Annotated in this window: 40 protein-coding genes and 2 riboswitches; of the genes, 24 read left to right on the top strand and 16 right to left on the bottom strand. The window is 49.8% G+C overall.

All coding sequences use genetic code 11. The annotated features are described in order from the left end of the window. Positions 1 to 167 precede the first annotated feature (167 nt). Together ACEN2G_RS12470 and ACEN2G_RS12475 are read right to left on the bottom strand one after the other, a co-directional pair. A complete protein-coding gene (locus ACEN2G_RS12470) occupies positions 168 to 1472 on the bottom strand; it encodes an LLM class flavin-dependent oxidoreductase (protein WP_442022008.1) in 1305 nt (434 codons plus the stop codon). Beyond that, the gene (locus ACEN2G_RS12475) at positions 1472 to 2263 is read right to left on the bottom strand and encodes a 3-oxoacyl-ACP reductase (protein WP_442022010.1); all 792 of its coding nucleotides are present in this window, start codon (positions 2261 to 2263) and stop codon (positions 1472 to 1474) included. The genes ACEN2G_RS12470 and ACEN2G_RS12475 overlap by 1 nt, the downstream gene beginning before the upstream one ends. Positions 2264 to 2317: 54 nt before the next feature. After that, a riboswitch (TPP riboswitch) is annotated at positions 2318 to 2420 on the bottom strand. Positions 2421 to 2654: 234 nt separating this feature from the next. Here ACEN2G_RS12475 and pyrC point away from each other — a divergent pair. The 4 genes from pyrC to ACEN2G_RS12495 all read left to right on the top strand — a co-directional run bounded on the left by pyrC (position 2655) and on the right by ACEN2G_RS12495 (position 6728). Then, on the top strand, positions 2655 to 3698 hold the full coding sequence (gene pyrC / locus ACEN2G_RS12480; protein WP_442022012.1) for a dihydroorotase: 1044 nt from the start codon (positions 2655 to 2657) through the stop codon (positions 3696 to 3698). A gap of 344 nt (positions 3699 to 4042) precedes the next feature. Then, a riboswitch (TPP riboswitch) is annotated at positions 4043 to 4170 on the top strand. 102 nt (positions 4171 to 4272) lie between these two features. Further along, entirely contained in the window at positions 4273 to 5715 is a 1443-nt protein-coding gene (locus tag ACEN2G_RS12485; RefSeq protein WP_442022014.1) for a sodium:solute symporter family transporter, read from the top strand. Between the two features lie 241 nt (positions 5716 to 5956). After that, entirely contained in the window at positions 5957 to 6229 is a 273-nt protein-coding gene (locus tag ACEN2G_RS12490; RefSeq protein ID WP_442022016.1) for an RNA recognition motif domain-containing protein, read from the top strand. 1 nt (position 6230) lies between these two features. Beyond that, positions 6231 to 6728, top strand: coding sequence for a DUF1456 family protein (locus ACEN2G_RS12495; RefSeq protein ID WP_442022018.1), 498 nt, complete (start codon positions 6231 to 6233; stop codon positions 6726 to 6728). An 80-nt stretch (positions 6729 to 6808) separates the two neighbouring features. Here the strand turns inward: ACEN2G_RS12495 and ACEN2G_RS12500 are convergent, their stop codons facing one another. Continuing rightward, positions 6809 to 7843, bottom strand: coding sequence for a Gfo/Idh/MocA family oxidoreductase (locus tag ACEN2G_RS12500; protein WP_442022020.1), 1035 nt, complete (start codon positions 7841 to 7843; stop codon positions 6809 to 6811). A gap of 177 nt (positions 7844 to 8020) precedes the next feature. Between ACEN2G_RS12500 and ACEN2G_RS12505 the strand changes: the two genes are divergently transcribed. Continuing rightward, entirely contained in the window at positions 8021 to 10852 is a 2832-nt protein-coding gene (locus ACEN2G_RS12505; RefSeq protein WP_442022022.1) for an FAD-binding and (Fe-S)-binding domain-containing protein, read from the top strand. A gap of 1025 nt (positions 10853 to 11877) precedes the next feature. Here ACEN2G_RS12505 and ACEN2G_RS12510 read toward each other — a convergent pair. Then, entirely contained in the window at positions 11878 to 13713 is a 1836-nt protein-coding gene (locus ACEN2G_RS12510; RefSeq protein WP_442022024.1) for an MOSC N-terminal beta barrel domain-containing protein, read from the bottom strand. Positions 13714 to 13900: 187 nt separating this feature from the next. Here ACEN2G_RS12510 and ACEN2G_RS12515 point away from each other — a divergent pair, with 187 nt between their 5' ends. Then, complete coding sequence (locus ACEN2G_RS12515; protein ID WP_442022026.1) at positions 13901 to 14257, top strand: RidA family protein; 357 nt, start codon at positions 13901 to 13903, stop codon at positions 14255 to 14257. Positions 14258 to 14505: 248 nt separating this feature from the next. Here the strand turns inward: ACEN2G_RS12515 and gdhA are convergent, their stop codons facing one another. After that, positions 14506 to 15861: an NADP-specific glutamate dehydrogenase gene (gene gdhA, locus ACEN2G_RS12520; protein ID WP_442022028.1), complete on the bottom strand. Its 1356-nt coding sequence runs from the start codon at positions 15859 to 15861 to the stop codon at positions 14506 to 14508. A gap of 274 nt (positions 15862 to 16135) precedes the next feature. Between gdhA and ACEN2G_RS12525 the strand changes: the two genes are divergently transcribed. From ACEN2G_RS12525 to glmS, 17 genes are all read left to right on the top strand, one after another. Continuing rightward, positions 16136 to 16582 carry a flavodoxin domain-containing protein gene (locus ACEN2G_RS12525; protein WP_442022030.1) on the top strand — a complete coding sequence of 149 codons (447 nt, stop codon included), beginning with the start codon at positions 16136 to 16138 and terminating at the stop codon, positions 16580 to 16582. Positions 16583 to 17070: 488 nt separating this feature from the next. Then, the gene (mnmG, locus tag ACEN2G_RS12530; protein ID WP_442022032.1) at positions 17071 to 18960 is read left to right on the top strand and encodes a tRNA uridine-5-carboxymethylaminomethyl(34) synthesis enzyme MnmG; all 1890 of its coding nucleotides are present in this window, start codon (positions 17071 to 17073) and stop codon (positions 18958 to 18960) included. 9 nt (positions 18961 to 18969) lie between these two features. Beyond that, positions 18970 to 19602: a 16S rRNA (guanine(527)-N(7))-methyltransferase RsmG gene (gene rsmG / locus ACEN2G_RS12535; RefSeq protein WP_442022034.1), complete on the top strand. Its 633-nt coding sequence runs from the start codon at positions 18970 to 18972 to the stop codon at positions 19600 to 19602. Positions 19603 to 19623: 21 nt separating this feature from the next. Continuing rightward, positions 19624 to 20427: a ParA family protein gene (locus ACEN2G_RS12540; protein ID WP_442022036.1), complete on the top strand. Its 804-nt coding sequence runs from the start codon at positions 19624 to 19626 to the stop codon at positions 20425 to 20427. Then, entirely contained in the window at positions 20424 to 21329 is a 906-nt protein-coding gene (locus tag ACEN2G_RS12545) for a ParB/RepB/Spo0J family partition protein (protein WP_442022038.1), read from the top strand. Before ACEN2G_RS12540 ends, ACEN2G_RS12545 begins: the two co-directional genes overlap by 4 nt. A gap of 211 nt (positions 21330 to 21540) precedes the next feature. Then, entirely contained in the window at positions 21541 to 21924 is a 384-nt protein-coding gene (locus tag ACEN2G_RS12550; protein WP_442022084.1) for an ATP synthase subunit I, read from the top strand. 8 nt (positions 21925 to 21932) lie between these two features. Next, entirely contained in the window at positions 21933 to 22712 is a 780-nt protein-coding gene (atpB, locus tag ACEN2G_RS12555; protein ID WP_442022040.1) for a F0F1 ATP synthase subunit A, read from the top strand. A 62-nt stretch (positions 22713 to 22774) separates the two neighbouring features. Then, on the top strand, positions 22775 to 23002 hold the full coding sequence (atpE, locus tag ACEN2G_RS12560; RefSeq protein WP_442022042.1) for a F0F1 ATP synthase subunit C: 228 nt from the start codon (positions 22775 to 22777) through the stop codon (positions 23000 to 23002). Positions 23003 to 23051: 49 nt separating this feature from the next. After that, positions 23052 to 23522 (top strand): F0F1 ATP synthase subunit B, encoded by a 471-nt coding sequence (gene atpF, locus ACEN2G_RS12565; protein ID WP_442022044.1) that lies wholly within the window; start codon positions 23052 to 23054, stop codon positions 23520 to 23522. Positions 23523 to 23535: 13 nt separating this feature from the next. Further along, on the top strand, positions 23536 to 24066 hold the full coding sequence (atpH, locus tag ACEN2G_RS12570; protein WP_442022046.1) for a F0F1 ATP synthase subunit delta: 531 nt from the start codon (positions 23536 to 23538) through the stop codon (positions 24064 to 24066). A 14-nt stretch (positions 24067 to 24080) separates the two neighbouring features. Then, entirely contained in the window at positions 24081 to 25622 is a 1542-nt protein-coding gene (gene atpA, locus ACEN2G_RS12575; protein WP_442022048.1) for a F0F1 ATP synthase subunit alpha, read from the top strand. Between the two features lie 42 nt (positions 25623 to 25664). Next, the gene (atpG, locus tag ACEN2G_RS12580; RefSeq protein WP_442022050.1) at positions 25665 to 26525 is read left to right on the top strand and encodes a F0F1 ATP synthase subunit gamma; all 861 of its coding nucleotides are present in this window, start codon (positions 25665 to 25667) and stop codon (positions 26523 to 26525) included. Between the two features lie 33 nt (positions 26526 to 26558). Beyond that, positions 26559 to 27947: a F0F1 ATP synthase subunit beta gene (atpD, locus tag ACEN2G_RS12585; protein WP_442022052.1), complete on the top strand. Its 1389-nt coding sequence runs from the start codon at positions 26559 to 26561 to the stop codon at positions 27945 to 27947. A gap of 18 nt (positions 27948 to 27965) precedes the next feature. Further along, entirely contained in the window at positions 27966 to 28382 is a 417-nt protein-coding gene (locus tag ACEN2G_RS12590) for a F0F1 ATP synthase subunit epsilon (protein WP_442022054.1), read from the top strand. A 186-nt stretch (positions 28383 to 28568) separates the two neighbouring features. Beyond that, entirely contained in the window at positions 28569 to 29939 is a 1371-nt protein-coding gene (gene glmU / locus ACEN2G_RS12595) for a bifunctional UDP-N-acetylglucosamine diphosphorylase/glucosamine-1-phosphate N-acetyltransferase GlmU (RefSeq protein WP_442022056.1), read from the top strand. A gap of 152 nt (positions 29940 to 30091) precedes the next feature. Then, on the top strand, positions 30092 to 30889 hold the full coding sequence (locus ACEN2G_RS12600; RefSeq protein ID WP_442022058.1) for a DeoR/GlpR family DNA-binding transcription regulator: 798 nt from the start codon (positions 30092 to 30094) through the stop codon (positions 30887 to 30889). A 9-nt stretch (positions 30890 to 30898) separates the two neighbouring features. Beyond that, positions 30899 to 32755, top strand: a complete 1857-nt coding sequence (gene glmS / locus ACEN2G_RS12605; RefSeq protein ID WP_442022060.1) for a glutamine--fructose-6-phosphate transaminase (isomerizing) — start codon at positions 30899 to 30901, stop codon at positions 32753 to 32755. Positions 32756 to 32797: 42 nt separating this feature from the next. Here the strand turns inward: glmS and ACEN2G_RS12610 are convergent, their stop codons facing one another. The 11 genes from ACEN2G_RS12610 to ACEN2G_RS12660 form a co-directional block, all read right to left on the bottom strand. Continuing rightward, positions 32798 to 33691 (bottom strand): F0F1 ATP synthase subunit gamma, encoded by an 894-nt coding sequence (locus ACEN2G_RS12610; RefSeq protein WP_442022062.1) that lies wholly within the window; start codon positions 33689 to 33691, stop codon positions 32798 to 32800. Next, entirely contained in the window at positions 33691 to 35337 is a 1647-nt protein-coding gene (locus ACEN2G_RS12615) for a F0F1 ATP synthase subunit alpha (protein WP_442022064.1), read from the bottom strand. Before ACEN2G_RS12615 ends, ACEN2G_RS12610 begins: the two co-directional genes overlap by 1 nt. After that, the gene (locus tag ACEN2G_RS12620) at positions 35330 to 36082 is read right to left on the bottom strand and encodes a F0F1 ATP synthase subunit B family protein (RefSeq protein ID WP_442022066.1); all 753 of its coding nucleotides are present in this window, start codon (positions 36080 to 36082) and stop codon (positions 35330 to 35332) included. The genes ACEN2G_RS12615 and ACEN2G_RS12620 overlap by 8 nt, the downstream gene beginning before the upstream one ends. A 24-nt stretch (positions 36083 to 36106) precedes the next feature. Next, complete coding sequence (locus ACEN2G_RS12625; RefSeq protein ID WP_442022068.1) at positions 36107 to 36391, bottom strand: F0F1 ATP synthase subunit C; 285 nt, start codon at positions 36389 to 36391, stop codon at positions 36107 to 36109. After that, positions 36388 to 37080, bottom strand: a complete 693-nt coding sequence (locus ACEN2G_RS12630; RefSeq protein ID WP_442022070.1) for a F0F1 ATP synthase subunit A — start codon at positions 37078 to 37080, stop codon at positions 36388 to 36390. Before ACEN2G_RS12630 ends, ACEN2G_RS12625 begins: the two co-directional genes overlap by 4 nt. A 286-nt stretch (positions 37081 to 37366) precedes the next feature. Then, positions 37367 to 37660: an N-ATPase subunit AtpR gene (locus tag ACEN2G_RS12635; protein WP_442022072.1), complete on the bottom strand. Its 294-nt coding sequence runs from the start codon at positions 37658 to 37660 to the stop codon at positions 37367 to 37369. Next, positions 37657 to 37971 (bottom strand): AtpZ/AtpI family protein, encoded by a 315-nt coding sequence (locus ACEN2G_RS12640; RefSeq protein ID WP_442022074.1) that lies wholly within the window; start codon positions 37969 to 37971, stop codon positions 37657 to 37659. The genes ACEN2G_RS12635 and ACEN2G_RS12640 overlap by 4 nt, the downstream gene beginning before the upstream one ends. Positions 37972 to 37982: 11 nt before the next feature. Beyond that, the gene (locus ACEN2G_RS12645; RefSeq protein ID WP_442022076.1) at positions 37983 to 38411 is read right to left on the bottom strand and encodes a F0F1 ATP synthase subunit epsilon; all 429 of its coding nucleotides are present in this window, start codon (positions 38409 to 38411) and stop codon (positions 37983 to 37985) included. Beyond that, a complete protein-coding gene (gene atpD, locus ACEN2G_RS12650; RefSeq protein ID WP_442022086.1) occupies positions 38408 to 39802 on the bottom strand; it encodes a F0F1 ATP synthase subunit beta in 1395 nt (464 codons plus the stop codon). The genes ACEN2G_RS12645 and atpD (ACEN2G_RS12650) overlap by 4 nt, the downstream gene beginning before the upstream one ends. Positions 39803 to 40035: 233 nt before the next feature. Further along, the gene (locus ACEN2G_RS12655) at positions 40036 to 40974 is read right to left on the bottom strand and encodes a LuxQ periplasmic sensor domain-containing protein (protein WP_442022078.1); all 939 of its coding nucleotides are present in this window, start codon (positions 40972 to 40974) and stop codon (positions 40036 to 40038) included. Next, a complete protein-coding gene (locus ACEN2G_RS12660; protein WP_442022080.1) occupies positions 40949 to 42049 on the bottom strand; it encodes a substrate-binding domain-containing protein in 1101 nt (366 codons plus the stop codon). The genes ACEN2G_RS12655 and ACEN2G_RS12660 overlap by 26 nt, the downstream gene beginning before the upstream one ends. Before the next feature lie 259 nt (positions 42050 to 42308). Between ACEN2G_RS12660 and ACEN2G_RS12665 the strand changes: the two genes are divergently transcribed. Next, positions 42309 to 43625, top strand: coding sequence for a hemolysin family protein (locus ACEN2G_RS12665; RefSeq protein ID WP_442022082.1), 1317 nt, complete (start codon positions 42309 to 42311; stop codon positions 43623 to 43625). Positions 43626 to 43851 lie beyond the last annotated feature (226 nt).

Raw genomic sequence — 43851 nt, forward strand, 5'->3', positions numbered from 1 at the left:
TAAATTTACGCTTGGTTCGGTATTGCATACACTTCCTCACTCTGAAGAAGTGTCTACTTATTCGGGGCCATTCCAAGAGTAAAGGGCTGATGCGGAGCAAACATAGATCCGAAAGATAGAGCAAAGGGTGACGCTTTACGCCTCACCCTTTCCCCCCTCACGGTCAGTTACGGCTTAGCCAAGCCTAAGTGACCGCGTAAGGTATCGGTTTCGTAATCGATACGAAACAGGCCGCGGCTTTGTAGCTCAGGCACCACTAGGTTAACAAAATCATCTAGGCTATCTGGAAACGACGGCGGCATCAGGTTAAACCCATCGGCACCTTCATTTCTAAACCACAGCTCCATTTGATCGGCAATTTGCTCAGGCGTACCCACCATAGTGCAATGGCCACCACCGGCGGCTAAGCGGCCCAATAATTGGCGTACCGTTGGCTGTTCGGTTTCTATAATGCGCAAGATAGTGCTGTAACGGCCTTTAGGACCGGTAAATTCTGCCAAAGATGGTAGCTCAGGTACCGGCTTATCCAGCTCCCAGCTCATGCAATCTTGTTGGGTATATAAACCGAGCTGGCGCAGTGACGCATCAACAGGCAACAACTCATCCAGCTCGCGCTGCTTAGCTTTGGCCTCTTCTTCGGTAGCCGCCACATAAGTGACTAAGCCCGGCATAATAGGCACATTAACTTCACGACCGGCAGCCTGCACGCGGCGTTTAATGTCTCGGTAATATTCTTGGGCGGCCGGCAAATCATAGGCCACCGCATAAATGCCTTCGGCGCGGCGCGCCGCTAACTCTCGCCCTTGTTCAGAGGCACCAGCTTGAAACATAACCGGATGCCCTTGCAGTGGGCGCGGCACGTTAAGTGGACCATCGACTAAGAAGAACTCCCCCTTATGGTTAATGGCATTCACTTTCGTGGGGTCCGCATAATCGCCGAAACGGTCAAAGGTCAGCGCATCCGCCGCCCACGAATCCCATAACTTAAGTACCGCATCGGCAAATTCCTCAGCGCGACGATAGCGCTCCGCATGCATCGGCATGGACTCGTAGTTGTGGTTGCGCGCTTCTGCATCAAACATAGACGTCACTAGGTTCCAACCCATGCGACCTTTGGAGATATGATCCAGTGACGCCAGATAACGCGCCGCGTGAAACGGCGTGTAAAAAGTGCTGGAAACCGTGCTGATCAGGCCGATTTTATTCGTGGCACGGCTCATGGCGGCCAAGGCCGTTAAGGGCTCTAAAAACCACCAACTGCCGTCGGATACGTTGCCCGCAGACTGACCGTCGGCAAAAAATACCGCATCTAACTTGCCGCGCTCGGCGGTTTGCGCCAATTCTTCGAAAAAACTGATGTCGCCTAAACGCTCCACCGACGATTTAGGATGACGCCATGCGCCTTTATGGTGGCCACAACCAAATAAAAATACGTTCAGGTGCATCATGCGTTGAGTGTTTTTATCTGCCATTAGTTTTTCACCAAGCCGCCATCTACCACCAAGTTTTGGCCGGTGACCGAGCGTGACCAAGGTGAGGCAAAAAACAAGGTGGCATCGGCAAATTCAGCGGGCGTAGTCACGCGGCGCAGCGGCGTGGCGGCGGCAATATAATCAAACACGGCTTCTGGGGTGGCCGCCGACGCATCTGTGGTGCGCAACAAGCCGCCAGATACCATATTGACCGTGATCTGATCGGGACCTAAATCTTGAGAAAGGGTGCGGGTCAACGATAACAGCGCAGCTTTAGCAGCCGTATAGTCATGGTACGGCACTACTGGGTTTTGGAATAAGTTGGTGCCCACGTTGACGATGCGACCAAAGCCCGCTTCACGCATACCAGCCAAGGCGGCTTGTGTGGTGTTTAATGCCCCCTTAACCACACCTTCAAACTGCTGCTGCACGTTGCTCCAGCTTAATTGGTCGGCATTTTCACGGGCATCACCGTTAAACGAGAATGCCGGCAAGGCGTTGTTAATAACGGTAGTGATGGGCTGACCAAAGTGAGCTTTTGCTTGAGCGAACAAATACTTTACCGCCTCGGCATCGGTCACGTCAGCTTGTATGGCTAGCGCTTGGGCAGGGTAATCTGAGGCCAACTGTTGAGCGGCCTCGGCACTGTTTAAATAGTTGATTACCACCTTGGCACCTTCACGCAAGAAGGCGCGCACTAAATGCTCGCCCAAGCCGCGGGCACCGCCGGTCACTAATACTAACTGTTGATCGAATGCGAATGCGGTTGGTGAAATAGGATTCTGTTGCATGGCTTTACTACCTCTAAAAAGTCAGAGGCGAAGGCAGATGGGCAGCGTTGCCGTGAGCCGAATGGCTGACATCCCTTCGCCAGTATGAACTGGATCAGGTTCGACGGGTGTTATCTCAGCCGAGCAGATGTGCTGCCCGACACCCCGTGTCACGAGCTAGACCATAGCATACCCCTGCGGGGAGCTGAAAGCCGGAAGCTATAAGCGGTCAGCTAAAGAACACACTCCGCTTTCTGCCGTCTAACCATATATCTCTTTAATCTGGCTCTGTATTGTTTATGTTTTGATTTTTCTTCTGGCTTCCAGCTTATCGCTTATGGCTATCTTCGATTTGGTTAAAACAGCTCGGCAGTAGATAATGGCGGTCTGGATGCAATGGAGAACACCTTTGATGAGCTCACAAGTTACTAGCCTGACCATTACTCGCCCCGACGATTGGCATTTACACCTGCGCGATGGCGCACTACTTACAGATACGGTCGCCGACGCCAGCCGTTATTTAGGCCGCGCACTGGTAATGCCTAATCTGTTGCCGCCTGCCACCACTACCGAATTGGCGCTGGCCTATTACGACAGAATATTGGCAGTGCGCCCATCAGGCAGCCAGTTTGAGCCTTTGATGAGCTTGTACCTGACCGATAAAACGGATCCGCAAGAGATCCGTCGCGCCAAGGACTGCGGTAAAATCGTAGCCTGTAAGTTGTATCCAGCCGGTGCCACCACTAACTCCGACTCTGGCGTAACCGATGTTAAGAATATTTACGCTGTGTTGGAGGTGATGCAAGAAACCGGCATCTTGTTACTGGTGCACGGTGAAGTGACCGATGCCAGTGTCGATATTTTCGACCGTGAAAAAGTCTTCCTCGAAACTATCTTGCCAAACGTAGTGCGCGACTTCCCCAACTTAAAAATCGTGCTTGAGCACATCACCACCGAGCACGCGGTGAAGTTTGTGGAGCAAGCCGGCGACAATGTAGCCGCCACCATTACCACCCATCACTTAATGTTTAACCGTAACCACATGCTGGTGGGTGGCATTCGTCCGCACTACTATTGCTTGCCCATCTTAAAGCGCAACACCCATCAGCAAGCCTTAGTGAAAGCCGCCACCAGTGGCAACAAGAAGTTTTTTATGGGTACCGACTCGGCGCCGCACTTTAAGAAAAACAAAGAAACCGCCTGTGGCTGTGCTGGCGCCTATACCTCCCATGCCGCCGTTGAGCTGTATACGGAAGTATTTGAAGAAGCAGGTGCCTTGGATAAGTTAGAAGCCTTTACCAGCCATAACGGCCCCGACTTCTACGGTCTGCCACGCAACGCCGACACTATTACCTTGGTTAAAGAGACCTGGTCTGTGCCTACCACTTTGCCGTTAGGCGGCGAAGAGTTGGTGCCCATTCGTGCCGGTGAAACCATCAGCTGGATGGTTAAGTAACTTAACGCCTAGCGCCTAGCGCCTAGCGCCTAGCGCCTAGCGCCTAGCGAAATAATAAGCCCCGAACCTATGGTTTGGGGCTTTTTTTATGCCTTTGTAGGCGAACGCTTGCTCTCGCATTTCGGCGCAGCCGGAAATATTTAAAAAATTTACGCTTACAACGTAATACGAGAATAAATGTTCTCCTACAAAAAACGCGCTCCCGTAGGGCACCGTTTTGGCGCGAGTTACGTGGCAAAAATAAGTTTTGCTGTGGGTTTGTCTATTAGCTTGGTGCTTGGCGCCGGGCGCTCGGCGCTGTTCGTCCAAAATTTGACAAGCATCACATTTGTTCTTACTCTCATCGCCATTCCTGGGGGAGCCTAAGGTGCAGAATTTGCACCCAAGTTGGCTGAGATTCCGCAATTTGCTGCGGTAACCCTTAGAACCTGATCCGGATAATGCCGGCGAAGGGAAGGAACAAGTCTCGCATTCCCTCTCTGCGCCTGTGTTCTCCGGCATATTATCGTTCATATAAACGTCAATGATTGACGATGTACATATGCTTGCCTAATTATTGGCAAAGGGAGAACTCATGTTACTCAGCACTACCGAAGCCATTCTCTGGCTCTGTTTATTTGCCGCCGTATTTGCCGTACCCGGTATGCTATATGCCCGCCGCCAACAAGACCAAATTGAAGACTTTGTGGTGGCCCGTAATAGCCAAAATGGCATGGCCACCATGCTCACACTACTGGCCACCACCTTAGGCGCTTGGATTTTATTTGGCCCCGCCGAAGCGGCGACTTGGGGCGGCATAGGTGCCGTGACCGGTTATGCACTGGGTTCACTCGCCCCTAATTTTATGATGATCCCCTTAGGTAAACGGCTGCGTGAGCTGATCCCCGAAGGCCATACCCTAACCGAGTTTGTGCTGCATCGTTACGGTAAAACTATGTACGGCTTCGTGATGGTGATCATGATGTTCTACATGTTTATCTCGTTGACCGCAGGCCTCACCGCCATCGCTAAAATGGTCAGTTTGCTGGCACCCGTGCCGTTATGGGCCACGGCGTCTATCGTGATGTTTGCCACCTTGCTTTACACCTTATACGGCGGTCTGCGAGTCACTATTTTTACCGACCGCGTACAGATGCTAGTGATACTGCCGTTCCTAATCTTACTGATCTTCTTTGGCTGGCAAGCGGTGGGCGGCATTGGCCCCACCGTTGCCGGCCTTAAAGAAAAAGCGCCAGCACTGCTAAATCCTTTTGATATGAGTGGTTTTAAATCCGGCTTAACTTTCTTTATTGCCGTGGTGTTAACTGGCCTCTTCTATCAAGGTACTTGGCAGCGCATCTTTGCCGCCCAAGACAACAAAGCGATTCGCAATGGCTTTCTGGTCAGTGGTCTGATGAGCTTTATCTTCATCTTTATCATGGGGTTATTCGGTCTGGCCTTCGTCGGTTTAGACTTACCCGGTGATGGCTCTGTGGCGGTGTTTGATGTGCTGTTATCTAATGTGCCGCTGTGGTTTGCCATCGGCTTAGTGCCCTTTGGGCTGGCCTTGATCATGAGCAGTGCCGACTCGACCATTAGCGGTATTGCTAGCATGTTAGTGGTGGATTTGCGGCGCATTTTGCCCAACTTTAGCGCCAACCGTCTGCTGGGCTTATCGCGCTGGTTGATAGTGTTGATCTCGATTCCGGTATTGATAGTGGCGTCTCAGGGCTTCAGTGTGTTGTATCTGTTCTTATTAGCCGACCTATTATGCTGTGCCGCCGCCTTTCCGGTATTCTTCGGCTTTTATAACGCACGTTATCAAGCCTACAACGCCATACTCAGTACGGCGGCAGGCTTAGTGGCCGGCCTGTGGTTGTTCCCCGCGCCAGGCGCTGAAATTGCATATTTATTGGAGTCTTTCTTGCTGGCGAGCTTGGTGCCGGTTCTGGTATCGGCTTTGTTGCAAGTGATACCTAATCGCAAAGCGTTCGACTTCTCTATCTTGCGCCAACGTATTCGTAGCCTAGAAAGCTAAGTAAGCAGCTAAGTAAAAAGCCAAGCTAAAAACCTCATTTAAAGCCGATCTCAAGGGTCGGCTTTTTATAGCTTATGATTAACGCTCACGCCATAAGTCGGCAGACGCACGCCCGACAAACTGCTACACTCGCGCCCCCTGCGTTAAGCATTCAGGTTAACGCCAGCCCATTTTAGTAACCACAGCCTATTTTCGACTTATTATTAACAGATAAGACGCCAACCTGTTATTTGGAGAATCCATGAAGATTATGATCCGAGGCTTATCACGCCTCACTACAGAAGAAAAAATTCTCGCGCTCTTGGCCCCTTATGGCTTAGTGCAATACTTCCACCTGGTGATGGATCCTAATACCAATAACTCCAAAGGTTTTGGTTTTGCCTTTATGCCAAACCCAGCCCAAGCCAAGGCTGCCATCAAAAGCTTGAACGGCATCGAAGTTGACGGTGAGAAAATTCGCGTGAAGAAAGCCGAAGACAAGCCTGAAGATGCTAAAAAAGTGGAGCCTAAATAAGATGACGAATAACGATATCTTGCGCCGTGTGCGCTATTCACTGGACTTAAAAGATGCCCAGTCGCTCACCCTATTTGCTCAAGGTGGCATTGAGATTGATGAGGCACAGTTTTTGGCTTTGCTGGCCAAAGAAGAAGACGCCAATTATCACAGCTGCAGCAATGAGCAACTGTTAGGCTTTTTAGATGGTTTGGTATTACAAGAACGCGGCCCTCGCGACGGCGGCCCGGCACCTAAAAATGACAGTGCCGAGCCAATGAATAACCAAGTATTTAAAAAGCTGCGTGTAGCCTTGCAGTTAAAAGAAGATGACATCTTAAGCTTGCTGGCCTTGGCAGGTTTTATCGTCAGAAAGCCTGAGCTAACTTCACTGTTTCGCAAACCCGACCATAAGCATTTTAAAGCCTGTGGCGACCAGTTTTTGCGTAACTTCTTGCAAGGCCTAGCGCTGCAACGCCGCCACGGCGCAACGCCAACTGATGCAGAAAGTGCCGAGTAATAAGTGTAAGGTCGAGACTTAAAGAAAGAGTATTCGACCGCTTTACCCTTTATAAAAAACGCCAAGCCCGCATAAGACAATTAGTTTCTAAAGCTGGTAGCCGTTAAGGGTAAGGTACGACCCTCTGCCGAGCTCTTTTCTGCAATATTAATAATATTGAGTCCATCTAATGCATCTTGCATAGTCACAGGTGGTGGCGCTTCACCGCGCACCGCCTTGGCTGTGGCTTGATAGAAGTAACGATACCCGCCGATTTCAGACTCAATCACTTGAGCATCTTCATCAGAATAGAAAATACCATAATCCGCTTCTGCTTCTTTCGCCAGATAAGGCGAGTCGGGCACTATGCCGTTTTGCAGCCGCTCTTCTTGGGGATCGAAGCCACGTTTAATATAACAACCCAGTTCACCCTGTAGCTTAAAACGTAAGCTAGGTCCTGGATGATAAGGGCTGGAATGCAACACCACTTCTTTATCGTGGTAATGCAGCTGCACATGAAAATAGTCGGTTACCTTGGCACCGGGGCGCATCGATAAACAGCGCCCGGTCACAGACTGTGGCTTACCAAATAGCACCAATGCCTGATCCACCAAGTGCCCACCTAAATCAAACCAGATACCGGCGCCCAGGCCTGGGGTTTCGACTCTTACTCGAGGGCGAAAACGGTCAAAGTGAGATTCAAAACCATGAATAGGACCCAAGGTGCCGTCGGCTAATAATCTACGCAGCGTTAAGAAGTCGCTGTCCCAGCGGCGATTATGAAACGGGATCAAGCAAAGGTTATTCGTGTCGGCTAAGCGCATTAGGTCATTACCTTGATGCAACTGAGTCACTGTGGGGTTTTCCATCACCACGTGTAAACCTAAGCTCAAGGCCTTGCGGCCTAATTCATAGTGCACTTCATTGGGAGCCGTGATCACCACCAGCTCTGCGCCGGACTCGGCCAGCATCTGATCCACGTCTGTGTACACAGTTACATTTGGCCATTCGGCGGCAGCCAATTCTGGCTTAGAAGTGCTGATGGCGACTAATTCAAAGTCCGCCAGACTATTAATAAAAGGCAGATGAAAGATGCGAGCCGACTGGCCGTAGCCGATAATGGCGGTTTTAATCACAGTTAACCTCGTTAAAAATCATATTTGTTATACCATCAATGACACTTATCTTATGTTAATCCCATTACTCTTGTTAATTTAATCAGCACAGCTGTTAACAACTTGCTCTAGCCTAACCTTATGCTCGAATAAAATCATAATAAACTGCAGCTTAGTCGCACCTTAGGAAGCCTTGTCATGGACTCTCATTACTCTTTATTGCTGGCCGAACTGGCGGAATTTTTACCTACCGAGCGTATTATTACCGATCCCGCACTCTGCTTAGCGCTCGGTACCGATGCCAGTTTTTATCGTTTATTGCCTAAGATAGTGTTGCGCTTGGCCAGTACCGAAGAAGTGATCAAGGCAGTTACCTTGTGTAGCCAACATGCTATTCATTGCACCTTTCGCGCCGCGGGCACCAGTCTCTCGGGACAAGCAATTTCAGATTCGGTGTTGATCACCTTAACCGATGATTGGCGCGGCCACAGCATAAGTGCAGACGCTAGCACCATAAGACTAGAGCCCGGCGTGATTGGCGCCGATGCCAATAAGTATCTGGCGCCCTTTGGTCGCAAAATAGGCCCAGATCCCGCCTCCATCAATAGCTGTAAAATCGGTGGCATAGCCGCTAACAATGCCTCTGGCATGTGCTGCGGTACGGCACAAAATTCTTATCAAACCTTAGCAGGCATTAGCCTAGTACTGGCAGACGGTACTTACCTCGATACCCGTGATGACGTAAGTAAGGCAAATTTTGCCAAACAACAGCCACAATTACTGAGTGGCTTACAGGCATTGCATCAACAGGTGCTAGCCAACCCAGCCTTAAGTGAGCGTATCCGCCACAAGTATCGACTGAAAAACACCACAGGCTACAGCCTAAACGCCCTGCTCGATTTTGCCGATCCCTTCGACATGCTCGCTCACCTAATGATTGGCTCGGAAGGTACCCTGGGCTTTATTAATGACATTAGTTACCACACGGTACCTGATCATGCCTTTAAGGCTTCATGCTTGTTAGTGTATGCGGATATAGAAACTACTTGTTTGGCCGTTACAGAGCTAGCTAACACTGCCGTGGCCGCCGTGGAATTGATGGACGGCCGCTCTCTGCGTTCCATTGCCAATCTAGCCGGGATGCCTGAGTTTATTCAACATCTGGATTTAGAAGCGGCGGCATTATTAGTAGAAGTACACGGTGCCACTCAAGTCGAGCTAGAGCAAAAATGTGTACAGGCAATGGCTGCTATTGACGGCTTTACTCTACTCAATCAAGTACCTTTTACTCAAGATAAAAGTCTGTGTACCAATCTGTGGGCTATGCGTAAAGGCATGTTCCCTGCTGTGGGTGCGGTGCGTGAAACGGGCACGACCGTGGTGATCGAAGATGTAGCGTTTCACGTGAAACATTTAGCCCCAGCAGTGCGTAAGTTAACGGCTTTGTTTGATCAGTTTGGTTATCACGAAGCCATTATTTTCGGCCACGCCTTAGCGGGTAACTTGCACTTCGTGTTTACACAGGGCTTCGATAGCGAGACCGAACGTCAACGCTACGGTGACTTTATGCAAGCCGTCACTCAATTGGTCGCCGTGGAGTATCAAGGTTCGCTAAAAGCCGAGCACGGTACTGGGCGCAATATGGCACCCTTTGTGGAATTAGAATGGGGAAAAGATGGCTACCAGTTAGTGCAGCAGATTAAAGCCTTATTCGATCCCCAAGGCATTCTTAACCCGGGTGTAATCGTCAATGCCGACCCAAGCGCCCACCTACAACATCTTAAACCGCTTCCCGCCGCCGATCCGCTGGTAGATAAATGTATTGAATGTGGTTTTTGTGAAGCCGTGTGCCCATCAAAGAATTTAAGCCTAACACCTCGTCAGCGCATAGTGCTGTATCGAGAGCTACAACGCCGTCGAGCGGATAACGATACGATTGCCGATACTATGCAGCAGGTATTTGACTATCACGGTGTGGATACTTGTGCCGCCACCGGTTTGTGTGAGCAGCGCTGCCCCGTCGGCATTAATACCGGTGATATGATGCGCAAACTGCGCACCGTGCGTTACCAAAAATTTCAGCCTATCGCCCGTTGGACTGCCCAACACTTTGCAGGTACCACCAAAGCCGTCGCCTTGGGTTTGCATGCCATCAGCGGCAGCCGCAAGCTATTAGGCAATCAAGCCATGACGCGTATTAATAGCAGCCTGCAGAGCATTAGCCGTAACAAGCTACCAATGTGGTTTCCTGAATTACCCATAGCTAACTCGCATCGGCTAGCAAAAGAGCATATCAAGCCTAAGCCTAAGCAACAGCCAAGCAGTAATAAGGTAGTGTACTTTCCCTCTTGTGCTAGCCGCACCTTAGGCCAATCACCACAAGCCAACGACATACGCCCACTCACTGAAGTGAGCATGTCGGTATTAAGCAAAGCCGGCTTTGAGGTGATTATTCCAACCCAGCTGAATAGTCTGTGCTGCGGCATGCCTTATCAAAGCAAAGGCATGTTTGAACTGGCAAACGACAAGATGCAGGAATTGGAGCAGGCATTGTGGCAAGCATCAGAACAAGGCCGCTGGCCGATACTCATGGATACCAGCCCTTGTGCCAAGTTAAGTCAGGATACCTTTACTCAAGCGCTCTCCGTGTACGAGCCAGTGGCTTTTGTCCTAGATCAAGCAATAGCACGGCTGCAGCTAACGCCTCTCGATGAAACAGTGATGCTGCACATTACCTGTAGCAGCCAGCGCATGGGATTGAGCGATAAGATGCTAAGGCTGGCTCAGTTATGTGCCAAACAAGTGGTCGTACCCGAGCACATCAGTTGCTGCGGTTTCGCTGGCGATAAAGGCTTCACCCTGCCCGAGCTTAACGCTTCGGCACTGGCCACACTCAAGCAACAAGTACCCAACGACTGTACACGAGGAGTAAGTAACAGCCGCACCTGTGAATTAGGCTTAAGCCACCACAGCGGCATCAACTACGAGTCGATTTTGTATTTAGTAGATGAAGCAGCGACTGCGCTGTAAGGCGTGAGGCGTGAGGCGTAAACCATAAGAGCTGGAAGAAAGACTGCAACGAAATCCACTAAACCCACGAAAAGATTAACATGGGATAAGATCGAAAAGTGACTAACAGCTTGATTATGGTAAGTTCAAGATCTAGAGCCATTTTTGCCACGGAAGAACACGGAACGCACAGACATAGTTCACGAGCAACAACAGCCTAAGGGATTATTTATGGTAAGAGCTCTCATCGTTCAGACCCTTATGTTTAGCTCTTACTATTAACTGATTACCAACAAAGCTCAGCCATGTTTCAGTAAACTAATCACCAATAGATTCAATGGGTCACATGGAACGGCTCGTATTTTGGTAAGAATATGGGACTCGGTTTGGTGTTTTGACCTTGTAGGGGCCCGTATCTTCGGCGAAGAGGACTTCGGCCCGGTTTAGTGTTTTGGTCTAAATCTAAACCTCAATAACAGCCAGCAAAGCTGGCCAGCCGAAGTCCTCTTTATTAAAGAGACGGGCTGCTACAAAGGACAAACCAAAACAACGCGCATCATGGCTGAAGTTCATACGTAATCAGGTACTATTAAGATCCCTTTTAGATTTAATCACTATTGTTCCGTGTTCTTCTGCTCTTTTCCGTGGCAAATAATCTTTAATCACTAAGACTTAGAACCAAAATCAAGAACTAAGACTATTTCTGCCACGCTTCTTTGTTACAAGAGTCACTGAATACACGGACGCAGTTCACGTGCGACAAGTATTAACAGCGCCGAGCGCTAAGCACCAAGCGCCGAGCTAAAATATAAACACCTTCTTTTGTTTAGCTTGGTGCCGGGCGCTTGGTGCTGCTGTTAAGATCACTATTTTTCTGTGCTTCCTGCTCTTTTCCGTGGCAAATATGTTTTAGTCTTTAAAAATTTAGAACGAGATCCTGAAACAAGTTCAGGATGACGGCATAAAGATAAACAGCGTCTTTTATTTAGCTTGGCGCTTGGTGCTGCTTTTAAGGCATGTTCCCTTCACTCTTTACGCCTCACCCTTCACAGCTCCAGAATAACATCCGTTAGCGGTACGCAGCAGCAGACTAACACTATGCCGGCTTCGCGTTCGGTTGCGGATAACGCGGGGGCTGGCGGTTGTTCCACTTCGCCAGATACTAACTGCTGTTTGCAGCTGCCACAAATACCGGCACGGCAAGACCAAGGCAAGGTCATGCCGTGCTGTTCGGCCTGAGTCAGTAAGTCGCGCTGGTTATTGCCGATAAAGCGACGTTCGCCAATTTGGATAGAGACTGACTGTGTTTCACATGAAACATTCTCGCTCTGCAGACAGCCAAAGTACTCTTGTTGTAACAGGGTTGCGGGTAACCCTAACGCTAATAACCAGCTGCGTGCTTGCTGCATAAAACCGGCTGGGCCGCAGAGATAGGTTTGGCGTGTTGGTAACTGTGGGATAGCCGCCAACTGCCCCAGCGTCAGCCGACCGCCCTCGCCTATTTGGGGTTGAGTCAGTACAAACTGCAGGCTCATGCCGGGATGCTTATCTACTAATTGCTGTAACTCTACGGCGGCAGGAATATCTTGCTCCGTTCGACACACATGCATAAACACCACATCATGCAACTGTTGCCGCTCGGCAAGTGTACGTACCATAGATAACATAGGGGTAATGCCAGAGCCTGCCGATAACAGCAGATAACGCTCTGCTGCTTGCAGCATAAAATCGCCGGCGGGGGCATGGGCCAATAGCGTGTTACCTGGCTGAAAGCGCTCCGCTAACCAAGAAGAGACCTTGCCATCGGGCTGGCGTTTCACGCTAATGGCATAGCTATCAACATAAGTATCTGCATATTGATCAGCTCCAGCGGCGGCTATAGGACTAGAGCTGAGGCTGTAGTAACGCACATAGCGCTGGCCATCGATATCGACGGCAATGGGTAAATGCTGCCCCGCTTGATAGCTAGGCAGCGCTTTGCCATCGCTCGCCGCTAACCAATAGGTTTCAATATCCGACGTTAACGCTTCGCGCGCCACACACACTAATGAACGGCGTTTAGGTGCTGAGTCAGCATAAATAGCGGCGGTGGCATATTCCAATACCTCGACTGGGTCACCTTGGCAAATAACGCCTTCATTAACGGCTATCAGGTTCTGACCAAAATAGACCTCATTATCTAAGCCGTGCCGATAACGCAACAAAGTGGCCAGCGGTTCTTTATTGGCGTTAAAGTGTTCCGTGCCAGGCGTGATGGTGGTCATCACGCAACGGCTACAAGGTTTGGCGACTACAAACTCCACCTCACCGATACGAATGCGCCGCCAGCCATCTTCTTCAAACGCACGATGAGCCGACACCACTAAGTTGGGCCTAAATTGTGACATCAAAAAATGAGCGTCAGCACGTAAATTAAGATCCGCTAACGATGCCTCAGAGATCAGTAACAGCGGATAGCCATCGGCAAAGCTCACCGCGGTATTTAATTTTTCTCGATAACGCTGTGAATGCTCACCCAGCCAAATAAACTGCACCGCCTCGCCCAAGATCTCACTAAACCAAGCATGGTAGTCAGGATGAGTGCTTAAGGCGCTAAAGTTATCGTCCCACACGTTAACCGTTACTGGCTGCTCCAGAAATTCACTGTGGCGCACCTTCAATAGGTGTTCGCCATAGCGTAAGTCCAAGCCAGCAGCGACCTGTGTTACTTGAATACTTTGTAGGCGCGGATGGGTACGAGCACTAATAAAACCGCCATCGAGTTTGGCTAGCATAAAGCGACGATCACCTAATAAGCCTTCAAAGGTCACATATGCCTGCTCTACACATAAGCCTGCCGCCGACTTGATGGGATAGAGATGGAGCTGCGTGATCGCCGCCATAGAATTTGATCCTTATCGAGATTAAACGTTTACAAGCTCAGCTCAGAGGGTAAGGTTTGCCTATCTTGTGAAGGATAAAGAGTGAAGCACACGACAATCTTTAGGATCTAGTATTGAGTATTAGGTTTCCCCTTTTCCCTTCACACCTTTACTCTTCACCTTCTTAATTAAGCTAACCGGAGCAGACATGGCTATAGAACGCCTACACATTAACGAACGGATGAGCCGCATCGTCAAACATAACGGCATCGTCTATTTGAGTGGCCAAGTGCCCAAAGATACCAGTAAGAATATTACCGAACAAACGGTCACCATGCTGGATAAAGTGGATGAATTATTATTAGAAGCCGGCTCCAGCCGCGAGCATGTGTTGTCGGCCACTATCTTCTTAAAAACCATGAACGACTTTTCCGCCATGAATGCAGTATGGGATCTTTGGGTACCCGAAGGTCACGCGCCGGCGCGCACCTGTGTAGAAGCGGCCATGGCGCGTAATGAGTTGCTGGTAGAAATATCTGTGATTGCAGCTGTACGTGAGGCGTGAGGCGTGAGGCGTGAGGCGTGAGGCGTGAGGAAAAAATAACACCATAGCCCAATCAAACAAAAAGCCCCGAGCTGTTAGGCTCGGGGCTTTTTTACATCATTCGCAAGTATTCGCCTATCAAGGATAAAATCGAAATCCTGACTTTCGTCAGGATGACGACTTAAGGCCACAGGCTTTAGCTTGGTGCTCGGCGCCGGGCGCTATCTCTTTCCCCTCACGCTTCACCCCTCACTCCTTACGGCAATGAATTAAACTACACCCTGCTCTATCATGGCATCTGCCACTTTACGGAAGCCCGCAATGTTGGCGCCTAACACTAGGTTGTTCGGCTCACCAAATTCGGCGGCAGTTTGGCTAGCGTTCTGGTAGATGTTTTTCATAATAACTTTAAGCTTCTCATCTACTTCTTCAAAGCTCCAGCGCTGCATGCTGGCGTTTTGTGCCATTTCCAGCTGGCTGGTGGCCACGCCACCGGCGTTGGCTGCTTTGCCTGGTCCGTAGTGAATATTTGCGCTCAAGAACACCTCTACCGCATCTTGGGTAGAAGGCATGTTCGCACCTTCAGACACACCTATGCAGCCGTTAGCAACCAACGCCTTGGCGTCAGCTTCATTAACTTCATTTTGCGTGGCACAAGGAAACGCCAACTGAGCGCCTTTGATATGCCATACCGCATTGCTATCGGCTGGGTAATCTGCAACTGGAATAAAGGTGGCCTCAGGATGCGCGTTTAGGTACTCATTCAAACGCACATTACGTACTTCTTTCAGCTCTTTCAGGGTCTCTAGATTAATACCGGACTCGTGGTGTATGGTTCCGCTAGAGTCTGAACAGCTAATAGGGGTAGCACCCATTTGGTACAGTTTTTCTATGGTGTAGATAGCCACGTTACCGGCGCCAGATACCAAGCAACGCTTACCGGTTAAGGTATCGCCTTTGTCTTCCAGCATGTATTGCGCGAAGTAGACGCAACCGTAACCTGTGGCTTCTTTACGTGCTAATGAGCCGCCCCACAGCAAGCTCTTGCCGGTGAAGACACCATCAAAATTACCAGTCAGACGCTTATATTGACCAAACATGTAGCCAATTTCACGGGCGCCCACGCCGATATCACCGGCGGGTACGTCTGTGGTTGGGCCAATGTGGCGATACAATTCATTAATGAAAGACTGACAAAAGCGCATTATTTCGCCGTCAGACTTACCTTTAGGATCGAAGTTAGCGCCACCTTTACCGCCGCCAATTGGCAAGCCGGTAAGTGCGTTTTTGAAGATTTGTTCGAAACCGAGGAATTTGATGATGCCAGCATTCACGCTAGGATGAAAGCGTAGGCCGCCTTTATATGGACCCAATGCGGAGTTGAACTCGATACGATAGCCTTTATTGACTTGTACCTTGCCCTGGTCATCAACCCACGGCACACGGAACATAAGTTGGCGCTCAGGCTCAACCATACGTTCGATAATGGAATGCAACTGGTACTTTTCATTGGTTTCAAGGATGGGCTGTAACGACTCCAGCACCTCCTCTACCGCCTGATAAAACTCAGCTTGCGCTGGGCTGGTCTTTTTGAGTTTGGTGATGGTGTTATGAATATACGTCACGATATCTTCCTTGTTATTTTTGGTACTGCTTGGTCGGGATACTGTTTGTTAAGACCCACAGCTATTGAAATATGGATGCGCTTTTCGGTCAATGCAATTGATGCATTAAAGGGGAATATTTTTGTTTTTTTGCATTTAATACCCCGTTATTCCGCCTTGTAGACCGTCGGTTCGGTGTCTTATTAGACTAAAGTCGCCTTGCCGAGCCCTATCTTACACCGACTATTTAGGTTGATGCTGCTAAAATCAGCACTTTATTTTATCGAGATGCCCCATGAAACACATAACTCTCTTGGTCGGCTCCACTTTAGGCGCCGCCGAAGATCTAGCGGTCGACTTAGCCGAGATCCTACAAGAAAATAGTTATCACACAGTTATTCACACTTCTCCCCAAGTTGATCACATCTTGATCAGCCCTCAACACACCCTATTATTAATCTGTTCAACACACGGCGCGGGCGATCTACCGGAAAACATTCAACCTTTCTACCAACAACTGCTAGACCTTACCCCAAACTTAACCGGCCTTAACTATTTAGCCGTCGGTTTGGGCGATTCCGCTTATGATGATTTCTGCAAAGCCATACAAACGCTGGATCGTCAGCTTAAGAACTTAGGCGCCAATCGAGTAGAGGATCAACTTAAGATAGACGTAAGTTTGGCAGATCCACCCGAGATGATCGCAAAACAATGGCTCGATCTCTGGTTATCGAAGCAATAGATCCTAAAATACACGGCTTTTTTGAGATCCGCTCACCCAGGGATCTCCACTGTTAATAAATTCCTTCCACCAAGTTATCAACAGATCCGCTTCACTATTGAGGCGTTTTATTTATCCTCACCTTTTAGCCGTATGTGTATAACCATGGTTGAAAGCGGTGTTAAACCTATAGTTATCCTCTTAATTAAATAAATTCACTAGGCACCCTGTGTATAAGTAGGCCAGTTACCCACCTGCTCAAGGGGATCTACCTAGAGGTTGTACACAGCTATGGATCTTACTTAAGCTCATGATCTTTAAGATCAAAAGAGGCTTACTCACAGAAAAGTGGATCCCTAGTAGTAGTCATAACAGAAGATCTCTCTAGAGATCTAAGATCTATTAAGCACAGCAAAGATCCTCTAGATCGGGTTTCCATCTCAGTCGTAAAACAGCTAAAATAACGGTCCTTCGGGATCCTCACACCTGCTGTCTCAAGAGTATTTGTTATGCGCTATGAAGAATCGTTTGATGTCATCGTCGTCGGTGGTGGCCATGCCGGCACCGAAGCCGCTGCAGCTGCTGCCCGCATGGGAGCAAACACCCTATTATTGACCCATAACATAGATACCTTGGGGCAAATGTCCTGTAATCCGGCCATTGGTGGGATCGGCAAAGGTCACTTGGTTAAAGAGATCGACGCCCTTGGCGGGATCATGGCCATGGCTGCCGATAACGCCGGGATCCAGTTTCGTACCCTGAATGCGTCTAAAGGCCCAGCGGTAAGAGCCACTCGAGCACAAGCGGATCGTCAGTTATATCGCCAAGCGGTACGCACTCGTTTAGAAAACCAGCCTAATTTAAAGATCTTTCAACAAGCCTGTGATGATTTGATCCTCGAAGGCGATACTGTGGTGGGTGTCATCACCCAAACCGGCCTTAGATTCAGAGCGAAAACCGTAATATTAACCGTAGGAACTTTCCTTAACGGCTTGATCCACATAGGTATGGATAATTACAAGGGCGGTCGTGTAGGAGATCCCCCTGCCATAGCTTTAGCCCAGCGTTTGCGTGAGTTACCACTGCGTATCGACCGACTTAAAACCGGTACCCCGCCTCGTATTGATGCCAACAGCGTTGATTTCTCGGTGATGGAAACCCAACCTGGCGATAACCCTACACCTGTGTTTTCGTTCATTGGTAGTCGGGCGGATCAACCGAGACAGATCCCTTGCTACATCACCCACACCAATGAAAAAACCCATGATGTGATCCGCCAGAACTTGGATCGTAGCCCCATGTATGCCGGTGTGATCGAAGGTATTGGCCCACGTTACTGCCCATCGATCGAAGATAAGATCATGCGTTTTGCCGATAAGAGCTCGCATCAGATCTTCGTTGAGCCAGAAGGCCTGAACACCACAGAGCTGTACCCCAACGGCATATCGACCAGTTTGCCGTTTGATGTGCAGCTGCAGATAGTACGTTCGATCAAAGGCTTTGAGCAGGCGCACATCATGCGTCCCGGTTACGCCATCGAATACGATTACTTCGATCCTCGAGATTTGAAGATCAACATGGAAAACAAGTTTTTACATAACTTGTTCTTCGCCGGACAGATCAACGGCACTACTGGCTACGAAGAAGCCGCCGCTCAAGGCTTATTAGCGGGCTTAAACGCTACCTTGCGTGCTTTTGGCAAAGAGCCCTGGTCCGCTCGTCGTGATCAGGCCTATATGGGCGTGATGATGGATGACTTGTCCACGCTCGGTACCAAAGAACCCTATCGCATGTTTACCAGCCGCGCCGAATATCGCTTGCTGTTGCGTGAAGACAACGCGGATCTGCGTTTGACCGAAGCCGGTCGCGAGTTAGGCTTGGTGGACGATCATCGTTGGGCCTTGTTCTGTGACAAGATGGAAAAAATCACCACAGAAACCCAACGCCTGCGCGATAACTGGATTAACCCGGTACATGGGTCTGCCCCGAGCTTAAATGAGTTATTAAAAACGCCGTTAAGCAAAGAACACACCCTAGAAGAGCTGCTGCGCCGCCCCGAGTTAGATTACAAAACGCTGATGACCATAGACGGCATAGGCCCAGGTATTGAGCATGAGCAAGCGGCGGAGCAAGTTGAGATCCAAACCAAATACGCCGGCTACATTGAGCGTCAGAAAGGCGAAATCGAAAAGCAGCTGCGCAATGAGAACACCCACTTGCCACTGGACTTGGATTACCAAGAAGTCCCAGGCCTGTCGACTGAGGTGATCATTAAGCTTAACCAAGCGAAACCAGAAACCTTAGGCATAGCTTCACGCACGCCCGGTATTACACCAGCGGCGATTTCTATTTTGCTGGTACACCTTAAAAAACGCGGTTTGCTGCGCAAATCAGCGTAAAGGTTTGAGATGACTGAACAATTAAAAAATACTCTGGCGCGCCTGCTCGCTCAAACTGAGTTAGTCGTTAGCGAACAGCAAGCGGATCAGCTAGTGACGCTGGTCACCTTGCTCGATAAGTGGAACAAAGCATTCAACTTGACCTCGGTGCGTGACCCACTCGCCATGGTCGGCCGCCATATGGTCGACAGCCTAGTGGTGAGCCCTTACCTAGAAGGCTCCCGCTTTATCGATGTGGGCACAGGCCCCGGCCTGCCCGGCTTGCCGCTGGCCATTATGAATCCGAATAAAGAATTTGTGTTGCTGGACAGCCTCGGCAAGCGGATCCGCTTTATTCGCATGGTTATCCATAATTTGGGGCTGACTAACGTCACCGCCGTCGAAAGTCGCGTGGAGCTCTATCAGCCCGAGCAAAAATTCGATGGCGTGTTAAGTCGCGCCTTCGCTTCATTGGATGACATGGTAAGCTGGTGCGCTCACCTGCCTAAGCCTGAAGGTCGATTTTTGGCACTTAAAGGACAATATCCAGAGCAGGAGTTACAATCATTGCCTGCTCACTTGGCGTTAGATAAGGTTTATCCCTTAACCGTGCCTGAGCAGGACGGAGATCGCCACTTGGTGATCATCAAACTCGCTAGCTAACTAGCCAAATAGAGGTGCTCGGTGGGAAAAGTCATCGCCATTGCCAACCAAAAAGGCGGCGTGGGTAAAACTACGACCTGTGTCAACTTGGCAGCTTCCATGGCTGCAACCAAGCGTAAAGTGTTGGTGATCGACTTAGATCCGCAAGGTAACGCCACCATGGCCAGCGGCATCGATAAATATCAGGTGCCTAATACCGCCTATGAGTTGTTAGTGGACCAAGTGCCCATAGAACAAGTTATAGAGCGCGAAACCAGCGGTGGCTATGATCTCGTTGCCGGCAATGGCGACGTGACCGCCGCCGAAATCAAGCTGATGGAAGTGTTTGCCCGTGAGGTGCGTCTGCGCACGGCGCTGGCCTCGGTACGTGATTATTACGATTATATTTTTATCGACTGCCCCCCTTCTCTGAATTTACTGACCGTCAATGCTATGTCGGCCGCCGATTCGGTATTGGTACCCATGCAGTGTGAGTATTTTGCGCTGGAAGGCTTAACCGCCTTGGTAGATACCATCAGCAAACTGGCCGCCGTAGTGAACCCTGAGTTAAAAATCGAGGGTATTTTACGCACTATGTACGATCATCGTAATCGCCTCTCTAGCGATGTCTCAGACCAACTTAAGACTCACTTTGGTGACAAGGTGTATCGCACCGTGATCCCGCGTAATGTGCGGCTGGCCGAGGCGCCCAGCTTTGGTCAGCCCGCCATGTATTACGATAAATCATCCTTGGGTGCCAAAGCCTACTTGGCCTTGGCCGGTGAAATTTTGCGCCGTGAAGAGCTATCTCTCGACGCTAATGAAACTTCGGAACAATTAGCATGAACATGAAACGACGGGGTTTAGGCAAAGGCTTAGACGCCTTACTGAGCACTAGCTCGGCGGCCAATGTGCGTCAGCAACAAGCCGACTTCCATTCTGAGCCCGGAGCCAATGGCGAGCTGCAAAGCTTGAGTCTTAATCAGTTACGCCCTGGTAAGTACCAGCCGCGCCGCGATATGTCGCAGGTGGCCCTAGAAGAGCTGGCGACCTCGATCCGTCAACAAGGCATTATTCAGCCCATCATAGTGCGACCCATTGCCGAGGGCGGCTATGAAATCCTGGCCGGTGAACGCCGCTGGCGTGCCGCGCGTATCGCGGGCTTAAGCCATGTACCTTGCCTTATTAAAGACGTGGCCGATCAAGCGGCTATGGCCATTGGTCTAATTGAAAACATTCAGCGTGAAGACTTAAATGTGATTGAAGAGTCACGGGCTTTGTCGCGCTTAATCGAAGAATTTGGCTTTACCCATTTGTCGGTAGCGGAAGCCGTGGGCAAGAGCCGCAGTGCGGTTTCTAACCTGCTACGGTTGGCGCAATTGAACGATGAAGTGAAGCAATTGGTCGAACATGGCTCGCTAGAAATGGGCCATGCGCGTGCTTTATTAGGTATTACTGGTGAGCAACAAACGGTATTAGCACGCTTAGTGGCGCAAAAAGGGCTCACAGTTCGCGAAACTGAGCGTTTAGTTAAACAAAGTCAACATCCGAAAAAAGAGTCGATTGAACAACCTAGATCCTTGTTAATGAGCCAACTTGAGCAGGAAATTGGTGCCAAACTGGGTACTAAGGTAGAGATAAAGGCGACTAAGAAGGATCAAGGTCAGCTAGTAATTTCATATAACTCATTGAATGAATTGGATAAAATTAGTCATTTCTTTGGCATAAATGACGAGCCTGAGCTTTAAGTTAACTTATGTAAACAAACAGTTAACAGTCATGACTAAGGGTTAAATGCAGGCAGTAAAGCTATTAAAATAAGCAGCTTACCGCAATTGCATTTATGCCCATCACGGGTATAATTTGACCTGCTTTTTTGGGGCTTAGCTGTAGCAGCTGTCTATCTCGATATCTGCTACCAGTTGGCCCCTAACTGTATCAGGAGTTTTTGTGAACCAAATGAAGCGGCACCTGAGCGACAAGCAACTGGCGCTGGTGACTTTGTGTTGTCAATTACTCCTGGTAGTGGCCGTTGGTGCCCTGTTTTTTTACTTACAGGGTGAGGCTGCTGCTCGTTCTGCCCTTATTGGGGGCGGAATCTACTGGGTTCCCCAATGTTTATTTAGCGTGCGGGTGTTTGCCTTGTCGGCTAAACATGCCACGCCAGGTAGCGTTATGGCGGACTTTTACAGCGGGGCTGGGATTAAGTTTGGTAGCACTATCTTGTTGTTTACGATAGCGCTCAAGTTTATGGAAGTGCAGCATGCACCTCTGTTTGCGGCTTACATCACAGCATTGCTGATGCAGTGGATTGTTTCGTTCACTCTCAACAACCGTTACTAGGAAAACACATGGCTGCAACAGGAGATGTCTTAACTTCCCAAGGTTATATCTCACACCATCTGACGCATTTGCAGGTTGGTTCGGGCTTTTGGGCGTTAAATATCGATTCTTTGCTTGTTTCCGTTGTCCTGGGAATGCTGTTCTTGTGGCTATTCCACCGTGTTGCGACTCGTGCAACCAGTGGTGTGCCTGGCAAGTTGCAATGTGCCGTTGAGCTGTTAGTGGGCTTTGTAGATGGTGCCGTTAAAGACGTCTTCCATGGTAAAAATAAGTTAGTTGCTCCGTTGGCGCTAACCATTTTTGTCTGGGTTTTCTTGATGAACGCAATGGACTTACTACCTGTCGACTACCTGCCTTATGGCGCACAATTGCTCGGTGTTCCTTACCTGAGGGTTGTTCCTTCCGCCGATGTTAACATCACCATGTCCATGGCATTTGGTGTGTTCTTTTTGATTATTATTTTTAGTATCAAAGAGAAAGGCGTGTCTGGCTTTGTTAAAGAGCTGACCATGCAACCACTAAATCACTGGTCAATGATCCCTGTTAACTTGGTGCTTGAGACTGTATCACTGGTCGCTAAGCCTATTTCATTAGGTTTACGACTGTTCGGTAACATGTACGCGGGTGAGATGATTTTCATCTTGATCGCTGGCTTGTTGCCATGGTGGTCTCAATGGGCCCTTAATGTGCCTTGGGCGATTTTCCATATATTGATAATCACCTTGCAGGCTTTCATCTTCATGATCTTGTCCGTTGTTTACTTATCAATGGCGTCTGAAGAGCATTAATAATAAAGATAACAATACTTTAACAAGCAGTCGTTAAACCGCTAATAATTGGAGAAATAAAAATGGAAATGATCTACATCGCTGCCGCCGTTATGTTGGGCTTCGCCGCTATCGCCGCATCTATCGGTATTTCTATGCTGGGTGGCAAGTTCATGGAAAGTGCTGCTCGCCAGCCTGACATGCTGTCAGCTTTGCGTACTAACTTCTTTATCGTAGTTGGCCTGGTTGACGCTATCCCAATGATCACCGTTGGTATGGCTCTGTATCTGATTTTCGCCGTTGCTGCTTAATGCCACGTCTGATCAATCAGTCTGCTAACTATTTTAAAGGAGAGTTGCGATGAACATGAACGCAACAATCCTCGGTCAAACGGTCGCCTTCATTGTCTTCGTTTGGTTTTGTATGAAGTTTGTATGGCCCCCACTTATGGGCGCCATTGAAGCTCGCCAGAAAGAAATCGCCGAAGGTTTATCTTCAGCGGAGCGTGCCAAGAAAGATTTGGCCATGGCGCAAGATCATGCAACCGAACAGCTGAAAGAAGCCAAGCTACAGTCTGCTCAAATTATTGAGTTGGCTAATAAGCGTAAGGCTCAGATCGTCGAGGATGCTACACGTGAAGCCCAGGCTGAACGTGAAAAAATACTGACACAGGCTCAGGCTGAAATTGAAGCCGAACGCAACCGTGTTAAAGAGGAACTGCGTAAGCAGGTTGCTGCTCTTGCCTTGGTAGGTGCAGAAAGAATCCTCGAGCGTCACATTGATGCCGCTGCTAATAGCGACATTGTCGAGAAAGTAGTAGCTGAACTGTAAGGGACATAGAGCTATGGAAATGAAAACCATTGCTCGCCCCTATGCCAAAGCAGCTTTCGATTTTGCCGTTGAGAAAAAAGCGGTTGATAACTGGTTAACTATGCTGGGTTTTGCTGCGCAAGTCGCAACGGATCAGCAAGTAGAAGACCTTATCAACAGCAATCTGAACGCGGAAAAGATGGCCGACTTGTTTTTGGCTGTCTGTGGCGATCAGCTCGATGAGCAAGGCCAGAACCTGATAAAGGTAATGGCCGCAAACGGACGCTTGAGTGTGTTGCCAGCAGTGGTCTTAGAATTTGCCGCATTAAAGGCAGAGCTAGACCGGGAAGTAGATGCCGATGTGGTTTCTGCAGCCGAACTAACTGAGCAACAAATGGCCAAGATTCAGGCCTCACTTGAAAAGCGCTTAGATCGCAAAGTGAAGCTGAATTGCAGTGTCGATCCAGCACTAATGGCCGGCATTATTATTAAAGCCGGTGATTTGGTCATCGACGGAAGTGTTCGGGGCAGGCTGTCCCGCTTGGCTGAAACGCTGCAATCTTGATTGGGGAATAGAGCATGCAACTGAATTCAACTGAAATTGCTGAGCTGATTAAACAGCGTATTGAGCAATTCAACGTTGTCAGTGAAGCACGAAACGAAGGTACTATCGTCTCTGTAAGTGACGGTATCATCCGTGTTCACGGCCTTGCTGACATCATGCAAGGTGAAATGATTGAACTGCCAGGTGGCTTGTACGCCTTGGCATTGAACCTGGAGCGTGACTCCGTAGGTGCCGTGGTAATGGGTCCGTATACGGATCTGGCCGAAGGCATGAAGGTTCGTTCTACTGGTCGTATCTTGGAAGTGCCAGTAGGTCGTAACCTGCTGGGTCGTGTGGTTAACACCTTGGGTGCACCTATCGACGGTAAAGGCGCTATTGTTGCCGATACTTTCTCTCCAGTAGAAATGATTGCACCTGGCGTTATCGACCGTCAATCGGTTGATGAGCCACTGCAAACTGGCTATAAAGCTGTTGATGCCATGATCCCTGTAGGTCGTGGTCAGCGTGAGCTGATCATAGGTGACCGTCAGGTTGGTAAAACTGCATTAGCAGTTGATGCCATCATCAACCAGAAAGACTCTGGCGTTAAGTGTGTGTACGTGGCCATCGGCCAGAAAGCGTCCACCATCTCTAACGTAGTACGCAAGCTAGAAGAGCATGGCGCACTGGCCAACACTATCGTAGTAGTGGCTTCTGCTTCTGAGTCTGCAGCACTGCAGTACTTGGCGCCTTACTCAGGTTGCGCCATGGGTGAATTCTTCCGTGACCGCGGTGAAGATGCACTGATCGTATACGATGACTTGTCTAAACAAGCCGTTGCTTACCGTCAGATCTCACTGTTGCTGCGTCGACCACCAGGTCGTGAAGCTTACCCAGGTGACGTTTTCTATCTGCACTCCCGTCTGCTTGAGCGTGCCTCTCGCGTATCGGTTGAGTACGTAGAACGTTTCACCAAGGGCGAAGTGACAGGCAAAACCGGTTCTTTGACCGCCCTGCCTATCATTGAAACCCAAGCCGGTGACGTATCTGCGTTCGTACCTACGAACGTAATCTCGATCACCGATGGTCAGATTTTCTTGACCACAGAGCTGTTCAACTCAGGCATTCGCCCAGCGGTTGATCCAGGTATCTCTGTATCTCGTGTAGGTGGTGCTGCACAAACTAAGCTTATCAAGAAACTGTCAGGTGGTATTCGTACTGCGTTGGCTCAGTATCGTGAACTGGCAGCCTTTGCTCAGTTCTCTTCAGACCTCGACGAAGCCACGCGCAAGCAGCTGAGCCACGGTCAGAAAGTAACTGAGTTGATGAAGCAGAAGCAATACCGTCCTATGTCAGTTGCTGAGCAAGGCTTAGTGCTGTTTGCTGCTGAAAATGGCTATTTAGACGATGTTGAATTAAACCTCATCACTACGTTTGAAGCCGCCCTGCTCGCTTATGCCGATTCAGAACATGCTGCCACTATGGCAGACATCAACCAGAAAGCTGACTACAACAAAGACGTTGTGGCTCAACTATCTGCGTTGCTGGATAGCTTCAAGGCTACCCAGTCCTGGTAACCATGTGGCAGCGTTTGCTGCCACCTGAATTGGAGAAGCGACATGGCCGGCGCAAAAGAAATACGTAGCAAGATCGGGAGTGTTAAAAACACTCAAAAGATCACCAGCGCTATGGAGATGGTGGCCGCCTCGAAAATGCGCAGAGCGCAGGAACGAATGGACCACAGCCGCCCATACGCTGAAACCATACGCAAGGTGATCGGTAACGTCGCGCAAGGGAACTTGGAATACAAGCATCCTTATTTAGCAGACCGCGAAGTTAAGCGCGTTGGGTTTATTATTATCTCAACCGACCGTGGTCTCTGTGGTGGCTTGAACATTAACTTGTTCAAAAAAGCCATGACCGAGATGAAAGCATGGTCCGATCAAGGCGTAAGCATTGATTTAGGCCTGATCGGTAGCAAAGCGGTGAGTTTCTTTAACCGCTACGGCGGCAAAGTGATTGCCTCAAAGAGCGGCTTGGGTGATAACCCATCGCTTGGCGAGTTAATTGGCTCTGTTACCGTCATGCTCGAAGCGTACAACACGGGTGAGATAGACAAACTGTATTTGGTGTACAACAAGTTTGAAAACACCATGATTCAGGCACCCAAAATCGATCAACTGTTGCCCTTACCCGCATCGGAAGAAACGGTTGCCACCCACAGCTGGGATTACCTCTATGAGCCAGATCCTAAAACGCTGTTGGACAAGCTACTGGTACGTTTCGTGGAAGCACAAGTGTATCAGGGCGTGGTAGAAAACCTCGCCAGTGAGCAGGCTGCACGTATGGTGGCAATGAAAGCCGCCACCGATAACGCCGGTGACTTAATCGACGACTTACAATTGGTGTATAACAAAGCCCGTCAGGCGGCGATTACCCAAGAGTTGAGTGAGATAGTTGCTGGAGCCGGTGCCGTATAAGGCAAGGGTATTCAAAGGTTTAGAGGATTTGACATGAGTAAGGGTATCATAGTCCAAATCATCGGTGCCGTAGTAGACGTTGAATTTCCGCAAGATGCGGTTCCTCGCGTATATGAAGCGCTGAAGATCACGACAGAAGGCCAAAGCCAGGGCATAGTTCTGGAAGTGCAGCAGCAAATTGGCGGTGGCGTTGTACGTTGTATCGTCATGGGTTCTTCCGATGGCTTACGCCGTGGGTTAGAAATCGAGCGCACCAACAACCCAATCAAAGTACCAGTAGGTGTTTCGACTTTGGGTCGTATCATGGACGTGCTGGGTAACCCTATCGATGAAAAAGGTCCGATTGGCGAAGAAGAGCGTTGGTCTATCCACCGTTCTGCTCCTAGCTACGAAGAGCAGTCAAACAGCTCTGAGTTGTTAGAGACAGGTATCAAAGTAATCGACTTGGTTTGTCCGTTCGCCAAAGGCGGTAAAGTAGGTCTGTTCGGTGGTGCCGGTGTAGGCAAAACCGTAAACATGATGGAACTGATCCGTAACATCGCCATCGAGCACAGTGGTTATTCTGTATTCGCCGGTGTTGGTGAGCGTACTCGTGAAGGTAACGACTTCTATCACGAGATGACTGATTCTAACGTTATCGATAAGGTATCGTTGGTTTATGGTCAGATGAACGAGCCACCAGGCAACCGTTTGCGCGTAGCACTGACCGGTCTGACCATGGCGGAAAAATTCCGTGATGAAGGCCGTGACGTACTGTTCTTCGTAGATAACATCTATCGTTACACCTTGGCCGGTACTGAAGTATCTGCACTGTTGGGCCGTATGCCATCAGCAGTAGGTTATCAGCCAACACTGGCTGAAGAGATGGGTGTGCTGCAAGAGCGTATCACTTCAACCAAGACAGGTTCTATCACGTCTGTGCAGGCGGTATACGTACCTGCAGATGACTTGACGGATCCGTCACCTGCTACTACCTTCGCTCACTTAGATGCGACTGTAGTATTGAGCCGTCAGATTGCTGCTTTGGGTATTTACCCAGCCGTTGATCCACTGGACTCAACCAGCCGTCAGCTGGATCCACAGGTTGTTGGTGAAGAGCATTACTCTGTTGCCCGTGGCGTGCAGACTGTTTTACAGCGTTATAAAGAGCTGAAAGACATCATTGCAATTCTGGGTATGGATGAGCTGTCAGAAGACGACAAGCGCACCGTATCTCGCGCCCGTAAAATCGAGCGTTTCCTGTCTCAGCCTTTCTTCGTGGCAGAAGTATTTACCGGTGCATCAGGTAAGTACGTGTCATTGAAAGATACCATTAGTGGTTTTAAAGGCATCTTAGACGGTGATTACGACTCTCTGCCAGAGCAGGCGTTCTACATGGTTGGTTCAATCGACGAAGCCGTCGAGAAAGCCAAGAAACTGTAAGCCGCGAAGGAGAACCTGATGGCCGATTTTAGCTTTCATCTCGACATTGTTAGTGCCGAAGAGCGTTTGTTCTCAGGCATTGTGCAAGCGGTGACGGTTTCCGGCTCTGAGGGTGAATTGGGGATCCGTTACGGACATGCCCCCTTGTTGACATCGATTCGTCCAGGCTTAGTGCAATACGTCACTGCGTCTGGTCAACAAGAAGTTCTGTATATCTCTGGCGGTATGCTGGAAGTGCAGAACAGCCGTGTCATGGTATTAGCCGACACAGCTATTCGCGCCGAAGATCTGGATCTAGCCAAGGCTGAAGAAGCCAAACGAACGGCAGAAGCTAAGTTGCACAGTTCATCTCATGATGTTAACTATGCCGAAGCTGCCGCCGATCTGGCTCGCGCTATGGCAAAACTGCGCGTGTTGCAGTTGCTGAAAAGATAACGTGCGTGTTACTCGTGCGTAAAAAAGCGACCTTAGGGTCGCTTTTTTTTTATAAAAAAATCAGAATGGCTGTAAAGACGGTAAGGAGTGAGGTGTGAAGCATGAGGGGTAAAAACCTGCAGCTTCAGGCCCAGTATTTACACCTCACTCCTCACTATTTACGCCTCACATAAGGTAATAAATCCAATGACAACACAGGCTGTGATCTTAGCGGCGGGTAAAGGCACCCGTATGCGTTCTTCTTTACCCAAGGTGCTGCATCCGGTGGCCAATCAGCCCATGGTGAGCCATGTGATAGCGGCAGCTCAAGCCTGCGGGGTAGACGGCATTCATTTAGTGTATGGCCATGGCGCCGAGCAACTTAAAGCCCGTATCACCACTGCAGAGTTAAGCTGGGTGCATCAAGCTGAGCAATTAGGCACCGGCCATGCGGTGGCGGTAGCCCTGCCTGAAATCGCCGATTCTGATGATGTATTAGTGCTCTATGGTGACACGCCTTTATTGCAGCCGGCTACCTTAAAAGCGCTATTGGCCGCTAAGCCGGTGGGCGGCGTAGGCCTGCTCACGGTGAAGCTGGCTAATCCCACAGGTTATGGCCGTATCGTGCGTGAACATGGCAAGGAGCTCGGCAAGGTAGTGGGTATAGTCGAGCAAAAAGATGCCAATGCCGAACAGCTGTTGATTAATGAAGTAAATACCGGCGTGCTGGTGGCACAAGCGGGGTTACTGAAGCGCTGGTTGAGTGCCTTAAATAACAATAACTCGCAGGGCGAATATTACCTGACCGATATCTTCGCCATGGCGCATGCTGACGGCTGTGAGATTGCCACCGTGCATCCGGCCTCTAGCGCCGAAGTTGAAGGAGCCAACGATCGGGTACAGCTGGCAGGTCTTGAGCGTGCTTATCAAAAGATGAAGGCCGAGCGCTTAATGCGTGACGGCGTGACCTTGCTGGATCCGGCGCGCTTCGACTTACGCGGCGAGTTAACCGTAGGTGAAGAAGTGACTATCGATGTGAATGTGATCATCGAAGGCAAAGTCACCTTGGGTAACCGCGTGCACATAGGTGCCGGCGCCATTCTCAAAGACTGCGTGATTGGTGATGATGCTGTCGTTAAGCCCTACTCCATTATCGAACAAGCAGAACTTGGCAGCGCCAGCTCAGCCGGCCCGTTTGCTCGCCTGCGCCCGGGTGCGGTATTAGGCGAAGATGCCCATGTAGGTAACTTCGTCGAGATCAAGAATACCCGCTTAGGCAAAGGCTCCAAGGCCGGCCATTTAAGCTACTTAGGTGACGCCGAGATTGGCGCCGGCGTAAATATCGGTGCCGGCACTATTACCTGTAACTACGATGGTGTGAATAAGTTTAAGACCATCATAGAAGATGGCGTGTTTGTGGGCTCAGATACCCAGCTGGTCGCGCCGGTGCACATCGGAAAAAATGCGACTTTGGGTGCGGGCTCAACCGTTACCAAAGACGTGGCGGCAGAAGAGCTGGTGATCACTCGGGTGCCCCAGCGTCATATTAAAAACTGGCCAAGACCCACGAAGAAATAGCTGAAAGCTAGAAGCTGGAAGTAAAATCGACGCGGCTGTGCATTTCACAGCCGCGTTTTTTATTGCCGCTCGCTGCCGCCCTTCGATTTTTGCTTGATCTCTTTTCTTTCGATCTGCTAGTATTTTGTTTCGATTCGAAACCTTAAGCTCTAATGTCGAAATCATGCTCTGCCACTAATAGCCCTCAGTTAGCTAAACCTAATACTCAGCAGCGGCGTCATTCCATCATCACTTTGCTCCATGAGCAAGGCGAAGTCACAGTCGATGAGTTGGCCCTGCGCTTTGCCACTTCCGAAGTTACGGTTCGTAAAGATCTCACCGCCCTCGAACAAAGCGGCTTATTACTGCGCCGCTATGGTGGTGCCGTGCGCGTGCCTGTTGAGCTGATAGCTGAGTTGCCTGTGTCTGCACAAAAACAAGCGCTCGCCAAAGCCGCCGCTAGGCTTATCCGCGATCACAACCGTATCATCATCGACAGTGGTAGCACCACGGCCGCCTTGCTTGGCGAGTTGAGCCAGAAAAAGGGCTTAGTGGTAATGACTAATTCTTTGGCCATCGCCAATGCGCTGCGTGAGTTAGAGCCAGAGCCGACCTTACTGATGACGGGCGGCACTTGGGATGCGGCCTCTGAGTCGTTTCAAGGCCAAATCGCCGAGCAGGTGTTACGTTCTTACGATTTCGACCAGTTATTTATCGGCGCTGACAGTATCGATCTCGCACGCGGCACCACCACCTTTAACGAGCTCACCGGCTTATCGCGGGTGATGGCCGAAGTGGCCCGCGAAGTGGTGGTGATGGTCGAGTCCGATAAAATCGGCCGCAAGATCCCCAATCTAGAACTGCCATGGGCTGCCATCCACACCTTAGTGACAGACGGCGGCATTCTGCCTAAGCAGCAAGTGCTGCTTGAGCAAAAAGGCATTAACTTAATTATCGTCAACAAAATTTAGGAGCAAGGTATGTGCGGCATAGTCGGAGCAGTAGCCCAGCGGGATGTGGCAGAAATATTAGTAGAAGGATTGCGTCGCTTAGAATATCGCGGCTACGACTCAGCAGGTATCGCCATCGTCGATGTGGGATCTAAAGCCAAGGCAGACGGTACCTATCAGCTTAATCGCCTCCGTGAGTTAGGTAAGGTACAAGCCTTGGCCGATGCGCTTAACGCCCAACCGCTGGCTGGTGGCACAGGCATTGCCCACACCCGTTGGGCCACCCATGGCGAGCCATCGCAGCGTAATGCCCATCCGCATGTGTCTGGCGACATAGTAGTAGTGCATAACGGCATTATTGAAAATCACGAAAGTCTGCGTGCAGAGCTGCAGGCCAAGGGCTATCACTTTAGCTCAGACACAGACACCGAAGTGATTGCTCACTTAGTGCATTATCACCGCCAACATACAGACTCTTTGCTTAGCGCCTTGCAAGCCACATTAAAAGAGCTGCGCGGCGCTTATGGTACCGTGCTGATGGACGCGCGTGATCCCGAGCGGCTAGTGGTAGCGCGCTCCGGCTCGCCGTTAGTGATTGGGCTTGGCGTGGGCGAAAACTTTATCGCCTCAGATCAGCTGGCGCTATTACCGGTTACCCGTCGCTTCTTGTATTTGGAAGAAGGTGACGTGGCAGAAGTTACGCGCCGTGAGGTGCGCATCTTTGACGCTCAAGGTGTTCGCGTTGAACGTGCCGAGTTAGAGTCAGATGTGACTCATGATGCCGGTGATAAAGGCGAGTATCGTCATCATATGCTCAAAGAAATTTATGAGCAGCCCAAGGCCATTACAGACACCCTAGAAGGTCGCATGACCGATAGCGGCGTAGTAGTGGAGTCGTTTGGTAATGGCGCTCGGGATATTTTTGCCAAGGTTGAGCATATACAATTAATTGCCTGCGGCACTTCTTATCATGCCGGCATGGTGGCCCGTTATTGGTTTGAAGCGCTGGCTGGTGTGTCTTGCGACATAGAAATAGCGTCCGAGTTTCGCTATCGCAAGTCGGTGGTCAGACCGAACAGCTTGCTTGTCACCCTCTCGCAAAGTGGCGAAACCGCAGATACGCTGGCCGCCTTACGGGTAGCCAAAGAAATCGGTTTTATGAGCAGCTTGGCGATTTGTAATGTGCCCAGCTCCTCACTGGTGCGCGAATCGGATTTAGCCTTTATGACGCGCGCCGGTGCCGAAATCGGCGTGGCGTCGACCAAGGCCTTTACCACCCAATTGGCAGGGCTGTTAATGCTGGTGATGGCCATCGGCCGTAGCCGCAATTTGATGAGTGCCGAGACCGAATTAGAGCTGGTGCAAGCCCTGCGCTCCCTACCCGGCCACTTGGCCGAAACCTTGAGCTTAGCGGGCGAGATAGAAACGCTGGCGGAAGACTTCGCCGAGAAAGAGCACAGTTTATTTCTCGGCCGTGGCGAGCAGTATCCGATTGCCATGGAAGGCGCGCTTAAGCTGAAAGAGATTTCTTATATTCATGCCGAAGCCTATGCGGCCGGTGAATTAAAACACGGACCGCTGGCGCTGATTGACGCCGAGATGCCAATTATCGTAGTAGCGCCGAATAATGACTTGTTGGAAAAACTGAAATCGAACGTTGAAGAAGTGCGTGCTCGCGGCGGACTCTTGTACGTGTTTGCCGATCAAGAAGCCGACTTTAATAGCGCCGCCAATATGAAGGTTATCCAGGTGCCGCACGTGCCCGCCGCTATCGCGCCCATCGTCTATACCTTGCCGCTGCAGTTGCTGTCTTACTATGTGGCGCTCATCAAAGGCACAGATGTGGATCAACCCAGAAACCTAGCCAAGTCGGTGACGGTTGAGTAAGGGCTTGAATAAGTAAGTTTTAATAGCCGGCTTGAATGCCGGCTATTCTAAATGCCCAATAATCACATCCATCAATTCATTGGTGATGTCGGTTTGGCGCACATAGTTTACCTCTCCTCTTACTTCTTCTAAGCGTTCGTCCACCGACTGCTCGGCTTGCTGCATTAATGCCAAGCGCGCGGCATTTTCGGTCACCATGGCTTCGGCGGCGGCGCTAAAGAGGCTGGCAAACAAGTAATTGCGCAGCAGCGCCGACAATAAGATATCGGGCGCTAAGCTGTAATCTGGCAGTGAGCGTGAGTCCCAGCGCTTGGGTCGCGCTAATAAGCTTGGGTCCAGCGGTAATAAAGGCTGAATGTGTGGGTCGCGTACATGATGCTCGGCTCTTTGGGTGAAAGCCAAGCTGATCGCAGTGTTATTAACGGTGAAGTTATGTAAGCCCTGATGCTGACTAAACGCTTCGATATAGGTCACCAGCTCGGTGGCCAATCTACCTATGCCCTCGGCGGAGGCTGGTGGCATCAACACCACTTCTGGCGTTAACCCCAGCGCTAACAAGGCATCGCTCATTTGTGCGCCCACACACAGCAAGCTCAGCGGCTTATTTTGTGGTTTAGCTGCATATTCAAATACTTGCTGCGCCAGCAATTCATTGTAGCTACCACATAAACCGTGATCAGAGCCAAACACCACCAACATTTTCTGGCGAGCTTTCGACGATTCTGTCTGCAAAAGGCCGGCCTTTAAAGGGCCGGTGCGATAGGCGAAGGCGGCAAAGCCTTGTAGTAAAGTTTGCCGATATTCAGAGATGGCTTCTGCCGCTTGCTCGTAGGGATTGGCATTAATCGCCGACAGCGTCTTCATGGTGTGCACAATGGAGCGAATACTGGTTAGTGTCGCTTGTTGGCGGTTTAGAAACTCCAGCGTCTGCGCCATTATTCACCTCTATTGTTAACGGAGGCATTGTTAACGACGGCATTATTAACGGCGGCATGGTGGGCAGCAGCATTGTTAGCTGCAGATGCGACCACCCGATGGGCCAAGGCTATGATGGCTTGCTGATGGGCATCGGTTAGCGCTTGCTGCTGTTTAAGGTGCTGGACTATCTCGGGCAATGCGTGTGCTACCGCCAAGCGTAGGGCTTGTATGGCTTGGCTGGTGGCGGTTTCACTGAGCGCATCAAACACACCTGCCATGGCCGCAATCAACACCGCCAATTGTTCCAACACCGACTGTGGCTTTCGCTCAGCTTGGCGCAGCGCATTACGCACCGCAACGCCTCGGGTTAAGCGCGCCTTAGTGGCGTCATCTAGGCGGGTACCAAAGCGGGCAAAGTCTTCTAACTCTTCGAACTGCGACAGCGTCACACGCAAGTTACCGGCCACGGCTCTAAGTGCAGGCCCTTGGGCTTTGCCGCCGACTCGCGATACCGACAAGCCTAAGTCCACCGCCGGAAACTGATTTTTACGCACCAAGCGTGGCGACAGATAAATTTGACCATCGGTAATGGAAATTAGATTAGTAGGAATATAAGCCGACAAGTTTTCGGCCTGAGTTTCCACTACCGGCAGCGCGGTAATGGAGCCACCGCCCGTCTCTTTAATAAACTGCCCCGCTCGCTCTAGCAAACGGGCATGCACATAGAAAATATCACCGGGAAAGGCTTCACGACCCGGCGGGCGTTTCAGCAGTAACGATAACTCGCGATAAGCGCGTGCATGGTGGGTCATATCATCGAAGATAAGCAGCACATCTGTGCCTTGCGCACAAAAATGCTCGGCCATTGTCATGGCGGCATAGGGCGCTATATAGGCCAACCCCGGCGCTTCTTCATCACCGGCGGCCATGATCACACAACGAGCCAGCATATTGCCCTGCTCTATGGCACGGATCACGCGCGCCACCGCATCACCGCGTTGGCCGATGGCGCAATAAATACAGACCACCTCGGTATTGGCCTGATTGAGAATGGCGTCTACCGCCAGCGAGGTTTTACCGGTTTGCCGGTCACCGATAATCAGCTGGCGCTGGCCTAGCCCTACCGGAATGGCTGCATCGATAGCGGTAATCCCGGTAGCCAAGGGTCGTGCTATGGCCGAGCGATTTAAAATACCCGGTGCTGGGGCTTCAATGGGTTGTGTTACTGAGCAGGCAATGGTGCCTAAGTTATCTTTAGGGCGGCCCATGGCATCCACCACTCGACCCAATAAGGCGCGGCCCACCGGCACACTCACTACCTTGCGGGTGCGGCGTACCGGTTCATCTAAGCGAATTTTTTCAGACGGGCCTAATAAGATCACCCCTAAGCGATCGGGTTCTAAATCCAGCACTATGCCCAGCACGCCACAGTCAAACACCAATAATTCATCGGCCAGTGCGCGCGCCAGCCCAGAGACGATGGCGATACCATCGGCCACCTCACTCACCTTGCCGACTTCGGTGAGCACAGGCTCAGGTGTAGGCACCTGAGCCAAGCCTGCGAGCCAGTGTTCAAACTGCGTATCCTGATCTTCGCTAAATAAGTTGCTAGATACGTGGCTAGGCAAGGAGTCAGCTAAGTTATTAATGGAAGAATTATTCATGGCGTTTCGTTAATTCATTATGCTGACCTAAAAGGGCTGTCAGCTCATCCGCATAGCTATCAATGGTCCAGGCCACTTGCGCCCCGCCCACCTGCAAGATCAAGCCGGGCGCTTGCTCGGCATGGGTCACAAAGCTCAGAGTCAGTTTTGGTAATAAGTGGCTGAGACAGGCCCTTAGTTGTTCTTGCTCACGATTTGCTAAAGGCTTGCGGGTGCTGGCCACTGCTATGTTTGTTTCTCCGGCAGCGGCCATTAGCTCGGTTGCCAATGGTGCCAGCCGTTTCCCCACATGGCTGACTATGGCGGCTTCTAAACTTTCATCTGCTAAGTCATGTAAGGCCTTGCGGGTGAGCGTTAACAAGGCTTGCTCGCCGTTGCGCTGCAGCTGTTGGTTAAACTTTTCTCGCTCGGTGCTTAAATAACGCTGCCAAGCTTGTTGTTCTTGCTCGAGTTGAGTGCGCGCCTCACTCAATAACGCATCTCTTTGTGCCTTGGTGTTATTGAGCGCATCGGTCACTAAAAGCTGTTGGCGTTCATGCAGCTGTGCCTGCTGGGCTTTATAACGCGCGGCTTCGGTCTGCGCTTGCTGCTCGGCAATGCCGGCTTGTGCCATGCGCGTGGCAATCTCAGTTTCTCGGGCATCTATGCCATCGAGAATAGGCCGATAGAGAAAGCGCTTTAACAGCCAGACCAGCAATAAGAAGTTAGCCATCTGCGCCAACACGGTAATCCAGTCAATGGACATGCTTTACCCTTATCAATGAAAGAATTAACCGCCTGTGGTGACGCGCACCGCTTCCCAAAATGGGTTGGCAAAAATCAAGATCATGGCTACCACGAAGCAGTAGATGGACGTTGACTCAATCATCGCCAAGCTCACAAACAAGGTGCGCGATAAGGTGGGTGCGGCATCGGGCTGCTGGGCGATGGCGGAAATAGCAGAGGCCGCCGCTCGTCCTTCGCCCAATGCCGGGCCAATGGAGCCGATGGCCACCGTAATACCGGCGGTAAAGATAGAAACACAAGCAATGGCAATCATGGCGATATCAGTCATAAGGGATCCTGTTGGTGAGGTTTAGATAATTCTTCAGTTGCAGCTGCAATATAAACGGTGGCCAGAATGGCGAAAATATACGCCTGAATTAGGCCGGTTAATAAGCCCAGCATGTCCATCAATACCGGAAAGAAGAATGGCGCTACGCTGAGCAAGATGCCCGCGATCACGGCGCCACTCATCACATTGCCGTAGAGGCGTACCGCCAGTGAAATACCGCGGGAAAATTCGCCGATAATGTTAAACGGCAGCATCACGATAGACGGCTGAATAAAGGTTTTCAGATAATGTTTTGCACCATTGCTGGCAATACTAAATAGCGGTACCGCCAACAGCACAGACAGCGATAACGCCATAGTGGTGGATAAAGACGAGGTCGGCGGCTTGAAGCCGGGCACTACCGTCAATAAGTTAGACGCGGCGATAAACAAAAATAAGCTGCCGGCAAAATATAATACGTGCCGCGCCGACTTTAAGCTGATTTCTTCTATCTGCCCTTGAATGCTTTTAACGATCACCTCCAGCAAAGTACGCCAGCGATTGGGCGGCACATCGGGGCGCAGATTGCGGGTTACCAACCAAGAAGCGAGCACTAACACCGCCATCACCAGCCAAGTATTAACGAGCGTGGCATTGACCGGCCAACTGCCTAAGGTGAACACAATGGTTTCATCCGGTGTCATCTGCATGACGCTTTCCTTCTCATAAATGTTTCCTTACCCACTAAAGATTAAGATCCAGAACAAGAATAAGAGCTATTTTTGCCACGGAATCCACGGAAAAGTTCACGTGCGAAAAGTGACAGGGATAAGAGCTTTTAATGGTAAGGGCTGCCTGCTGATGAACGGGTGTTTAGCCCTTATCCATTAAGTTTTTATCTTAGCTTTGTCAGATCTGATCACTATTTTTCCGTGTTCTTCCGTGGGTTCCGTTGCAAATAGTCTTGAGTCTTTGAGCTTGTTTTTAACTTACAGCTTACCGCACGGCTGCCGTTACGCGAGCGCGACGTATCGCCTGCCAACGCACCACAAAAAAGGTCAACACATAGCCGATCAGCGGCCATAAGCTGGCGCTCAATGCCGCCAGCGCAAAGCCTATACCCAGTAACAGCGCCATGCGCAGCAGAAAGCTCACCAATAAGATGCCGGCCGGGTTTTGAGCGTCCAGCGCGCGTTGGATCCCAAAATTTAGCCCCCAAAAAAACAGGCTATTGATGGCCAAGCCCAGCAGCAGCCCTAACAAGAGTGCGGGCCAATCAAGGCTGCTCATGGTTGGTCCTTATATTGGTCGTGGTCTTCTTTATTAATCCAGCCCCAGGCAATTATGATGCCCATCACCAGCCCGCCTAGAATAAGCGCCATCGGCCAAGAAAAAGACTGGGGCGCTACCTTATCCAGCCACACACCTAAGAAGGCGCCGCCCACGGTGGGCACGGCAACCGACCAGCCAATAATGCCGAAGCTGCCAAAGCCGCGTAATGGGCTTAAGTGCTTAGTGCTGCGTGCATGCTTGATGCGCTGGGCGCTGCGACGCATGGCCTCAGCGGCTTTATCGGGTTCTTTTTTAGCTTGGTTCATCATGAATGCTTCTTTCATAAGGAGGGTTTTCGCAAGTCACCAAAGCGGCGCACTATATTGGCCTCTAAGCGTGATAAGGCCGAACGCGCCACCCGCTCATCGTCATCGACTGCAAGAAAGTGGGTACTCACTAAATCGTTGATGGCTGCTAGTGATTCGCCTTGTAATCCACGTTGAATCGCGATGCGCACGTAATGGTCTTGTTTCACTAAGATGCCCTCATCGACCGCAAAAAAATGTTCCGCGCCCGCCTCGTCCGTCACTATCAAGACCGATGGCACCAAGGCGGTGACAAAGTCGGTATGATTAACTAACAGCGTAAAGGCACCATTGGCGGCGATAGCAAACACCTTAATGGCGGTGCCCGAGAATAAAGTGCGCGTCGGCAGGCGCAGCTCTACCTGCAGCAACTGTTTTCTATCCAGATCGCTTTGCTGACTCATGCCGTCGCCTCTTGCGCCGCCGCAGTCGGTTGCAAGTCGGCCAATGAACCTATCATGTAGTAGTCCATTTCATTATCGTCGAACGTGTCTTGGCTAAGGATAGTTTCACAGCCGATTAAGGTATCGCTAATCGACACCCGTTTGCCGCCGCTGCCGGTAAAAGAGCCGGTAGTAAAGAAAGGTTGCGTTAAGAAGCGCTCTAAGCGGCGCGCCCTAGCCACCACGGCTCTGTCATGAGCGGATAACTCTTCCATGCCCAGCATGGCGATAATATCGCGCAGCACTTCGTATTCCGCCAAGGTACGGCGTACGGCTCGAGCAATATCGTAATGGCGCTGACCAACCACGGCCGGCGTGAGCATGACCGAGGCAGACGCTAACGGGTCGACCGCCGGATACAGGCCTTCACTGGCCCGTTTCCGAGATAACACCACGGAGGCAGATAGGTGGGAGAAAATATGGGCGGCGGCTGGGTCGGTAAAGTCATCGGCGGGCACATACACCGCCTGAATCGAAGTAATGGCTGCCTTAGTGGTGGAAGTAATACGCTCTTGCAGTGACGCTAACTCGGTGGCCAGAGTCGGCTGATAACCCACACTTGACGGCATGCGGCCTAATAAGCCGGATACCTCTGAACCCGCTTGCACGAAGCGGAAGATGTTGTCGATTAGCAAGAGTACGTCTTGCTGTTGTACGTCACGAAAATACTCCGCCATAGTGAGTGCTGACTTACCGACCAGAAATCGAACGCCCGGCGCTTCATTCATTTGGCCAAACAGCATCACCGTCTTATCGAGTACGCCGGCCTCGCCCATTTCATGGTACAACTCTTGTGCTTCTCGTGAACGCTCACCTATGCCACAAAACAGGCTCACACCCTGATAATGCTGCACCGTATTGTTAATCAGCTCGGTGATCAGCACCGTCTTGCCCACCCCCGCGCCGCCAAACAAGCCCGTCTTACCGCCCCGCTCTATGGGCGATAACAAGTCGATGGCCTTAATGCCGGTTTCTAGAATTTCGCTGTGCACCACTCTATCGGCGAGTGACGGCGGCGCTTGGTGTATTGAACGTCGCTTGGCATCCGCTATGGCGGGTTTATTATCGATAGGCTCACCAAATACATTAAGCATGCGCCCTAATACCGCATCCCCCACCGGCACTTGTATCGGCGCGCCTGTGGCCACCACCTTCATACCCAAACCTAAGCCTTGTACGCTGCTCAATGACATACAGCGCACCACGCCTTGATCCAATAAGGACGCGACTTCCATTGGGATCAGACTGTTAGCGTTATCGCCTGCATAGAGCAGCTCATTGATCTGCGGTGTCGCTTCTACAAAGCGCACGTCCACCACGCCTCCGCGAATTTTAATAACTTGGCCGCCCATTGGTGCTGGATTTGGTGTCGAAAGAGGTGCGCCTAAAGTAGACATTATGCTGGCCTTCTTAAATAGCTAACCCATTTAGTTAGATTAATTTTCAGGTCAAGGCTGCCAGTATAGCCTAAATAAAGAGGTCTTAATTTACGCGAGATCACGGAACCGCAAGTCAAGCAATGATTAGAGTATCTAAATGATGTTCTCTAATCATTGCCGTTTTGCTTGGCATCAGGAGGGGAGTATTAAGGATGTGTTTTTCTATTGCTAACCATTAACCAAGCTACAACAGCCAATGAAAATAGCACTAGCGCCAGTAACTGATGATAAAGATAAACATAAGTTAGTGGTTGTGAAATGCTAGCATCGGCAATCAACAATAATTGTAGTTGGCTTTTCTCGCCGTTGATGAGTAAGGGCTGACGAGTAAAGAAATGCTGATCAATTTTACCTTCACTCAAGTTGCTGGCGATGATTTTATCAAAAACCGTCTCTGAAATGTCGGCATCATTAAAGGTTGGGCCTACGGGGCGACCATCTAACAACAGTGTCAGGCTCTTATGTTTAGTATCTTGGCCAAGTAAATTAAGCAGCGTTAAATTGTCATTTAATATTATGCCGCCTAACAAACTACCAATAACCATTCCCGATTCGCTAGATAATATCGGATAGCGTTGCATGATGGCAGTTAGTGAGGTTGGCGCAGGCTCTAGTTTGATGCTAGACCATTGAGTGAAGTAAGGTATGTCCATAATAGTGGCGTTTAAATTCTCACCCAATAAATACAAGGGCGAATTCATATTGGTCCAATATTGGTTTTGTCGTGTGAGCAATAATAAGTCTAGGTATTCACCGTAGTTATGCTCCAACGTATCTTGCAATATTTTTTTAGCCGAGAGTCTCTCTCCACTCTCGAGAGTGGTTGCTAGCTTAGGTTTTTCTACCGTGCTAATCAGCAAGTTATCTAAGCCGGTGAGATAGCTATCTAAGCGACTTTGGGCTCTATTTTGAGCCTCCTGCATTTGATAGCTTATGCTGTCATTGGCCACTTTGGTCGTGGCTTGCCATGCCAAGATTAAAAAAACAGCCGTAAGTAAGAATAATATCGGTAATAAGATAAGTAAGGTTAATTTAACGCGACCTTGCTGATACTTGTGATTACTTTGAATAGCGGAAAGCAACATCTTTCAAGCGCTCCAGTTCAGCTTTAGAGGTGTACTTGTCTATGACGACAAAATCGCCACTGTAAATTTGTGGGATCAGGTGTGTTTTTCCTACTTGATCGAGACGAATGGCTTCGGCTATTGCCACACCATTATCATCATTCATGCGCATCACAGTAAGATCTAGTGCGCCGGTTGCTATGGCGTCTAATTCGGCGCTACCACCGCCCCAGCCATTAAGAATGATTTTATCTTCTTTATTTAATATTTTTAATGCTTGTGCGGCACCCAAAGCGATATCTGTAGTGCAAGCATAAATAAGATTGATGTTAGGTTTTTCCTGTAAGGTTTGCAGCACGGCTTGCTTGGCTTTTTCAGGATTCACATCCGTATAAAAGGCTTGGCCTAGGTTCATGTCTGGCTCATTGATGTTTAACTGGATGAACTCGTCTCCACGAGCGGTGCTAATATAACCTCGAGTGCCATATAACATCAAATAATTAGCTTGGCTATTAGTTATTTTTTTTATCTTTTCATTTAATAAACGAGTGCCAGCTTGATGATCAAAGCCTACATACAGAAAAGGTTGTCTGTTTTTTAAGTCTTTTAGCGGCGTCGTAATGTTCATTAAAATTATTTTTGGTCGATCACGCGTCATTAGCTTATTAAGCAATACTGTATGGCGTGGAGAGTTCAGTGTTAAAACTAAATAGTCAGGATCACTTAGCAAGGCGTCTGCCAATTGTTGCTCTTGCTCTCTGTCGGTAGTTGAGGGTAAAGATGGATAATTTTGTAAACTAAATGGCACCCCTAACTCGACTAATCTTTTGCCTAAGCTTGTTTGGTTACGTGACCAATAATCTGAGACCTGCTGATCAGGCGTGAGCATGACGATACGCACAGTGTTAGCTAAGGGCTGTTGTAGCGGCACTGCAGGATTGCGGACCTTACTAGCAAAACGTTGCACTAGCGGCTTCTGCTCAGGAAAAAGTGCTAGATAATCCTGTTGTGACCAATATTCTAAATTGTTTGCCTGTAGGGTACTGGGCAGCAGCAAGAGACACAGCCAAGCTAGCTTCAGATTTTTAGTGAACATACTTAGTTATCCAGTTATCCAGTTATCCAGTTATTCGTTATGCAGTTAAAGCAGCAAAAAAGTGTTCCAAAATCAAATGATCCTATGTCTAGCTCGAGCTATATAGTGATAATTTTTTCTACGTTTTCTACGTTTTTGATTAATCAGGTTAGCCATGCACTGAAACAAGTATTTAGCTACTGTGAAATAGTCTACATAATGATACCTTGAACTGCTTGTATGACAGGCGTTTTCTTTACTCTTATCGGTGTATCTTGTTATGACTCTTTTTGAGAACCTTCTGGTGTTAGTGCTACTCGTCGCGATTAGCTCTTTCTTTTCTGTATCAGAAATTGCACTGGCCGCATCACGTAAGATTAAACTGCGGATGATGGCCAGCGATGGTGACATCAATGCCGCCAAAGTACTCTTGCTACAAGAGCAGCCGGGTAATTTCTTTACAGTGGTGCAAATCGGCTTAAATGCGGTTGCCATTCTGGGTGGTATCCTAGGCGAAGCGGCGTTTACGCCCTTTCTAACCGAATTGTTGAAAACCTTCTTTGTGGGAGCCTGGATTGAAAAAACGGGCTTCTTCATGTCGTTTTTTGTGGTTACCTCGCTGTTCATCTTGTTTGCCGACCTGATACCGAAACGCCTAGCCATGATAGCGCCAGAGCGTATTGCCGTTTCTGTAGTACGCCCCATGGCTATCTTTCTGATGGTGCTGCGACCCTTAGTTTGGTTCTTCAATGGCTTGGCAAACTTATTCTTCCGTCTGTTTAACGTACCTACCATGCGTAAGGACGAAATCACTCCAGAAGACATTATCGCCATGATGGATGCGGGCGCTCAGGCTGGCGTGCTACAAGAACAAGAACATCACCTGATTGAAAACGTGTTTGATATGGAGTCGCGTACTGTGACTTCTGCTATGACAGGCCGCGAGAGTCTGATTTATTTCACACTAGCCGAAAGCCAAGACAGTATTAAAGACAAGATAGCCGAACACCCGCACGCCAAGTTTCTGGTTTGTGAAGATAGCCTAGATAAAGTCATCGGCTATGTGGACTCGCGCGACATACTCATGCAGGTGTTACACGAACAACCTCTGTCACTAAAGAAAGAAGGCATCATACGTACGCCGCTGATCATTCCCGACACCTTATCTATGTATGAAGTGTTGGCGCATTTCAAGACTGCCGGCGAAGACTTCGCCATCATCATGAATGAGTACGCCATGGTAGTAGGTATCATTACCTTAAAAGACGTAATGAGCATAGTCATGGGTGAGCTGGTGCAGTCTCAGGAAGACCATATAGTAGAGCGCGACGCTAACTCTTGGTTAGTAGAAGGTTCGACCCCACTCGAAGACGTGATGCGGGTACTCGATATAGATGAGTTCCCCAATGATGAGAACTACGAGACTATCGCCGGCTTTATGATGTATATGCTGCGCAAGATCCCCAAGCGCACCGACTTTGTATTACATGCAGGCTATAAGTTTGAAGTAGTAGATATAGATAACTATAAGATTGACCAGCTACTAGTGACCCGTATTGGCGCTCCAGAGCTGCCAATAGAAGAGAAGTTGGTCTAAAAACTAGCGTTGTGCGTGTATTTTGTGCGAACAGCATTAAAATGACATATTTCGACAAAAAGCCCTTGCGCTAAAACGAGAGCTCCCTATAATGCGCACCACTGACACGGAGCAAGGCGCTCACGGTCACAAGGGTTTGAGAAAACGAAATTAAGTTTGAAACAAACACTTGACGAATACTACGGATTGCGTAGAATACGCATCCCGACCTGAGACACGGTCACGC

The sequence above is a fragment of the Oceanisphaera sp. W20_SRM_FM3 genome, from assembly GCF_052119705.1.
GTDB lineage: Bacteria > Pseudomonadota > Gammaproteobacteria > Enterobacterales > Aeromonadaceae > Oceanimonas.

What these genes read in the sequence shown, in the direction of transcription:
- ACEN2G_RS12470 (WP_442022008.1), bottom strand. Translation starts at nt 1,472, where the DNA reads ATGGCAGATAAAAACACTCAACGCATGATGCACCTGAACGTATTTTTA.
- ACEN2G_RS12475 (WP_442022010.1), bottom strand. Translation starts at nt 2,263, where the DNA reads ATGCAACAGAATCCTATTTCACCAACCGCATTCGCATTCGATCAACAG.
- pyrC (WP_442022012.1), top strand. Translation starts at nt 2,655, where the DNA reads ATGAGCTCACAAGTTACTAGCCTGACCATTACTCGCCCCGACGATTGG.
- ACEN2G_RS12485 (WP_442022014.1), top strand. Translation starts at nt 4,273, where the DNA reads ATGTTACTCAGCACTACCGAAGCCATTCTCTGGCTCTGTTTATTTGCC.
- ACEN2G_RS12490 (WP_442022016.1), top strand. Translation starts at nt 5,957, where the DNA reads ATGAAGATTATGATCCGAGGCTTATCACGCCTCACTACAGAAGAAAAA.
- ACEN2G_RS12495 (WP_442022018.1), top strand. Translation starts at nt 6,231, where the DNA reads ATGACGAATAACGATATCTTGCGCCGTGTGCGCTATTCACTGGACTTA.
- ACEN2G_RS12505 (WP_442022022.1), top strand. Translation starts at nt 8,021, where the DNA reads ATGGACTCTCATTACTCTTTATTGCTGGCCGAACTGGCGGAATTTTTA.
- ACEN2G_RS12510 (WP_442022024.1), bottom strand. Translation starts at nt 13,713, where the DNA reads ATGGCGGCGATCACGCAGCTCCATCTCTATCCCATCAAGTCGGCGGCA.
- ACEN2G_RS12515 (WP_442022026.1), top strand. Translation starts at nt 13,901, where the DNA reads ATGGCTATAGAACGCCTACACATTAACGAACGGATGAGCCGCATCGTC.
- ACEN2G_RS12525 (WP_442022030.1), top strand. Translation starts at nt 16,136, where the DNA reads ATGAAACACATAACTCTCTTGGTCGGCTCCACTTTAGGCGCCGCCGAA.
- mnmG (WP_442022032.1), top strand. Translation starts at nt 17,071, where the DNA reads ATGCGCTATGAAGAATCGTTTGATGTCATCGTCGTCGGTGGTGGCCAT.
- rsmG (WP_442022034.1), top strand. Translation starts at nt 18,970, where the DNA reads ATGACTGAACAATTAAAAAATACTCTGGCGCGCCTGCTCGCTCAAACT.
- ACEN2G_RS12545 (WP_442022038.1), top strand. Translation starts at nt 20,424, where the DNA reads ATGAACATGAAACGACGGGGTTTAGGCAAAGGCTTAGACGCCTTACTG.
- ACEN2G_RS12550 (WP_442022084.1), top strand. Translation starts at nt 21,541, where the DNA reads ATGAAGCGGCACCTGAGCGACAAGCAACTGGCGCTGGTGACTTTGTGT.
- atpB (WP_442022040.1), top strand. Translation starts at nt 21,933, where the DNA reads ATGGCTGCAACAGGAGATGTCTTAACTTCCCAAGGTTATATCTCACAC.
- atpE (WP_442022042.1), top strand. Translation starts at nt 22,775, where the DNA reads ATGGAAATGATCTACATCGCTGCCGCCGTTATGTTGGGCTTCGCCGCT.
- atpF (WP_442022044.1), top strand. Translation starts at nt 23,052, where the DNA reads ATGAACATGAACGCAACAATCCTCGGTCAAACGGTCGCCTTCATTGTC.
- atpH (WP_442022046.1), top strand. Translation starts at nt 23,536, where the DNA reads ATGGAAATGAAAACCATTGCTCGCCCCTATGCCAAAGCAGCTTTCGAT.
- atpA (WP_442022048.1), top strand. Translation starts at nt 24,081, where the DNA reads ATGCAACTGAATTCAACTGAAATTGCTGAGCTGATTAAACAGCGTATT.
- atpG (WP_442022050.1), top strand. Translation starts at nt 25,665, where the DNA reads ATGGCCGGCGCAAAAGAAATACGTAGCAAGATCGGGAGTGTTAAAAAC.
- atpD (WP_442022052.1), top strand. Translation starts at nt 26,559, where the DNA reads ATGAGTAAGGGTATCATAGTCCAAATCATCGGTGCCGTAGTAGACGTT.
- ACEN2G_RS12590 (WP_442022054.1), top strand. Translation starts at nt 27,966, where the DNA reads ATGGCCGATTTTAGCTTTCATCTCGACATTGTTAGTGCCGAAGAGCGT.
- glmU (WP_442022056.1), top strand. Translation starts at nt 28,569, where the DNA reads ATGACAACACAGGCTGTGATCTTAGCGGCGGGTAAAGGCACCCGTATG.
- ACEN2G_RS12600 (WP_442022058.1), top strand. Translation starts at nt 30,092, where the DNA reads ATGTCGAAATCATGCTCTGCCACTAATAGCCCTCAGTTAGCTAAACCT.
- glmS (WP_442022060.1), top strand. Translation starts at nt 30,899, where the DNA reads ATGTGCGGCATAGTCGGAGCAGTAGCCCAGCGGGATGTGGCAGAAATA.
- ACEN2G_RS12610 (WP_442022062.1), bottom strand. Translation starts at nt 33,691, where the DNA reads ATGGCGCAGACGCTGGAGTTTCTAAACCGCCAACAAGCGACACTAACC.
- ACEN2G_RS12615 (WP_442022064.1), bottom strand. Translation starts at nt 35,337, where the DNA reads ATGAATAATTCTTCCATTAATAACTTAGCTGACTCCTTGCCTAGCCAC.
- ACEN2G_RS12620 (WP_442022066.1), bottom strand. Translation starts at nt 36,082, where the DNA reads ATGTCCATTGACTGGATTACCGTGTTGGCGCAGATGGCTAACTTCTTA.
- ACEN2G_RS12625 (WP_442022068.1), bottom strand. Translation starts at nt 36,391, where the DNA reads ATGACTGATATCGCCATGATTGCCATTGCTTGTGTTTCTATCTTTACC.
- ACEN2G_RS12630 (WP_442022070.1), bottom strand. Translation starts at nt 37,080, where the DNA reads ATGCAGATGACACCGGATGAAACCATTGTGTTCACCTTAGGCAGTTGG.
- ACEN2G_RS12635 (WP_442022072.1), bottom strand. Translation starts at nt 37,660, where the DNA reads ATGAGCAGCCTTGATTGGCCCGCACTCTTGTTAGGGCTGCTGCTGGGC.
- ACEN2G_RS12640 (WP_442022074.1), bottom strand. Translation starts at nt 37,971, where the DNA reads ATGATGAACCAAGCTAAAAAAGAACCCGATAAAGCCGCTGAGGCCATG.
- ACEN2G_RS12645 (WP_442022076.1), bottom strand. Translation starts at nt 38,411, where the DNA reads ATGAGTCAGCAAAGCGATCTGGATAGAAAACAGTTGCTGCAGGTAGAG.
- atpD (WP_442022086.1), bottom strand. Translation starts at nt 39,802, where the DNA reads ATGGGCGGCCAAGTTATTAAAATTCGCGGAGGCGTGGTGGACGTGCGC.
- ACEN2G_RS12655 (WP_442022078.1), bottom strand. Translation starts at nt 40,974, where the DNA reads ATGTTGCTTTCCGCTATTCAAAGTAATCACAAGTATCAGCAAGGTCGC.
- ACEN2G_RS12660 (WP_442022080.1), bottom strand. Translation starts at nt 42,049, where the DNA reads ATGTTCACTAAAAATCTGAAGCTAGCTTGGCTGTGTCTCTTGCTGCTG.
- ACEN2G_RS12665 (WP_442022082.1), top strand. Translation starts at nt 42,309, where the DNA reads ATGACTCTTTTTGAGAACCTTCTGGTGTTAGTGCTACTCGTCGCGATT.